59 protein-coding genes, 1 tRNA gene and 2 pseudogenes (1 of these 62 cut by a window edge) are annotated in these 55,543 nt (G+C 55.6%); 20 read left to right on the top strand and 42 right to left on the bottom strand.

All coding sequences use genetic code 11. From position 1 onward, the window contains the following. The 9 genes from A7P97_RS08085 to A7P97_RS10475 form a co-directional block, all read left to right on the top strand. A protein-coding gene (locus A7P97_RS08085; protein ID WP_067529404.1) for an IscS subfamily cysteine desulfurase crosses the window boundary here: on the top strand, positions 1-491 show its final stretch. The gene continues 724 nt to the left of window position 1, outside the view; 491 of the gene's 1,215 nt are visible here — the last part of the coding sequence; its start codon lies off the left edge, out of view; it ends in the stop codon at positions 489-491. A gap of 134 nt (positions 492-625) precedes the next feature. Continuing rightward, the gene (locus tag A7P97_RS10480; protein ID WP_185737558.1) at positions 626-769 is read left to right on the top strand and encodes a hypothetical protein; all 144 of its coding nucleotides are present in this window, start codon (positions 626-628) and stop codon (positions 767-769) included. A 129-nt stretch (positions 770-898) separates the two neighbouring features. Further along, positions 899-1,282: a Fe-S cluster assembly scaffold IscU gene (gene iscU, locus A7P97_RS08080; protein WP_067447952.1), complete on the top strand. Its 384-nt coding sequence runs from the start codon at positions 899-901 to the stop codon at positions 1,280-1,282. Positions 1,283-1,284: 2 nt separating this feature from the next. Beyond that, a complete protein-coding gene (locus A7P97_RS08075; protein WP_067529402.1) occupies positions 1,285-1,551 on the top strand; it encodes a DksA/TraR family C4-type zinc finger protein in 267 nt (88 codons plus the stop codon). A gap of 152 nt (positions 1,552-1,703) precedes the next feature. After that, entirely contained in the window at positions 1,704-1,955 is a 252-nt protein-coding gene (locus A7P97_RS08070; protein ID WP_067529401.1) for a recombinase RecA, read from the top strand. Positions 1,956-2,003: 48 nt separating this feature from the next. Continuing rightward, on the top strand, positions 2,004-2,324 hold the full coding sequence (iscA, locus tag A7P97_RS08065) for an iron-sulfur cluster assembly protein IscA (protein ID WP_049257904.1): 321 nt from the start codon (positions 2,004-2,006) through the stop codon (positions 2,322-2,324). Between the two features lie 60 nt (positions 2,325-2,384). Then, a complete protein-coding gene (locus A7P97_RS08060; protein ID WP_067529474.1) occupies positions 2,385-3,005 on the top strand; it encodes an RlmE family RNA methyltransferase in 621 nt (206 codons plus the stop codon). Positions 3,006-3,072: 67 nt separating this feature from the next. Continuing rightward, on the top strand, positions 3,073-5,109 hold the full coding sequence (gene ftsH / locus A7P97_RS08055; protein ID WP_067529399.1) for an ATP-dependent zinc metalloprotease FtsH: 2,037 nt from the start codon (positions 3,073-3,075) through the stop codon (positions 5,107-5,109). 50 nt (positions 5,110-5,159) lie between these two features. Beyond that, entirely contained in the window at positions 5,160-5,309 is a 150-nt protein-coding gene (locus tag A7P97_RS10475) for a hypothetical protein (RefSeq protein WP_167738608.1), read from the top strand. Positions 5,310-5,393: 84 nt separating this feature from the next. Here the strand turns inward: A7P97_RS10475 and A7P97_RS08050 are convergent. The 8 genes and pseudogenes from A7P97_RS08050 to A7P97_RS11080 all read right to left on the bottom strand — a co-directional run bounded on the left by A7P97_RS08050 (position 5,394) and on the right by A7P97_RS11080 (position 9,752). Beyond that, a pseudogene (locus A7P97_RS08050) lies at positions 5,394-5,895 on the bottom strand (hemerythrin domain-containing protein). A 101-nt stretch (positions 5,896-5,996) separates the two neighbouring features. Beyond that, positions 5,997-6,197, bottom strand: a complete 201-nt coding sequence (locus A7P97_RS08045; RefSeq protein ID WP_067441055.1) for a (2Fe-2S)-binding protein — start codon at positions 6,195-6,197, stop codon at positions 5,997-5,999. 533 nt (positions 6,198-6,730) lie between these two features. Further along, the gene (locus A7P97_RS10470) at positions 6,731-7,414 is read right to left on the bottom strand and encodes a hypothetical protein (protein ID WP_067529398.1); all 684 of its coding nucleotides are present in this window, start codon (positions 7,412-7,414) and stop codon (positions 6,731-6,733) included. Between the two features lie 22 nt (positions 7,415-7,436). After that, positions 7,437-8,003 (bottom strand): hypothetical protein, encoded by a 567-nt coding sequence (locus tag A7P97_RS08035; protein WP_067529396.1) that lies wholly within the window; start codon positions 8,001-8,003, stop codon positions 7,437-7,439. Between the two features lie 3 nt (positions 8,004-8,006). Then, positions 8,007-8,138, bottom strand: coding sequence for a hypothetical protein (locus A7P97_RS10905; RefSeq protein WP_255361636.1), 132 nt, complete (start codon positions 8,136-8,138; stop codon positions 8,007-8,009). Then, a complete protein-coding gene (locus tag A7P97_RS08030; RefSeq protein WP_125080054.1) occupies positions 8,122-8,382 on the bottom strand; it encodes a hypothetical protein in 261 nt (86 codons plus the stop codon). Before A7P97_RS08030 ends, A7P97_RS10905 begins: the two co-directional genes overlap by 17 nt. A 99-nt stretch (positions 8,383-8,481) precedes the next feature. Beyond that, a complete protein-coding gene (locus A7P97_RS08025; protein ID WP_067529389.1) occupies positions 8,482-8,763 on the bottom strand; it encodes a hypothetical protein in 282 nt (93 codons plus the stop codon). 96 nt (positions 8,764-8,859) lie between these two features. After that, positions 8,860-9,752, bottom strand: a pseudogene (locus A7P97_RS11080) (ABC transporter ATP-binding protein). A gap of 156 nt (positions 9,753-9,908) precedes the next feature. On the opposite strand from A7P97_RS11080, the gene A7P97_RS08015 reads away from it, so the two are divergent. After that, positions 9,909-10,955 carry a 2,3-butanediol dehydrogenase gene (locus tag A7P97_RS08015; protein WP_023887256.1) on the top strand — a complete coding sequence of 349 codons (1,047 nt, stop codon included), beginning with the start codon at positions 9,909-9,911 and terminating at the stop codon, positions 10,953-10,955. A 149-nt stretch (positions 10,956-11,104) separates the two neighbouring features. On the opposite strand, the gene aroA is transcribed toward A7P97_RS08015, so the two are convergent. From aroA to A7P97_RS07970, 9 genes are all read right to left on the bottom strand, one after another. Further along, positions 11,105-12,397 (bottom strand): 3-phosphoshikimate 1-carboxyvinyltransferase, encoded by a 1,293-nt coding sequence (gene aroA / locus A7P97_RS08010; protein ID WP_067529387.1) that lies wholly within the window; start codon positions 12,395-12,397, stop codon positions 11,105-11,107. Between the two features lie 179 nt (positions 12,398-12,576). Continuing rightward, positions 12,577-14,241 carry a DNA repair protein RecN gene (gene recN, locus A7P97_RS08005; RefSeq protein ID WP_067529385.1) on the bottom strand — a complete coding sequence of 555 codons (1,665 nt, stop codon included), beginning with the start codon at positions 14,239-14,241 and terminating at the stop codon, positions 12,577-12,579. Positions 14,242-14,350: 109 nt separating this feature from the next. Then, positions 14,351-15,706 (bottom strand): signal recognition particle-docking protein FtsY, encoded by a 1,356-nt coding sequence (ftsY, locus tag A7P97_RS08000; protein ID WP_082887646.1) that lies wholly within the window; start codon positions 15,704-15,706, stop codon positions 14,351-14,353. A gap of 127 nt (positions 15,707-15,833) precedes the next feature. Then, complete coding sequence (locus A7P97_RS07995; RefSeq protein ID WP_067529381.1) at positions 15,834-16,202, bottom strand: roadblock/LC7 domain-containing protein; 369 nt, start codon at positions 16,200-16,202, stop codon at positions 15,834-15,836. Positions 16,203-16,221: 19 nt separating this feature from the next. Then, the gene (locus tag A7P97_RS07990; RefSeq protein WP_067441086.1) at positions 16,222-16,881 is read right to left on the bottom strand and encodes a roadblock/LC7 domain-containing protein; all 660 of its coding nucleotides are present in this window, start codon (positions 16,879-16,881) and stop codon (positions 16,222-16,224) included. 2 nt (positions 16,882-16,883) lie between these two features. Then, positions 16,884-17,420: an ATP/GTP-binding protein gene (locus A7P97_RS07985; protein WP_064089950.1), complete on the bottom strand. Its 537-nt coding sequence runs from the start codon at positions 17,418-17,420 to the stop codon at positions 16,884-16,886. A gap of 11 nt (positions 17,421-17,431) precedes the next feature. After that, positions 17,432-18,559, bottom strand: a complete 1,128-nt coding sequence (locus A7P97_RS07980) for a hypothetical protein (RefSeq protein WP_067529379.1) — start codon at positions 18,557-18,559, stop codon at positions 17,432-17,434. Positions 18,560-18,562: 3 nt separating this feature from the next. Then, on the bottom strand, positions 18,563-20,050 hold the full coding sequence (locus A7P97_RS07975) for a hypothetical protein (protein WP_231865688.1): 1,488 nt from the start codon (positions 20,048-20,050) through the stop codon (positions 18,563-18,565). Positions 20,051-20,280: 230 nt separating this feature from the next. Beyond that, positions 20,281-21,588, bottom strand: coding sequence for a murein transglycosylase A (locus A7P97_RS07970; protein ID WP_067529470.1), 1,308 nt, complete (start codon positions 21,586-21,588; stop codon positions 20,281-20,283). 264 nt (positions 21,589-21,852) lie between these two features. Between A7P97_RS07970 and mutS the strand changes: the two genes are divergently transcribed. From mutS to pta, 5 genes are all read left to right on the top strand, one after another. Beyond that, a complete protein-coding gene (gene mutS / locus A7P97_RS07965; protein WP_067529376.1) occupies positions 21,853-24,447 on the top strand; it encodes a DNA mismatch repair protein MutS in 2,595 nt (864 codons plus the stop codon). A 152-nt stretch (positions 24,448-24,599) separates the two neighbouring features. After that, positions 24,600-25,079, top strand: coding sequence for a hypothetical protein (locus A7P97_RS07960; RefSeq protein WP_067524008.1), 480 nt, complete (start codon positions 24,600-24,602; stop codon positions 25,077-25,079). A 174-nt stretch (positions 25,080-25,253) separates the two neighbouring features. Continuing rightward, positions 25,254-25,460, top strand: a complete 207-nt coding sequence (locus tag A7P97_RS10220; RefSeq protein WP_125080052.1) for a hypothetical protein — start codon at positions 25,254-25,256, stop codon at positions 25,458-25,460. Positions 25,461-25,523: 63 nt separating this feature from the next. Then, positions 25,524-26,084 (top strand): hypoxanthine-guanine phosphoribosyltransferase, encoded by a 561-nt coding sequence (locus tag A7P97_RS07955; protein ID WP_067529373.1) that lies wholly within the window; start codon positions 25,524-25,526, stop codon positions 26,082-26,084. Positions 26,085-26,292: 208 nt separating this feature from the next. Beyond that, the gene (gene pta, locus A7P97_RS07950; RefSeq protein ID WP_067529370.1) at positions 26,293-28,371 is read left to right on the top strand and encodes a phosphate acetyltransferase; all 2,079 of its coding nucleotides are present in this window, start codon (positions 26,293-26,295) and stop codon (positions 28,369-28,371) included. Between the two features lie 117 nt (positions 28,372-28,488). Here the strand turns inward: pta and A7P97_RS07945 are convergent, their stop codons facing one another. From A7P97_RS07945 to pseG, 9 genes are all read right to left on the bottom strand, one after another. Further along, positions 28,489-29,292, bottom strand: a complete 804-nt coding sequence (locus A7P97_RS07945; protein ID WP_067529369.1) for an outer membrane beta-barrel protein — start codon at positions 29,290-29,292, stop codon at positions 28,489-28,491. A gap of 306 nt (positions 29,293-29,598) precedes the next feature. Continuing rightward, complete coding sequence (gene galE, locus A7P97_RS07940; RefSeq protein WP_067529368.1) at positions 29,599-30,618, bottom strand: UDP-glucose 4-epimerase GalE; 1,020 nt, start codon at positions 30,616-30,618, stop codon at positions 29,599-29,601. A 97-nt stretch (positions 30,619-30,715) separates the two neighbouring features. Beyond that, positions 30,716-31,951 (bottom strand): sugar transferase, encoded by a 1,236-nt coding sequence (locus A7P97_RS07935; RefSeq protein WP_082887645.1) that lies wholly within the window; start codon positions 31,949-31,951, stop codon positions 30,716-30,718. A 421-nt stretch (positions 31,952-32,372) separates the two neighbouring features. After that, a complete protein-coding gene (locus tag A7P97_RS07930; RefSeq protein WP_067529366.1) occupies positions 32,373-33,236 on the bottom strand; it encodes a glycosyltransferase in 864 nt (287 codons plus the stop codon). Further along, positions 33,233-34,057, bottom strand: coding sequence for a beta-1,6-N-acetylglucosaminyltransferase (locus tag A7P97_RS07925; protein ID WP_067529365.1), 825 nt, complete (start codon positions 34,055-34,057; stop codon positions 33,233-33,235). Before A7P97_RS07925 ends, A7P97_RS07930 begins: the two co-directional genes overlap by 4 nt. A 24-nt stretch (positions 34,058-34,081) precedes the next feature. Continuing rightward, complete coding sequence (locus tag A7P97_RS10465; RefSeq protein WP_067529361.1) at positions 34,082-35,167, bottom strand: glycosyltransferase family 52; 1,086 nt, start codon at positions 35,165-35,167, stop codon at positions 34,082-34,084. Further along, positions 35,160-36,359, bottom strand: a complete 1,200-nt coding sequence (locus A7P97_RS07915; protein WP_067529359.1) for an oligosaccharide flippase family protein — start codon at positions 36,357-36,359, stop codon at positions 35,160-35,162. The genes A7P97_RS10465 and A7P97_RS07915 overlap by 8 nt, the downstream gene beginning before the upstream one ends. Before the next feature lie 558 nt (positions 36,360-36,917). Further along, entirely contained in the window at positions 36,918-37,970 is a 1,053-nt protein-coding gene (gene pseI, locus A7P97_RS07905; RefSeq protein ID WP_067529355.1) for a pseudaminic acid synthase, read from the bottom strand. 51 nt (positions 37,971-38,021) lie between these two features. Then, a complete protein-coding gene (gene pseG / locus A7P97_RS07900) occupies positions 38,022-39,650 on the bottom strand; it encodes a UDP-2,4-diacetamido-2,4,6-trideoxy-beta-L-altropyranose hydrolase (RefSeq protein WP_067529353.1) in 1,629 nt (542 codons plus the stop codon). A gap of 90 nt (positions 39,651-39,740) precedes the next feature. Between pseG and A7P97_RS07895 the strand changes: the two genes are divergently transcribed. Then, the gene (locus A7P97_RS07895) at positions 39,741-40,013 is read left to right on the top strand and encodes a GNAT family N-acetyltransferase (RefSeq protein ID WP_067529351.1); all 273 of its coding nucleotides are present in this window, start codon (positions 39,741-39,743) and stop codon (positions 40,011-40,013) included. A gap of 98 nt (positions 40,014-40,111) precedes the next feature. Here the strand turns inward: A7P97_RS07895 and A7P97_RS07890 are convergent, their stop codons facing one another. From A7P97_RS07890 to pseB, 7 genes are all read right to left on the bottom strand, one after another. Continuing rightward, on the bottom strand, positions 40,112-40,879 hold the full coding sequence (locus A7P97_RS07890; RefSeq protein WP_067524341.1) for a pseudaminic acid cytidylyltransferase: 768 nt from the start codon (positions 40,877-40,879) through the stop codon (positions 40,112-40,114). Between the two features lie 230 nt (positions 40,880-41,109). After that, positions 41,110-41,835 carry a nitroreductase family protein gene (locus tag A7P97_RS07885; RefSeq protein WP_067529349.1) on the bottom strand — a complete coding sequence of 242 codons (726 nt, stop codon included), beginning with the start codon at positions 41,833-41,835 and terminating at the stop codon, positions 41,110-41,112. Positions 41,836-41,940: 105 nt separating this feature from the next. After that, positions 41,941-42,417: a histidine phosphatase family protein gene (locus A7P97_RS07880; protein ID WP_231865687.1), complete on the bottom strand. Its 477-nt coding sequence runs from the start codon at positions 42,415-42,417 to the stop codon at positions 41,941-41,943. 165 nt (positions 42,418-42,582) lie between these two features. Next, positions 42,583-42,882 (bottom strand): hypothetical protein, encoded by a 300-nt coding sequence (locus A7P97_RS07875; RefSeq protein WP_067529348.1) that lies wholly within the window; start codon positions 42,880-42,882, stop codon positions 42,583-42,585. A gap of 191 nt (positions 42,883-43,073) precedes the next feature. Continuing rightward, positions 43,074-44,231, bottom strand: coding sequence for a UDP-4-amino-4,6-dideoxy-N-acetyl-beta-L-altrosamine transaminase (gene pseC / locus A7P97_RS07870; RefSeq protein ID WP_067529346.1), 1,158 nt, complete (start codon positions 44,229-44,231; stop codon positions 43,074-43,076). A gap of 118 nt (positions 44,232-44,349) precedes the next feature. After that, on the bottom strand, positions 44,350-44,790 hold the full coding sequence (locus A7P97_RS10215; RefSeq protein ID WP_156497500.1) for an Sbal_3080 family lipoprotein: 441 nt from the start codon (positions 44,788-44,790) through the stop codon (positions 44,350-44,352). A gap of 220 nt (positions 44,791-45,010) precedes the next feature. After that, on the bottom strand, positions 45,011-46,009 hold the full coding sequence (gene pseB / locus A7P97_RS07865; RefSeq protein WP_067529343.1) for a UDP-N-acetylglucosamine 4,6-dehydratase (inverting): 999 nt from the start codon (positions 46,007-46,009) through the stop codon (positions 45,011-45,013). A gap of 275 nt (positions 46,010-46,284) precedes the next feature. On the opposite strand from pseB, the gene A7P97_RS11075 reads away from it, so the two are divergent. The 4 genes from A7P97_RS11075 (at position 46,285) to rpsI (ending at position 47,978) form a co-directional block, all read left to right on the top strand. Next, a complete protein-coding gene (locus A7P97_RS11075; RefSeq protein ID WP_369799499.1) occupies positions 46,285-46,470 on the top strand; it encodes a hypothetical protein in 186 nt (61 codons plus the stop codon). Beyond that, complete coding sequence (locus A7P97_RS07860; RefSeq protein ID WP_369799498.1) at positions 46,467-46,814, top strand: alpha/beta hydrolase; 348 nt, start codon at positions 46,467-46,469, stop codon at positions 46,812-46,814. The genes A7P97_RS11075 and A7P97_RS07860 overlap by 4 nt, the downstream gene beginning before the upstream one ends. Positions 46,815-47,144: 330 nt before the next feature. Beyond that, positions 47,145-47,573 carry a 50S ribosomal protein L13 gene (rplM, locus tag A7P97_RS07855; protein ID WP_067523970.1) on the top strand — a complete coding sequence of 143 codons (429 nt, stop codon included), beginning with the start codon at positions 47,145-47,147 and terminating at the stop codon, positions 47,571-47,573. A 12-nt stretch (positions 47,574-47,585) separates the two neighbouring features. Then, entirely contained in the window at positions 47,586-47,978 is a 393-nt protein-coding gene (gene rpsI, locus A7P97_RS07850) for a 30S ribosomal protein S9 (RefSeq protein ID WP_067529340.1), read from the top strand. A 703-nt stretch (positions 47,979-48,681) separates the two neighbouring features. Here the strand turns inward: rpsI and A7P97_RS10210 are convergent. The 9 genes from A7P97_RS10210 to A7P97_RS07815 form a co-directional block, all read right to left on the bottom strand. Next, positions 48,682-48,843 (bottom strand): hypothetical protein, encoded by a 162-nt coding sequence (locus A7P97_RS10210; RefSeq protein WP_156497499.1) that lies wholly within the window; start codon positions 48,841-48,843, stop codon positions 48,682-48,684. Between the two features lie 515 nt (positions 48,844-49,358). Then, positions 49,359-49,712 carry a hypothetical protein gene (locus A7P97_RS07845; protein ID WP_067529337.1) on the bottom strand — a complete coding sequence of 118 codons (354 nt, stop codon included), beginning with the start codon at positions 49,710-49,712 and terminating at the stop codon, positions 49,359-49,361. A gap of 420 nt (positions 49,713-50,132) precedes the next feature. Further along, on the bottom strand, positions 50,133-50,264 hold the full coding sequence (locus A7P97_RS10900; protein WP_255361632.1) for a hypothetical protein: 132 nt from the start codon (positions 50,262-50,264) through the stop codon (positions 50,133-50,135). After that, the gene (locus A7P97_RS07840) at positions 50,242-50,940 is read right to left on the bottom strand and encodes an integrase arm-type DNA-binding domain-containing protein (RefSeq protein WP_067529336.1); all 699 of its coding nucleotides are present in this window, start codon (positions 50,938-50,940) and stop codon (positions 50,242-50,244) included. Before A7P97_RS07840 ends, A7P97_RS10900 begins: the two co-directional genes overlap by 23 nt. 200 nt (positions 50,941-51,140) lie before the next feature. Further along, positions 51,141-51,216 (bottom strand) — tRNA-Phe (locus A7P97_RS07835). Between the two features lie 119 nt (positions 51,217-51,335). Beyond that, positions 51,336-51,524 (bottom strand): zf-HC2 domain-containing protein, encoded by a 189-nt coding sequence (locus A7P97_RS07830; RefSeq protein WP_067529466.1) that lies wholly within the window; start codon positions 51,522-51,524, stop codon positions 51,336-51,338. Between the two features lie 13 nt (positions 51,525-51,537). Then, the gene (locus A7P97_RS07825) at positions 51,538-52,143 is read right to left on the bottom strand and encodes a sigma-70 family RNA polymerase sigma factor (protein ID WP_067529334.1); all 606 of its coding nucleotides are present in this window, start codon (positions 52,141-52,143) and stop codon (positions 51,538-51,540) included. A gap of 410 nt (positions 52,144-52,553) precedes the next feature. Continuing rightward, on the bottom strand, positions 52,554-53,015 hold the full coding sequence (locus A7P97_RS07820; protein WP_125080036.1) for an HIT family protein: 462 nt from the start codon (positions 53,013-53,015) through the stop codon (positions 52,554-52,556). 106 nt (positions 53,016-53,121) lie between these two features. Then, positions 53,122-55,323 carry a UvrD-helicase domain-containing protein gene (locus A7P97_RS07815; protein ID WP_156497498.1) on the bottom strand — a complete coding sequence of 734 codons (2,202 nt, stop codon included), beginning with the start codon at positions 55,321-55,323 and terminating at the stop codon, positions 53,122-53,124. Positions 55,324-55,543 lie beyond the last annotated feature (220 nt).

Genomic DNA, 55,543 nt, shown 5'->3' with positions numbered 1-55,543 from the left:
GCACCCTGCCCACCCACCAAATCGTCGGCATGGGCGAAGCCTTCCGCATCGCCAAAGAAGAACTCGCGCAAGATATGGCGCACTACACCAAACTGCGCGACATTTTCCTCAAAGGCATCGAAGGCATCGAAGAAGTCTATATCAACGGCGACCTCGAACACCGCGCCCCGAACAACCTGAACGTCAGCTTCAACTTTGTCGAAGGCGAAAGCCTGATTATGGCGGTGAAAGAACTTGCTGTATCCAGCGGCTCCGCCTGTACCTCCGCCTCGCTCGAACCCAGCTACGTCCTGCGCGCGCTCGGCCGCAACGACGAACTGGCGCACTCATCTCTGCGCATCACCTTCGGCCGCATGACCACCGAAGAAGAAGTGCAGTTTGCAGCAGAACTGATTAAATCCAAAATCGGCAAACTGCGCGAGCTTTCTCCGCTGTGGGAGATGTTTAAGGAAGGAATTGATTTGAGTACGGTAGAGTGGGCAGAACATTGATTTGCTCTCAAAGAGAAGGCTGGCTGAGATTTATCTACCAATCCTAGCAAGTAGGTTGGGTTAAAAACCCAACAATAGCAAAATCCTTTTTTCAGGTAGCCTTAATTCCACATTAAACTTTGAAGAACACAACCATGAACGACCAAGAACTAGACCTTGATAATTTGGATGCCCACTCGAAGACTTCGATGGTATCACCGTGGAAGGCGGCACTGATCCTGAAAACAACGATGACGGCTGTGAAGGCGGTGCGTGCAAAATTTAGCCGCCCCATTTGAGCTTCGCAGGAATCTGTTTTGCCCGTTTTAATTTCGTTGAAACTAGAACTTTAGCTTCGCAGAAACTCCGTTTTCAGGTAGCCTTAATCCAATCACAAACCATCATAATTTTTAATAAGGAAACACATCATGGCATACAGCGATAAAGTTATTGACCACTACGAAAATCCGCGCAACGTCGGCACGCTTGATAAAGACGACAACAACGTTGGCACCGGCATGGTGGGTGCGCCCGCCTGCGGCGACGTGATGCGCCTGCAAATCAAAGTGAACGATCAAGGCATCATCGAAGATGCGAAATTCAAAACCTACGGTTGCGGCTCGGCCATTGCCTCGTCCAGCCTGATTACCGAATGGGTGAAAGGCAAAAGCCTGGACGACGCGCTGGCGATTAAAAACAGCGAAATTGCCGAAGAATTGGAATTGCCGCCCGTGAAAATCCACTGCTCGATTTTGGCGGAAGACGCAGTGAAAGCCGCCGTGGCCGATTATAAAAAGAAAAAAGGCGTATAACTATGGCCGGTGGCTGGGCGCCCGACGGCGCGGAACAGGCGCAAATTGATGCCAATTTAGACGATGCATTAGCCGCCGCCCGGCGACATTTGCCCTCCGGCGAAAGCGCCTGTGAATGCACCGAATGCGGCGAACCCATTCCCGAAGCCCGCCGCCGTGCCCTGCCCGGCGTGCAGTTGTGCATTACCTGCCAAGAAGAGGCCGACAAACAGCAGCAATTCCGCTCCGCCTACAATCGGCGCGACAGCAAGGACAGCCAGCTGAAATAGGCTACCTGAAACTGATGGTTTCATAGCAACCGAGTTTCCTGACAACGCGCCTGCTCGGGCATCGATGCCGTGTATGATCGTTTTACTGTCTGATGACGGTTTTCAGGTAGCCTGCCCCAAAAAACCTGCCGACACCAATACGGAACAAACCTATGTTTACCCTAGAAGAAACCCAATCCCTGCTCGCCGAAAAAGGCATTGGCAAAACCGTACTGCAACGCTTGCAGCAAATGAGTTTGGACGATGTGGCCAAACTGGCCGTCGCTGATGCTGCCGATATATTAGAGCAGAGCGCGGCGCTCACCGGCAGCACTTGCTGGAAAAATAGCCCACAGGCCAAAGCTGCTGTAGTCGCCGCCATTGCCTGGGCGGTAAACCGACAAAAAGGCTACCTGAAAACCTGATATTGTTTTTCAGGTAGCCTCTTAAGAACCTAAAACAAAGGAAACCCCATGATTACACTCACACCCAACGCTGCCGAACACATCCGCAGCTTCCTTACCAAGCGCGGCAAAGGCGAAGGCATCCGCATCGGCGTGAAAACCAGCGGCTGCTCCGGCATGGCCTACACGCTGGAATTTGCCGATGAAATCCTGCCCGATGATTTGGTGTTTGAAGGGCACGGCGTGAAAGTATTGGTTGATCCGAAAAGCCATATCTATCTCGACGGCACCGAGCTGGACTTCACCAAAGAAGGCTTGCAGGAAGGCTTCAAATTCGCCAACCCGAACGTGAAAAACGAATGCGGTTGCGGCGAAAGCTTTAATGTTTGAGCCCTTGGATTAGCGCATCAGAAGGCTACAATGCGGCCGTTTCTTTGATTGGGATTGATGATGGCAACCCGTTCCAAATCCTCCAAAAGCTGGCTGAACGAGCACGTGAACGACCCCTATGTGCATCAGGCGCAGAAAGACGGCTATCGTGCCCGGGCGGCATACAAATTACTGGAAATCAACGATAAAGACAAGTTGATTAAAAATGGCACTGTGTTGGCCGATTTGGGCAGCGCGCCGGGCAGCTGGTCGCAGGTGGCGGTTAAGCTGGCGGGGTCGCAGGGCAGGGTGTTTGCATTGGATATTTTGCCGATGGAGCCGATTGTGGGCGTATCGTTTATCCAAGGCGATTTCCGCGAAAACGAGGTGCTGGAGGAGTTGGAAAACTTGCTCGAAGGCCGCGCGCTAGACCTTGTAATTTGCGATATGGCACCCAATATGTCGGGCAATGCGGTAACCGACCAGGCGCGCAGCTATGTTTTGTGCGAGCTGGCGCTGGATTTTGCCGCCGAGCATCTGAAAACCGGCGGCAATATGCTGGTGAAAGTGTTCCAGGGCGCGGGATTTCAGGAATATATGCAGGCCATGCGCGGGGTGTTTGCCCAAGTGCAGGTGCGCAAGCCCAAGGCCTCGCGCAGCCGTTCCAGCGAAGTGTATCTGCTGGGCAGGAGTAATCGGTAAATCGGCAAGGTACTGGTTATCATCTGTTTTTTATTTGTGGCATTTATATAGTTAGGAGCTTGTTACCGTGCGTAACACCGTTAGGACGATTTTGGTTTGGCTGTTTCTAGCCGGGGTGCTGCTTGCCTCGGCCCAAACGTTGCTGGGCAAGAGGGAAGACAAACAGCTGATCAACTATTCGCAGTTTATCCAGCAGGTAAACAAAGGCGAAGTGGCCAAGGTGGATATTGAAGGCACGCTGCTGAGCGGTTATGTGATTAAAGGTGAGCGCACCGACAAATCCAAGTTCTATACCAATGCGCCGATGGACGACAAACTCCTGACGATGCTGCAGGACAAGAACGTTGATTTCCGATACATCCCCGAAGAAAAACCCGGCCTGTGGAGCAATATTTTCTTCACCAGCCTCTTGCCGGTGCTGTTGCTGATTGGCGCTTGGTTTTACTTTTTGCGCATGCAAAACGGCGGCGGGGGCAAAGGCGGGGCGTTTTCCTTCGGCAAAAGCCGTGCTCGGCTGCTGGATAAAGATGCCAACCGCGTAACCTTCGCCGATGTGGCCGGTTGCGACGAGGCGAAAGAAGAAGTGCAGGAAATCGTGGATTACCTCCAAGCGCCAAACCGCTATCAGAGCTTGGGTGGCCGTGTGCCGCGCGGAATTTTGCTGGCCGGCAGCCCGGGTACAGGTAAAACTTTGTTAGCCAAGGCGATTGCCGGCGAAGCAGGCGTGCCATTTTTCAGCATATCCGGCTCGGACTTTGTGGAAATGTTTGTGGGCGTGGGCGCTTCCCGCGTGCGCGATATGTTTGAGCAGGCTAAGAAAAATGCGCCCTGTATCATCTTTATCGATGAAATCGATGCCGTGGGCCGCCAGCGTGGTGCCGGTTTGGGTGGCGGCAACGATGAACGCGAACAGACTTTGAACCAGCTGCTGGTGGAGATGGATGGTTTTGAAAGCAATCAAACGGTTATCGTGATTGCTGCCACCAATCGCCCGGATGTACTCGACCCAGCCTTGCAGCGCCCCGGCCGTTTCGACCGCCAAGTGGTGGTGCCGTTGCCTGATATCCGCGGCCGCGAACAGATTTTGAAAGTGCACGCCAAGAGAGTGCCACTGGATGCTTCGGTGGATTTGGTGTCGCTGGCGCGCGGCACACCCGGTTTTTCCGGTGCGGATTTGGCTAACTTGGTGAATGAGGCTGCACTGTTTGCCGGCCGCCGCAATAAAATCAAGGTTGATCAGAGCGACTTTGAAGATGCCAAAGACAAAATCTATATGGGCCCCGAGCGGCGCAGCATGGTGATGCATGAGGACGAAAAACGTGCCACCGCTTATCACGAAGCCGGCCATGCCATCGTGGCCGAGAGCCTGCCGTTTACCGATCCGGTGCATAAAGTAACCATTATGCCGCGCGGCCGTGCGCTGGGCTTGACCTGGCAGCTGCCGGAGCGCGACCGCATTTCGATGTATAAAGACCAAATGCTCAGCCAGCTGGCTATCCTGTTTGGCGGGCGTATTGCCGAAGATATTTTTGTCGGCCGCATTTCCACCGGTGCGTCCAACGATTTCGAACGCGCCACGCAGATAGCGCGCGAAATGGTAACGCGTTATGGCATGAGCGAAAAAATGGGTGTGATGGTATATGCCGAAAACGAAGGCGAAGTGTTCCTTGGCCGCAGCATTACCCGCTCACAGCATATTTCCGAGAAAACTCAGCAGGACGTGGATGCTGAAATCCGCCGCATTCTGGACGAACAATATGCGGTGGCCTATAAAATTTTGGATGAAAATCGCGATAAAATGGAAACCATGTGTAAGGCATTGATAGAATGGGAAACCATCGATCGCGATCAAGTGCTGGAGATCATGGAAGGCAAGCAGCCCAGTCCGCCGAAAGACTACAGCCACAATGTGCGTGGCGGCAACGACGCCGATGCCGGCAGCGCTGAGGCAACAGATGCAGGCGAAACTGACCAGCCTCTTGCCGAACCCGCTCCGGCTTTGGCAGATGAGGCTGCCGAGCAAGACCAAGCTGCCGTTCCGCTGAACGCACAGGCTGCAGAAGAATCGGAGCAGCAAGAGGCCGCTGCCGACAAACAGCTTTAAAATCACGGTGTATTATTTTCCTGCCAACACATCCGATGAAAGGAAAAACAATGAGCCAAAACGAAAACCTCCAGCCCGAATCCGCCGATAACAATGCACCGCAAGTGCAGGATGATACCGAGCTGAAGGTGCTCAACAATGCCGACAACAACAACGGCGAAACCACCGAAAGCGGTTGCTGTGGCGTTTGTGGCAGCTAAGTTTGGTTGGTTCTTTTGATAAAGAAGGCTACCTGAAAGTTTCAGGTAGCCTTTTTAATCTTACTGCCGAACGGTACTCAGCCCTTACCCTTGCCGCCTGGCGGCCATGCGCTTGCCGATGATGTGCAGTTCGGCTTCAGGGATTTTTTGGTCGCCTAGGTCGAACAGCTGCTCTTCGCGCGGAATATGGAAGTCGTAGCCGGCAGTGAAGCGGGTGATGAGCTCGGGGTTGGGCGGCGTGCCGTCGGCGAGGGAGGCCAGGTGTTGGTTGAGCAAATCCCAGCTGCTGTGCAGGGATTGGTGTTCGCTTTCCAATTCTTGGATCAGCGCCTTGGCTTCAGGGGTGTATTGCAGCAGTAGGGGAAAGAAATCTTCTTCTTCGTCTTGGTGGTGTAGAAGAGCGGCTACGTTGGAATAGTGACAGATTTGGGTAACGGCTTGCTCAGCTACAGTTGTAGCCGTGCTGTTGCAGATAGTCGGGCAGGGCGTGCAGCTGGCTGCAGAAGCGTTTTACTTTGCCATGGCAGGCGCGCAGCATGGCGGTTGGCTGCTCGAAGGTAACGGAGTGGGTGTTGAATAAGTCCATGATGTGTATTGTTGAAGCTACCTGAAAAGCAAAATGCTGCCGTAATACGGCAGCAGTGTCAATGTGCGGGCAGGGTTGAGTGCGCGGTGGCAAAACTGCGGCTATTGCAGATTGTTTTTGCCAGCAGCAGCCTGATGGTTATCGCTGTGGTTGCCTAGGTAGGAAACGGCCAAATCGGCGCAGCAGCCGCAGCAGGTGGCCACGCCCAAGGCGTTTTGCAGGTCAGTAAGGCTGGTGGCTCCGGCGGCAACGGTTTCTTGAATCTGGCGGTCGGAAATGGCATTACAAACACAAACAAACATGAGTGTGCCCCTTAAAAATAGTTGTTCTATTGATAATCAGTATTATTGGTGTATAGTAATGGAAACTAATTTAGTATGGCAATAGGTTTTTACGTAAATGGGAGGGCAGGGAAAAGTTGCAGTTGTAGCCTTAGGTATATAGCTAAAGCACTTCTCTATCCTACTGCGTTGGCTCGCCTTGTATGAGTGCTTCAGCTATGGCCTTTCTGGCTGCTACAAACCTTCTCTGCTATTTGGCCAAACTAACATAAAAGGCTACCTGAAATTTAGCTTCGTAGAAGCTGGAGCTTTCAGGTAGCCTTATTATGTTGGCAGGATGAGCTTTACCCACTATTCTCTGTGTAATGATGGGCTATATATCCCCCCTACTCCGGCTCAGAATCTGCCTGCCCGTTTAAAACGGGCAAGGCCAAGATTTCGCCGTTTCCGCCCACGAATTCAATTTCACACCCATCTTTATCCGTATATATCCACAATCACGCTGTGTGTGCTGACAGACAGGCGGTGTTCGGGAATGTCTCTAATCAGTTCAACTACTCTATCTTGCTGGCAGAAAGTGTCCCTATTTGCAATGCTGGCCAGATGCCGTGTGGCGGCAGCAGAAGCCGGCCCCGGCCGTACAGCTGCTCTTCCAAGACCAATGCCGCAGGCAGAAAGGCAAATTGGTGCGGCATGGCGGTGATGGTGTGATTGATTGCAGCGGTACTTATCCGCCAGCCGTGCCACTGGGGTGGCAGGCTACCTGAAACTTGCCACCACACGCTGCCTTCCTGCTCCCCCTGCCCTGCCTGCTCGTAGATCCAGCCCAGCAGCACGGTTTGCTGCGGCATAGCAAGCATTTCATTCAGGGCGGCATACAGTGGGCTGAGGTAATCGTCGGCATAGGCGGCAAGAAACACGCTGTTTCCGCTGCTGCCGAGGATTTGCGCCAGCTGGAAAGTGGCGGCATTGTGGAGGTTGGCCATGAAGTCGAGCGGCGAGGGCTGGCAGGCGGCAAGTTTCTGCTGCATCGCGGCCATGCGGGAAGGAGAACTGAACGGCGAGGCGCCGAGCAGGGTAAGCAGGGTGAAACGGCTCAGACGGCGTGCATCGATGCCGTATTGCTCGCGCAAAAGGCGTCGCAGCTCGCCATCGGGCTGCTGCGGCTCGGCGATAAAGCGGGCGGTGGCTTGGAGATAGGCCAGTGTTTGGCTTGGGTGCAATGGATTCGACATCATCAAATATACTTTTCAGGTAGCCTTAACCCTGCCAATCCAACACCCAGGCGCAATGGCTGCCGCCGAAGCCGAGGAAATAGTTCAGATAGCTGCCGTTTGGTAGCAGCTGACCGTGCAGGGGGGCAGCGAGCAGGGCTTGGGCAGCGGCGGTGCAAGAGGTGGCGAAGCTGAATATGTTAGGGCTGTGCAAACAGTTTTTCAGGTAGCCTGCGATTTCACACAGAGTATAGCGTTCTTCTTCGGGGCTGGCAGCCGGCTCGGCTTCGCGGTCGGACATCACATAGGAGGTAGAACCGATGAACACGGGAATACCGGCCAGGTTGTCTGCATCCCAGCCAGCCTCAGCAGCGGCTTGGCGGATTTCGGCCTCAATCCAGCCGCACAACTGCGCCAGCGTGGCCGGAGCGGCGGGGAAGGCGGCGAAATACGGCAGCTCGCGCGGCTGCCCTAGGCCTTGGGCGGTGCGAAGGGTGGGCGGCAAGAATGAGGTTTCAGGTAGCCCGAACGGGCGGCTGCCCTGCCCTTGTGCGCACCAATAGCTGCTGCCGCACAAATAGGCGGCTCGGGATGGAGTGTTTGCGGTGTTCATTTTTCAGGTAGCCTCAAGCGGTCTGCCCGGCGTTTCCAGCAATTCCCATTCATACTCCGCCTCATGGATGGCCAACGCATAGCCGTTTTCAAGATACAGCGCGAAATCGTCGTGTTGTTCAAACCAATGATCCAAAGCGGCCTGCAAGGCGGGAAATGCGCGCCCAGAAGCCGAAGCCGTTTTCGCTTAAGCTTATCCACGCCGTATCGGCAAGCAAGGCGCGTACCCGGCACAGCATTTCGACGCGGGCGGCTTGGTGCTGGGCTTGGCGGAGCGGGCGGTCGATGATGCCGTTTTGATGGAACGGGAACGCAACGGCAGCCGGGTGGGCGGTGCGGTAGATACCGCTTGTCGACAAACTGGTGGGCAATGTCGCCATCTGTGGATTGGATATCGGCAATGTTTAAAAAGGAATAGCGCTGCCGCAAGCGAACTTGGGCGTTGCGTTGTTGGAGGTGGGCGATTTTAGGGTTCATGGTTACACCCTTAAGGCTACCTGAAAATCGGCCAGGCGGCTTTCATCGACCAGCTGCACTTTCAGCTTCTCGTTTTGCAGGGCTTGCAGAAACTGTTGGTTGAGCTGGCTGTCGGGTTTGCCGAGCAGCACGATTTGCGCGTCGGGATTGAGGTTTTCCCGGCTGCTGCTCAAAGCGGCCGACATAATCAGCATAAACAGAATCGGCATCACAAACAGCACGGCCACGCCGTGCAGGTCGTGGCTGAGCAGCTTGAGTTCTTTGGCAATGGCGGCGGCTAACATGAGGCCGGTCTCGCGGGGAAGGATGGTTGCATATGGTTAATTATATGATGTTTGTTGTTTTCAGGTAGCCCTTGCTTGCGGGCGGCCGCTTTCTTTTCAGGTAGCCTGTTTGGCCAAAAAGTCCAAATAAAAGCTTTCCAGCGAAGCAAAGCCGAAACGGCAGGCTTCGGCGGCGTAGCCTTTATCTTGCAGCGCGGCCAGCAATTCGGCGGGCGTATCGGTATCGAAATGCAGGGTACCGTCGGCGGCACGGCGGCCTTGCAACGCGGCCAGCTCGGCATCGGGCAGCGGCGGCACGGTGCGCAGGGCCAGACCAGATTGCCCGCCTTGGCGCAGCACCTCATGCAAGCCGCCGTGATACACCAGCCGCCCGCCTTGCAGCAGCGCAATATCGCGGCACAACAGCTCGATTTCCTGCAAATAATGCGAGGTGTACACCACCGTGATGCCCTGCTGCGTGAGCGCGGCCACGCTATCCAAAATAAAGCGGCGCGATTCGGGGTCGATGCCCACGGTGATTTCGTCTAAAAAATCAGCTTGGGGCGGTTGATGAGGCCTATGGCGAAGTTTAAGCGCCGCTTCAGGCCGCCGGAGAGGTGTTTGGCCAACTTGGCGCGGTGTGCAGCCAGGCCGGCCTGCTCCAGCAGGGTTTTCAGGTAGCCTTCGTCGCGCACTGCATACAGCGCGGCGAAAAAGCGCATATTGTCCCACACCGAGAGCAAGGGATAAAAAGCAAAATCCTGCGGCACCAGCGAAATACGCTGCCGCTCTTTAGCCGGCAGCCTGCCCAGCGGCACGCCGTCAAACAAAATCTGTCCGCCCTGCACCGGCAACAGCCCGGCCAAAAGCGACATCAGCGTGGTTTTGCCCGCGCCGTTGGGGCCGAGCAGGCCCAGCGCTGCCCCTTCGACTATCGGCAGGCTCACGCCGTTGAGCGCATTTTCCTGCGCCTGCGGGTAGCGATAGGTAATTTCCTGTATTTCAATCATAAATTTCTAACTTTTAAGCCAAAGCAACGACAACCGGCCGTTGTGTTCGGCTACCTGAAAAATAAATCAGAATAATAGCCCAAATTCGCTTGAAACTGCCTCCTAAAGTTTCTACAATCGGTTCTCCTTCTCAACTCGACCTCAAAGGATACTGATATGAGTACAATGAAAGCTGCAAGATGGTACGGCCGTCGCGACATCCGCGTGGAAGACGTAGCCGTTCCCGAAATCACACGCCCGTCACAAGTGAAAATCGCTGTGAAATACACCGGCATCTGCGGCAGCGACCTGCACGAATACCTCGGCGGCCCTATCTTTATCCCGGTAGAGAAAGAGCATCCCTATTCCGGCCGCAAAGCCCCGCTCACGCTCGGCCACGAATTTGCCGGTGAAATCGTGGAAGTGGGCGCTGGCGTAACCAACGTGAAAGTGGGCGACCGCGTAACCGTTGAGCCGATTTTGGCCAAAGACGGCCTCAAAGGCAAATACAACCTCGACAAAAATCTCGGCTTCGTCGGCCTGGCTGCCGACGGTGGCTTCACCAGCTACTGCGTGGTAGACGGCGAATTGTGCCACAAATTGCCCGACAGCATCGACTACGAACAAGGTGCGCTCACCGAGCCTGCCGCTGTGGCTCTGTATGCCGTGCGCCAGAGCAAACTCAAAGCCGGCGACACCGCTGCCGTATTCGGCTGCGGCCCCATCGGCCTGCTCACCATCGAAGCCCTGCGCGCTGCCGGCGCAACCACCATCTACGCCATCGAGCTTTCTCCTGAGCGTCAGGAAAAAGCCCGCGAACTGGGTGCCGTGGTCATCGATCCCTCCAAAGTAAACGTGGTGGAACACATCAAAGCCGAAACCGACGGCGGTGTGAACGTATCGTTTGAAGTAACCGGCGTCGCCCCCGTGCTGAAACAGGCCATCGAAGCCGTGGAAAACGACGGCGAATGCGTGATCGTAAGTATCTGGGAAAACGAAGCTTCCATCCACCCGAACGAAATCGTGATCAAGGAAAAAACCGTGAAAGGTATCATCGCCTACCGCGATATTTTCCCGGCCGTGCTGCAACTGATGGAACAAGGCTACTTCCCGAAAGACAAGCTGGTTACCAAACGCATCAAGCTGCAAGACATCGTGAGCGAAGGCTTTGAAGCCTTGGTGAAAGAGAAGAGCCAAGTGAAGATTTTGGTGTCTCCGAACTAAGCGCACAGTTGGCTTAAACCGAACAGCCGCCCGCAGGGAAACTTGCGGGCGGTTTTGTGTGAAAGGCTACCTGAAAAATGGATTTCAGGTAGCCTTCGGTGCGGTGGCGTGCAGGCATTAAATATACCCTGCGGAATCTCAAATAGCCCTTACGCCCACATGGATCCAAACAATTGGAAATAATCGGGAAAGGTTTTGTTCACGCATTGCGGGTCGTTGATATATACAGGCACGCCGAGCAGGGAAACCAGCGAGAAGCACATGGCCATGCGGTGGTCGTCGTAGGTGTCGATGCGGGCGTTGGCGGCCATGCGGGGCGGCGGGGTGATGTGGATGGCTTCGGCTTCCTCTTCCACCCGTGCGCCGAGTTTGCGCAGTTCGGCGGCCATAGCGGCGATGCGGTCGGTTTCTTTCACGCGCCACGAGCCGATGTTGCGCAGGCTGCAACGCGCGCCAGCCGCAAGAGCCACCACGGCCAGGGTCATTGCTGCGTCGGGAATATGGTTGGCATCCAAATCGAAGGAGCGGATGCACTGGTCGGGGCGGCGGGCTACCTGAATATAATTTTCGCCCCACTCCACGGCGGCGCCGATTTTTTCCAGCTCGGCGGCAAACGCGGTATCGCCCTGGATACTGTGCCGCCCGATGCCGTTCACGCGCACGGGGGCAGCGGCAAGCAGGCCGGCGGCGAGGAAATAAGATGCGCCGGAGGCATCGCCTTCCACATGGAGAGTGGCCGGAGCATGGTAGCGGGCGCTTTCAGGTAGCCTGAACAGGCGGTGGCTGTCGTGGGCTACCTGAACGCCGAATTGTGCCATCAGTTTGAGTGTAATGTCGATATAGGGTTTGGAAATCAGCTCGCCCTGCACTTCGATTTCGTGCGCCTGGCCGGTGAGCGGCAAAGCCATCAGGAGGGCGGTGAGGAATTGGCTGGACACGTTGCCGCGCACGGTAATGCGGCTCTGGCCGCCGGCCTGCCGCTTGTTGATGTGCAGCGGCGGATAGCCTTCCCAGCCTTCGTAGCGGATAGTTGCCCCGGCTTGGCGCAGGGAATCGACCAAATCGCCGATGGGGCGTTCGTGCATCCGCGCCACGCCGTGCAGGCGGTAATCGCCGCCAAGCAGAGCCAGGGCGGCGGTAAGCGGACGGAAGGCGGTGCCGGCGTTGCCGAGGAACAAATCGGCCTGCCGCTGCGGGAAACGGCCGCCGCAGCCGTGTACGTTGTAGCTGCTGCCGCCATGATGTTCGATGCGGACGCCAAGGCTTTGCAGCGCAACGAGCATATGGCGGGTGTCGTCGGCGTCGAGCAGGTTTTCAATGCGGCAGGCGTTGTCGGACAGGGCGGCCAACAGCAGGGTGCGGTTGCTGATGCTTTTAGAGCCGGGCAATGTGATGGCGGCAGGGCGCAGGCGGGCGGCGGGTAGATAGAGGGAATCGGTCATGATGGGATGAGCTTGGGATAGAGTGGGAAGCTGGCTGCCAACAGGCAGCTGGTTTTATAGTGGAATGGCTGCTTTCAGGTAGCCTTTTGTTTTTGTGTTTTCGGGCTACCTAAAATTTTGGCTGGTTGATTTTTCAGGTAGCCTCTTTCTTGGTCTAAAGGCTACCTGAAACAACCGCCCTACTCTGCCGCCGCCATTTCCAGCATTTCGGCGGCATGGCGGCGGGTGGTGTCGGTGAGGGTTTCGCCGCCGAGCATGCGGGCGATTTCTTCGACGCGCGCACTGCCTTCGAGCTCGCGGATGGTGCTCACGGTTTGCCCGCCGCCGCTGTGTTTGCTCACCTGCCAATGCTGCACGCCGCAGGCGGCCACTTGCGGCAGGTGGGTAACGGCGAGCACTTGGTGCTGCCGCCCCAACGTGCGCAGGGCACGGCCAACGGTTTCGGCCACGCCGCCGCCGATGCCACTATCCACTTCGTCGAAAATCAGGGTGGGAATCTGCGTGTATTGGCTGGCGGTTACCTGCAGGGCCAGGCTGATGCGGGCCAGTTCGCCGCCGGAAGCAACTTTGTTCAACGGCCGCAAGGGGCTGCCTTGGTTGGCGGCTACCTGAAACTGCACCTGCTCCAGCCCGTATGCCTGCGCTTCGCATGGAATGAGCTCGATGTGGAAACGTGCGCCGCGCATGGAAAGCTGCTGCATGTGTTCGGTGGTTTCTTCGGCCAGTTTGGCGGCGGCCTGCTGCCTTTGGGCGGACAGCTCGCGCGCGGGCTGCCGATAGGCGGCTTCGGCCAGGCGCACTTGTTCGCGCAGGGCTTCGATGTCGGCGGCGGCTTCGGAATCGGCCAAATCCTGCTGCAGCTGCGCCAGGCGGGCAGGCAGCTCTTCTGGCTCGATGCGGTGGCGGCGGGCGGCAGACATCAGTTCGGCCATACGCTCTTCCTGCGCGGCCAATTCGGCGGGGTTGATTTCGGCACGGGCGGCCACGCTGTGCATGTGGCTGCTGATTTCGCCCAGCTCGGCCTCGATGCTGTCGAGCATTTCTAGGCTTTCGGCAAAACGCGGCTCGATGCCGGAGAGGCTTTCCAGCTGGCGGCGGCAGCGCCCGGCCAGGCTGTGCAGGCCGCTGTCGCCGTCGATGTGGGTGGCCACTTCTTCGGCAGCCTGCAACAGCTCAGCAGCATGCGCCAGGCTGTCGTAGCTTTGCGAAAGCTGCGCCCATTCGCCTTCCACCGGGGCAAGTTTTTCCATTTCGCCCACCTGCCAGGCCAGCCGTTCGCGCTCTTCGGCCAAACGCTCGCCCTCGGCCTCGGCGGTGGCCAAATCCTCCTGCGCCTGCCGCCATTGCCGATAGGCGGCTTGCACTTGTTCGGCCAAGGGTTTGCTGTTGGCAAAAGCGTCCAGCAGATCGCGCTGCACGGCTTCGCTGTTGAGCGAGTGGTGCGCGCTTTGTCCGTGGATGTCCACCAGGCGGCTGCCGATTTGGCGCAGTTGGGCCAAGGTGGCGGCCTGATTGTTGATGAAGCTGCGGCTGCGGCCTTTGCTGTCGATGGTGCGGCGGATGGAAAGCTCGACCTCGTCTGCACCGAGCAGGCCTTGTTCGCAGAGTTCGGCGCGCAATTCGGGCAGGCCGCTCAAGTCGAACAGGGCGGAAAGCTGCGCTTCGGGGCAGCCGTGGCGGATTTGGCTGTAGTCGGCCTTATCGCCGAGCAGCAGGCTGAGTGCATCGAGCGTAATGGATTTGCCCGCGCCGGTTTCGCCAGTGAGCACGGTAAAGCCGGGCTGAAAATCCAAATGGAGTTGCTCAACAATCACAAAATCGCGCAAAGAGAGGGCAAGCAGCATGGTGTTCTCGAAAGAAAAAGGTGAGACGGATTATATAACAGGCTACCTGAAAACCGAGAGGCTACCTGAAAACGGTTTTTCAGGTAGCCTTTTGCTGTGTATCTTGGGATTACAGCAATGCGTCTACAAACTCGCGGGTGTTGAACGGGCGCAAGTCGTCGATACCTTCGCCCACGCCGATAAAGCGCACCGGTACGGGGCGGCGGCTGGCCAGCGCAGCCAGCACGCCGCCTTTGGCCGTGCCGTCGAGCTTGGTCACGATGAGGCCGGTGAGCCCCAATGCATCATCGAAAGCAATCACTTGGTTCACGGCGTTTTGGCCGATATTGGCATCCAGCACCACCACGATCTCATGCGGCGCGTCGGGCATGGATTTCTGCAACACGCGCTTCACTTTTTTGATTTCTTCCATCAAATGGGTTTGCGTGGGCAAGCGGCCGGCGGTGTCGGCCAGCACGATGTCGATACCGCGCGCCTTGGCGGCTTCCACGGCATCGAAGCAGACAGCAGCAGAATCGCCAGAAGCTTGGGAAATCACGGTAACGCCGTTGCGCTCGCCCCATTCGGCCAACTGCTCGCGGGCAGCAGCACGGAAAGTATCGCCGGCGGCCAATAGCACGCTTTTACCCTGGGCTTGGAAATATTTGGCCAGCTTGCCGATGGAAGTGGTTTTGCCCGCACCGTTGATGCCGGCGAGCATAATCACAAACGGCCGTTTGTCTGCCGGCAGAGCCAATGGCTGCTCCAACGGTTTAATCAGCTCGTAGATGGCATCTTTCAATGCACCGCGTAGTTCTTCACCGTCTTTCAGGCCGCGCAGGCTCACGCGCTGGCGTACTTCTTCCATCAAATGATCAGTGGCTTCAATGCCCATATCGCTGGTGAGCAACACAGTTTCCAACTCTTCATACAGGTCTTCGTCTATCTTGCCGCCGCCAAACACACCGGCCAGCGACTTGGCCATTTGCTGGCGCGATTTGCTCAAGCCTTGTCTGAGTCGGTCGGCCCAGCCGAGCGAGGCGGACTGTTCAGGCGAAGGTTCGGTAGTGATTGCTTCTGCAATTGATGAAGCAGCCAGTTCAGCGGCTTCCTGTTCACTGAATGCTAGTTCGTTGGTTGACTGCTCATCAGAGGCATATTCATCGATCGAAGCAACTTCTTCAGCCGTGGCAATGGATTGTTCAGCCAAGACTTCCGGTTGCACGAGCGGTGCTTCAGCATTCGCTACCTCTGTAGCTGCAGTTTTATGCACCAATGTTTTGTTGGGCAAGTCAGTCGATTTCGATTCGGCAACAGAAATTTCAGCAGCAAATGTTGGGGCAGCGGATTGCTCTGCTGTTTTTGGGGCAGATTGTGCCGCAACCTCATCTGGTCGAACTGCTTCTTCAACGGCCTGCACTAACTCAGCTTTCTGTTGCGGGGCAGTTGGTTGCGCTTTGCGTTTTTTAAAAAATCCAAATACCATCTGGTTGGTTATACTCCATAAACAAACCGGTTTACCAACCGGCAATGGAACAAAGGCTACCTGAAACAGATTGGCTGTATTTTCAGGTAGCCTGGCGTGCGGCACTCATTGCGTGTCGGATAGGCGTTTAGCTGCTTTCCAAATCTACAATGCTGCGTGCGGCACGGCGGGCGTCGAGCAAGATCAAGCCTAGTTTGGCACTTTCTCGGGCAGTTACTACCAATACAGTGTCTTCACCGGCTTGAATCAGCAGGATGTAGCCATCGGTGCCTTTCACAATCACCTGCTCCAATTCGCCACATAGTAGCTCTTTGGTGGTACGGTTGCCCAAGGCCAGCAACGCGGCAGACATAGCACCCACACGATCCGGGTCAATATTGGCCTGGAGTATAGAGGCAATCGGCAAGCCGTCACTGGAAATAACAGCGGAAGCGGTAATATCAACAGACGAGCTGTTCAAATCGCTCAATACGGAAGAAACTAATTGTTGTTGCATATCGTGTTTTCCCAATAATTTAGAGTGCTTCAATCTGGTTAGCAGAATCAACGATTTGATACAGCGCCCGCACTAAAGATACAAATTCATCTTTATGCAGCTGCGGTACGCCGCCAGTAACCAGGATAAATTTCAAATCACCGATATACAGCGGGAAGAAAGTCAGCTCGCTCTGGCCTGACGGATCACAAATGCCCACTGCATTGTGGTAGATATTCAGGTTGTTCTTAATCAAGAGGCTATGCTGTTCATACAAGCGCACGGCTTCACTGGCCAACACTGCGATTTCTTCAGCAGCTTCGTGGTTGAAACCGGAGCTGGAAAAATAGAAACCGTCTTGATCTACCAATAATGCCTTCTGCACATCAGAGAGGTGCGTCAGGATATTGGGCAGGCCGGTGCCGCTGAGCAAATCGGTTTTTTTGTCTGGCTCGTCTTCACCATACAAAAATTCCAAACGCTGCATACGGTACAACAAGTTAAGTGCGGCATCAATATCGTTGGTTTGCGCCCAACGCAATAAATTTTCCCGGCCGACAGTTTCCTGCTCGCCAGCCTGCAGAATACCGCCCAGCAGAGTACGGCTAGCGCTTTGGCCTTTATTGGAAACCGCATAGTATGCGCCAGCGGGAGTTACTCGTGGGTATAGATTAGGCTGCAAAAGTAGTGTCGAATCCATTTTTATACCTCTAAACCAGGATCAATTGAATACAGCATCGCAGTAACCAGCTGTTTCACATCGTTTTCATTCCGCGCATCAATTTCAAATACCGGCACGTTCATGCCGTATTGCAGCAGGTATTTCTGATACACCTCGATACCGGGCGTGGCTTTCAAATCCATCTTGGTTACACCCACAACCACAGGTGCGGTTTTGAGCAAATCACTAAACGAATCCAAGAAGAATTTCAGGTCTTTCAAAGGATTGGACCGGGTATTATCCAACAGCAACACCAAGCCCATACTGCCTTGGCTCAAAATGTCCCACATGAAATCAAAACGTTCCTGCCCAGGCGTGCCGTACAAATGCACCTTGGTATTCTCATCTAAGTGAATCACACCGTAGTCCATGGCCACGGTGGTGTGGCTTTTCATGGAGGTAGTCATATCAGATGCACGGGCATCGGTCTTAATCGGTGGGTCGTCTGACAGTGCAGCAATAGCGGTAGTTTTCCCCACGCCGACCGGGCCTGTAAAAATAATCTTATTCTCTGCCATGTTATATTCCTTTATCGGCCAATAATTTTATTCATCAAACGTTGCAGCAGTCCGCGCTGTTTCGGCACTTCTTCATCGCCACTATCTTCATGTGCTCCGGCATGAACTCTCTCCGGACGCTGTATAGTTTGCGTTTGGGCGGCAGCCCTAGCTTGCCCTGCTCCAGTAGTTTGAGGCTCAGTTTGTCCAGCTGATTCCACAATCAGATGGTCGGTAACATAGACTGCAGTAAGATAATCAGCCAAATCTTTGTTATCGATAAGCATCAGCTTGTGCAGGATAGTCAGGCTACCTGAAGCCTTGGTTAAGAAGGCAGATAGGCGCATTGATTCGGCAAGCGGTGCCAAACGAGTCAGGTTTGGCCAGTTGCGAACTTTGAATACTGTATTTTTGTTGATGACTTTGGGAAAACGGCCATTACCTGTCCAAATAGCCAGCTGCCACAAGCAAGCGCTGATGGAGAGTTTGGCCTTAGCCTTCAAATGTTCTTCTGTGATTACTCGTGTCTGCAAATCAACAAATTTTTGCTCACACAAAGATTGGAGTGTTTCAGAATCGGTTGCCAGCAACACTTTCTGAACAGAAGGGAACACCAACAGCACAGGCTTACCATTGTGCATCACTGCCACATCGTTATCCTGCTTGGCTGCTTTGCGCACTTCGCCCAACAAGCCGCTGTCTTCATCAAAATGTTCGATAGTAATGTTGGCTGAATGAGATTGTGTGGCTGCTGGTTCAGTCTCTTGTGTTGCCTGTCTAGAAACATGAGCAGCTGAGCTGCCACTACTACTAGCTACCCAAATACCATTACCCTGTTGCAAGTTCTTCAAGTTCAAAAACAGAGTATCGAACTTAATTGGTTTGGCCAAATAAGGAGCGGTTACCGGAGGCGGAGAACTGGAGAAATACACCACTTTCGCATCTGGAAACTGGTTTTTTGCATCTTTCCAAATCTCTACATCGGTATCGGCATCGGCCAATACCATATCCGGCTGAATACCCTGCTCCACCGTAACCAGTTCATAATTGGTGATGCCGTGCATTTTGAATGCCATGCGGAACATCGCATATTGGCGCTCATCCATGCCCAACAGCATAATGTGAACCGTCTTCACTTGGGGGATTGCGTTATTAGTCATTTATTATGTCCGAACAGAACCGTAGTTGATTTTTTGTAGCAACTGGCTCATTGCCAATACTACCTCCTCTGGCGGATGCTGGATATTGGCACGTATCTTATGCAATACCTGCTCCAAGCGCTCCCACTCTTCCGCACGTTCGCAAATATCGAACAGCGTGATATACAGCTGCGATTCGCTGGGGTATTCCAAAATCGACTCTTCCAGCAAATTCATTGCTTCATCCAGCTGACCGTACATCAATAACGATTCGACATCACGCAACACTTTCTCTGCCGGCGTGTGTTTTACGCTGACATCATCAGTACGTGTTCTAATAAGGGGTTTGCGGTGCGCTTTTTGGGTACTGGTGCCTCGATCCAAGAAACCGTTGGCAATCCCGATTTCGCGCAATTGAGCCTCATTCGGATTAGCTTCCAACTGAGTAAAGATAGGGTGTTCACCTAGGTTGAGACCCCAGCCCAGCATCCTTTCCTTCACTTGGCGGCCATATTGGCCTAATGTGTAGTAGAGCTGCCAAAGATGTTGGGCAAATCGGTCGATATTTTGATTTTTATAATCCAAACTCAGCGCATCAATAATCAATGCAGCCGGTTTGTTAGCTTGGCGGATAGCCTTATTGGCATAGCTGACTGCCGCATCATAGGCAAGCCTGTCCTTCATCAGGCGATAGCCAGATTCAGGCTCCATAAAGCCCATCAGAGCGGCTTTTTCTTCATCGTGCACAAGAATAGCACCAGCATATTTGGAATTGGTCACCAACTCTTTGCGGGATTGGGTGGGAGCTGAATCTGCCACTTTCTGCTCGTTCTCGACTTCTGCAACCGCACGACGGCTTTTCTGCTTGCTTTGCGCCGGAGCATCCAGCCCGCTGCGTTCGCCGATTTCGGCAGAGGTTTGCTGCACACCCCAGCCCAGTACTTCTTCAGCCAACACGCGTAGATTAAGGTTGTTTTTATCTACAGCCAAACCTTGTTTGATATAGTCCTCGGTTTGTGCTTTGGTGAGCAGGTTGCCGAACTGGCGCAAAGTTTCGGCCAATTCATCCGGCTTTTTAGCATCCAGCCACAGCTGCACCAGCTCATTAACTAAAGAGCTGCGCATACCGTCGCTCACGACTACCGAGCCAGAAGTTAGATATTGAGACAGCGATTCGGCAGCTTTTTCGTGGTAACCGAATTGCTTATAGACTTTATATTCCGTCAGTGCATCCACTTCCTGCGACACATTGGCAGCCTCTTCCACTTCCACATCAGGTACAGCTTCCCAACCCCAGTCTTCGCTCACTTCAACCTCTTCAGGCTCGGATAACGAAGCGGCTACAGACTGTCGATCTGCCGCTGGAGCCGATTTCTTGCTGGCCACCCTAGCGGCAGCACGCTTACTTCTGCCTTTTTTCTCTTCATCAACAGCGGCTTTTGCCTGCTGTTTCTGGCGGCGTTGAACAAAAATCAAGCCGGCTAAAACCACCAATAGCGGAATCAGAATCATCAGATCCATTTATCCCACCCTCCCTAAACATAATTGAATGAAAATATTCATCCTACTTCTCTTATTACGTCTTTCCAAATACAAATGTTGAAAATTCAGCCTAAAGTATATATTAATTTACACGTTCTATTCAAACGGATTCACGAAAACCGCCACCAAAAAGGAAGGGGTTGCACACCGACAGCGTATCTTTGTTCTCCTCCCAGCAGGCAATAACTGATAGGCAATTTTCACAGCAACACCCCGTTGGGCAACAACAACCAAACATAGCCTGTCTGCTTCATGCGGCCGGCCACCCTTCCTGCCTCATCGCCATACCCCCAAAAAAAGTCCACACGCACTGCGCCGTTGATAGCACTGCCGGTATCTTGCGCCATAATCAGGCGGTTGAGCGCATGGCCGGTTTCAGGATGCGCAGTGGCCAGAAACAGCGGTGCGCCCAAAGTGATGAAGCGTTTATCAACCGCGCCGGAATAACCGCCGCTCAATGGCACACCCAACGAACCAATCGGCCCGTCGTTGCCGTCCGGCAGTTGGCGGAAAAACACATAACTGGGATTTTTCCCCAACACTTCGGCCAATTTGTCCGGATGTGCACGCAGCCAATCGCGGATTTTCGGCATACTGGTTTGCGCCAGCGGCAGATAGCCTTTATCGGCCATATAACGCCCGATGGAGGCATAGGGATGGTCGTTTTTATCGGCAAACCCCAGGCGGATATAGCGGCCGTCCGGCGTACGGATTCGGCCGGAGCCTTGGATATGCAGGAAAAACAATTCAACCGGATCATCGGCATAAGCCAACACCGGCGCACTGCCGTTTACCGCGCCGGCATTGATTTGCGCACGGGTGTAATACGGCACGAAACGGCTACCTGAAACCCGTCCTTTCAAAGACCGGCTCTTCTCGCGCCCCGGGAAATCAGCCAGATTGGCCGTGTATTCGCCATTAGCGGCAATTTGGCCGCTGTTTCTGCCGGTGAGGCGGATACGCACCGTTCCCGATTGCGGCGCACCGGCCAGCGGCACAGTAACCAAATCGGCGGGCACGCCATAAATCGGGAATCGCGCCTGCGCCGTTTGCCGCGCACTACCGTGCAACACCGGCTCGTAGTAGCCGGTTATCATGCCGCCCAACTGCCCGTTGTGGCTCACTTCCCACGGCGTGAAATATTGCTCGAAAAACTGCTTAGCCGCTGCAGGCTGACTGCCCACCCTGTCGGCCTGGGCACACACATTCTGCCATTGCGGCTTGTTTTTCAAAGCAGTGCAGCTTTTGCGAAACGCATTCAAGCTGGCCGCAAAATCCTGCTGCGGCCACTGCGGCAACGCCGTAAACGACACCGCCTTATACCCCGCCGGGCTACCTGAAACCCGGTGCTGATAGCCTTCCGCATAACGCTGGCCGGGCGGCAAAGCCGGCATAGCGCCGACACCGCCGCCAGAAGGCTTAGGCCGGCTATGGAAAAAACAGCCGCCCAGCAGCAATGCCGACAGCAGCAGCCAGCCGTTACGAGAAGAAAGAAATTTTCCTGCCATTTCCGTTTTCATTCCATGAAGTTGAATTTATACCACTGAAAGAAATCGATAAATAATATATAAACATCGCTGCGCGCCCCGTGCCGCTTTAAGTGCATTCCAGCCAAATCCTGCCCGTTTACGGCGGCTGAAGGCGCAAACGGGCAGGATTTAACCACCCGCCCAAGCCGTCGGGCAAATCATTTTACAAGCACAAACATTTCGCCCGCCGCCGCATCGGCTACAATACCGCCTTTCGCTTTTCCATTTTTCAGGTAGCCTTTCATGAGCCGCAAAAGCGCCGTATCCCCCATGATGCAGCAGTATCTCGACATCAAAGCCCAACACGCCGACAAACTCTTGTTCTACCGCATGGGCGACTTCTACGAGCTCTTCTTCACCGACGCCGAAGAAGCCGCCCGCCTGCTCGACATCACCCTCACCACCCGCGGCCAAATCAACGGCGAACCCATCAAAATGGCCGGCGTGCCGCACCATGCGGCCGAACAATACTTGGCCAAACTGGTCAAACTCGGCCGCAGCGTGGCCATTTGCGAGCAAGTGGGCGAAGTGGGCGCCAATAAAGGCCCCGTAGCGCGCGAAGTGGTGCGCATCATTACCCCCGGCACGCTCACCGATGCCGCCCTGTTGGAAGACAAAGAAACCAACCGCATCGCCGCCGTGGCTTGGAACGGCAAGGCCAAGCAGCCGGTCGGCCTCGCCTGGGCCTCCCTGCAAAGCGGCGAATTCAAAGCTAAAATCATCACCCCGGCCCAGCTGCCCGACGAACTCGCCCGCTTGCAGGCTGCAGAAGTATTGCTGCCCGACCAAGCCGCCGCCAAATTAAGGCTACCTGAAAACTGCAACCCCACCCGCCTGCACGACTGGCAATTCGCCCCCGACAGCGCCCACACCCTGCTCACCGACTACTTCGGCTGCCAAGACCTGCTCGGCTTCGGCCTCCAAACCGGCGAACACGACCCCGCCATCGGTGCCGCCGGCGCCCTGCTCAACTACATCCGCCACACCCAATCCCGCCTGCCGCGCCACCTCGACAACCTCAGCCTCGAAACCGAACAGCAATACATCGGCATGGATGCCGCCACCCGCCGCAACCTCGAAATCACCGCCACCCTGTCCGGCAAAAAAGAGCCTACCCTCTTCTCCACCCTCGACCGCTGCGCCGGCAACATGGGCAGCCGCCTGCTCGCCCAATGGCTGCACAACCCCTTGCGCAACCGCGAACACATCCGCGCCCGCCAAGAAGCCGTATCCGCCCTGCAAAGCGATTATTCCGCCCTGCAAGGCTACCTGAAAACCATCGCCGACATCGAACGCATCGCCGCCCGCATCGCCGTAGGCTCCGCCCGCCCGCGTGACCTCTCCGGCCTGCGCGACAGCTTATTTACCCTCACCCGACTCAGGCTACCTGAAAGCAGCCTGCTCAACACCTTGGCTGACATCTTCCCGCAAGGCGCCGGTATTGCCGAGAAATTACAAGCCGCTATCCTGCCCGAGCCCGCCGTGTGGCTGCGCGACGGCGGCGTAATCAACCACGGCTTTTCCGCCGAGCTCGACGAGTTGCGCCGCATCCAAAACCACGGCAGCGACTTCCTGCTCGAACTCGAAGCCCGCGAACGCGAGCGCACCGGCCTCTCCACCCTCAAAGTCGAATACAACCGCGTGCACGGCTTCTACATCGAGCTTTCCAAAATCCAAGCCGCCGAAGCCCCCGCCGACTACCAGCGCCGCCAAACCCTGAAAAACGCCGAACGCTTCATCACCCCCGAGCTCAAAACCTTCGAAGACAAAGTGCTCAACGCCCAAGAGCGCGCCCTCTCCCTCGAAAAACGCCTCTACGACAGCCTGTTGCAAGAGCTCCAGCAGCAACTGCCCCTGCTGCAGCGTACCGCCAAAGCCGCCGCCGCGCTGGACGTCCTCTGCTGCTTTGCCCACTTTGCCGCCGAACACGATTACCACGCCCCCCGGTTCACCGACTACCCCGGCATCGAAATCGACAACGGCCGCCACCCCGTGGTTGAAGGCCAAGTGCCGCACTTCACCCCCAACCACACCCGCCTCGACCACAAACACCGCCTCATGCTGCTCACCGGCCCCAATATGGGCGGCAAATCCACCTATATGCGCCAAGTCGCCCACATCGTTTTGCTCGCCCACACCGGCAGCTTCGTGCCCGCCGAAGCCGCCCGCATCGGCCAAATCGACCAAATCTTCACCCGCATCGGCGCCTCCGACGACCTCGCCGCCAACCGCTCCACCTTCATGGTGGAAATGAGCGAAACCGCCTACATCCTGCGCCATGCCACCGAGCAATCCCTAGTGCTCATGGACGAAGTCGGCCGCGGCACCTCCACCTTCGACGGCCTCGCCCTCGCCCAAGCCGTGGCCGAACATTTAATCCAAAAAAACCAATCCTTCAGCCTGTTTGCCACCCACTATTTCGAGCTCACCCGCCTGCCCGAGCAGCACAGCGCCGCCGTCAATATGCACCTCTCCGCCCTGGAAGAAGGGCAAGACATCGTCTTCCTGCACCACATCGAGCCCGGCCCGGCCGAAAAAAGCTACGGCATCGCCGTGGCCAAACTCGCCGGCCTGCCCGCCCCCGCCCTCAAAGCCGCGCAGAAACACCTCGAACAACTCGAAGCCCAAGCCGCCGCCCACCGCCCGCAGATGGACATGTTCAACCTGCCCGAAGAAGCCGTGCCCGAACACAGCCCCGCCGAGCCCGCCCCGCCTGCCGCCCACCCCCTACTGCAAGAAATCGCTGCGCTGCATCCCGACGAACTCACCCCACGCCAAGCCCTCGACCTGCTGTATCAACTGCAAAAACAGGCTGTTGCCGCGCAGGAAGCTACCTGAAAATGCATGTATCAATTTCAGGTGACCTTGCCACAAAGTGCTGCCTAAAAGCGTAATAATTTGTCTATTTTCTGTAAAACAGCGATAATACACCTGCTTTCGGACACGAAAGCCATAAATAAATTCAATTATCCATAAGGACCCTCCCAATCATGAAACAACGCTTACTTGCCTTAGCCCTCATTTCCGTATTGGCAGCCTGCGGCGGGCAAACCAACAGCTCTGCCCCGGCTCAATCAACCGACACCAGCAGCACACAGCCCGTTGCTGCCAGCGTCGCACAACCCGCTGCTACCGCCCCTGCTCTCGATTCCGTACTAGCCGACCCCAAAGTGGGCGACCTCTACGCCGCTAAAATCAGCGCATTTTCCGACCAAGGCTTTGGCCGAAACGGCAAAGAGCAGTCCGTAGCCTACGGCCTGATGAAAGTGGTGGAAGTGCAGTCCAACCACATCATCGTTATCACCGAAGATGCTGCTTGGGAAGTGCCAGAAGGCGCCAAACAAGACCTGAACGGCAACCTCTCCAACATCACTTGGGACGAATCCGAGCGTATCCAAATCAAACGCGACGAACTACCCCGGATGGTGGCCGACGGTCGCATCGTGGAAACCCGCCGTCTCGACAAATAATCCGCGCCATACATCATCAAAGGCTACCTGAACCCCTTACGCGGTTTTCAGGTAGCCTTTTCATTAACACTACCACACACTAACCTCAGCACCCATTAGCGTTATAATCCCACTACCTCCCTGCCACACATAAGCAGCGGCCACCATACCAACAACCCCAAAGACATCCCCCCCATGACAGCCAAGACCTCTTTGACTACAACGGCCACGGCCAAAACGAAGCCTACCCGATCAAACTCATCATCAACCAACCGCCCCGAACCGAACCGTGTACTGGTCAGATTCTTCTACAACGACCCCGCCACCCCCTACACCCGTGCCACCCTTTTTGAGCGCAAAGGCCGCAACATAGAAATCACCATTTCCAAATTCGCCTCTTAAGGCGTGTTCGCAACGCATTTTTCAGATAGCCCCAATCCAAACCCCAGCGCAAGGACATCCCACATGACCATCAAACAACGTTTCTGGCAAGCCAGCACCATACTGGAAGAAGCCGACCTCCTGTTCGACGAAGCCGCCTGCCGAGCTGCCCTGGAGCGCATGGCCGAAGAAATTACCGCCGACTTGGCCGAACAATACCCTCTGCTCCTGCCCGTGATGGGCGGTGCCGTCGTTTTCACCGGCCAGCTCCTGCCCCTCTTGCGCTTCCCGCTCGATTTCGACTACGTACACGTTTCCCGTTACGGCAGCGAACTGAGCGGCAGCGTGCAGCTCAACTGGCTGCGCGCCCCGCAAAACAGCGTGGAAGGCCGCCACGTTTTGGTACTCGACGACATCCTAGACGAAGGCCACACCATGGCCGCCATCCACAAACAAGTGATGGAAATGGGCGCCGCCTCCTGCTACACCGCCGTATTCGCCAATAAAAACATCAACCGCCCTAAACCCATCACTGCCGATTATGTAGGTATCCACGTGCCCGACCGCTATGTGTTCGGCTACGGCATGGATGCCGGTGGCATGTGGCGCAACCTCGGCGCCATCTACGCCCTGGCCAATAAATAGCCAAACCCAAACTTAAGGCTACCTGCGGCACCGAATCACTTTCAGGTAGCCTTACCCAAATAAACCCAATCCCATCGCTTGCCGCCCCTAGTTAATAGTGCAACAATGCGGCCTGCGAAAAACCAGCACAGGCAAACGTCTGCCGGCCGCCTTATTGATTCGGCTGCTTTATGCTGATTGATTAACCCTTTACCAAGAAAGAAGCCCTATGCCAAACTTCCTCCTCGTGCCTATCGGCACCAAAACCGGCATCACCAGCATCTCGCTCGGCCTGCTGCGCGCCCTGCAGCACAGCGGCCGCCGTCCGGTGTACTACAAACCGGTATCGCACAAACCCACCCCCGCCGGCGACACCGAAGCCGCCATCGTATTTGCCAACAAACTGTTCCACCTCAATCCGCCGCGCCCGCAGCCGCTCTCCAAAGTAGAAGAGCTGGTGGGCGCTGGTCGTGATGACGATTTGATCGAGCTGATGGTATCTGACTTCGACCAAGTTACCGCTGCCGAACACGACGTAGCCATTATTGAAGGTGTGGTACCCGACAGCGAACGCGGTTTCCTCTCCAACAAAAACGCGCAAATCGCCGCCGCGCTCAACGCCAACGTGATCCTGGTAGTTACTGCCGGCAACCACAGTGCCGAACAGGTGGCCGACCAAATCAACCTGGCCGCACAAGAATACGCCAACAGCCATACCGACGTGGCCGGCTTCATCATCAACCGCTACCATGGCAACGACAGCAAAGCCTTCGCCCAAACCGTGGCCGCCAAAGTGCGCGGCGGTATCCCCTGCATGGGTGTGCTGCCTTTCGCACCCGAGCAGTCGCTGCGCCGCGTGGCTGACATTGCAGGCTACCTGAACGCCCAAGTGATTGCCGGCCAAGAGCATTTGGGCAACCGCACCAAAGAAATCGTGGTGGCCGCGCAAAACGCCGCCCACATGCACCACCGCATCACTTCCAGCGCACTGGTCATCACCCCCGGCGACCGTGAAGACATCCTAATGGCTGCCTCACTGAAAATCCTCAGCGGCGTGCCGGTGGCCGGCCTGCTGCTCACCTGCGGCACCGCGCCTTCGCCCGCCGTGCAAGGCATCATCAGCCCTGCGCTGAGCCAAAACGTGCCGGTGCTACTCACCGAACACGACACCTTCGCCACCGCCTACGCGCTGGCCCATCAAGACCAAACCATTCCCGCCGACGACACCGAGCGCATGGAAACCATGGTGGAATTCGTGGCCAAACACGTTGATGTGGAAGAACTCTGCCGCCACATCGGCCAGCCGCGCCAACTACTGATGTCACCACCCACCTTCCGCTTCCGCATGATGGAGCAAGCGCGCGCCGCCAACCGCCGCATCGTCCTGCCGGAAGGCGACGAGCCGCGCACCGTGGAAGCTGCCGCCATCTGCCAAAGCAAAGGTATCGCCCGCTGTGTGCTACTGGCCAAACCGGAAGCCGTGCGCGAAGTGGCCGCCAACCGCGGCATCACCCTGCCCGAAGGCTTGGAAATCATCGACCCCGACACCATCCGCGAGCAATACGTCGCCCCGATGGTAGAGCTGCGCAAAAACAAAGGCCTCACCCCCGGCTTAGCGAGCCAGGCGCTGGAAGACAGCGTAGTGCTCGGCACCATGATGCTGCAGCAAGACGACGTGGACGGCTTGGTGTCCGGCGCGGTACACACCACCGCCAACACCATCCGCCCCGCCCTGCAGCTGATTAAAACCGCCCCCGGCGCCAGCCTGGTGTCCAGCGTGTTTTTCATGCTGATGCCCGAGCAGGTGTTCGTGTATGGCGACTGCGCCGTGAACCCCGAGCCCACCGCCGAAGAGCTGGCCGACATCGCCATCCAATCGGCCGAATCCGCCAAAGCCTTCGGCATCGACCCCAAAGTGGCCATGATTTCTTACTCCACCGGCACCTCTGGCAGCGGCGCCGATGTGGAAAAAGTGAAGGAAGCCACACGCCTGGCGCAGGAAAAACGCCCCGACCTGCTTATCGACGGCCCGCTGCAATACGACGCCGCCAGCGTGCCCAGCGTAGGCCGCCAAAAAGCGCCCGACAGCAAAGTGGCCGGCCAAGCCAACGTGTTCGTCTTCCCCGACCTGAACACCGGCAACACCACCTACAAAGCCGTACAGCGCAGCGCCAACGTATTGAGCATCGGCCCCATGCTGCAAGGCCTGCGCAAACCGGTAAACGACCTCTCGCGCGGCGCATTGGTGGACGATATCGTCTACACCATCGCCCTCACTGCCATCCAGGCCGTGCAGATGGGTAAATAAACCGCCCGCCCTGTTGGGATTTAGACATCAGGCAAAAGGCTACCTGAAAACTTTAGCCTCGCAGAAACTCGCGAGCTCGTTTTCAGGTAGCCTTTGCATTGCAGACAAATACAACTATTAGAAACGCACACCGCCCCAGATGCCGAAGCTGTGGCGGTTGGTTTTCTGCACCTCGATATTTTCACCTTCGTGGGTAAAGTTGGTGGCTTTATCCCGCGTGTAACGGTAATAGGGACCGAAGGTGAGGCTAGTGCTTTCGCCCAGCTGTTTGTTCACATCTACACCCAATCCGAGGCTGTAGTTGTTTTGTTTGTATTTACCGTCACTGGCATACTCAATCTGTGTATATTGTTCTTCCACACGGCGGTGTAGGCTGACTTGGGCTTCGGTCCACGGGGTAATACTCCAGCCGCTGCCCAGTTGCTGCTCGTATTCCACCTGGGCTTTCAGATACAGGTTGTTGGCACTGATATCGACAGCATCGTCGTCGGGATCGATTCGGTGGCTGTGCACATCTATTTTGCCGTGGCTATAGCCCAAACCACCCCCCACGCGCAGACCGCCGTTTTTGAAGCCGGAGGGAGAGAACAAATAACCGGCATACACATCTACGTTATTAGTTTTGGCACCGTTGATGATTTTTTCGCCATTGGCTTTCGCATCGGAATCGAGGTATTGGTAGCCCAATTCGGCACGGATGGCGTGTTGCTGAGCTAGCGGAATATCGGCGCGGCCTTGCAGGGTAACGCCGTCGCCGGAATATTTAAGTTGATCGATTTTGGCATTTTCGTGTGCGTAACCGGTGGTTACGGTGTAGCGGCCGTCTTTGATGGGGTGCAGCGGCACACCCTCATCTGCGGGGGCGGCCTGAACAGCGGCAGACAAGGCCAACACGGCCAAGGCAATTAGGGTTTTCTGCATAATTTTCTCCGGTGTGGATGGAAAGAATGCCGTGGAGGCTTTGCCGTATTCAACGGTGAGATATTACTGACAAAATCGGTTTAATGCTTTGAGAAAGCAATATTTTCGAGTGCATGATAAATCTTGGTCGAATTGAGTTTCAACTCTGAATGGACAAACCGTCCTATTTTTGCCGTTCATTGGGTTTATTGCTACTCAGTATGGCAAGTTAGAGCATTGAAATTTAGAAAAATTAGCACATTATTCTTTTAAGGCTGTCTGTGTTGGATAAAGGCTACCTGAAAGTTTCAGGTAGCCTTTATCCCATCAATCTCCATACCCATTCGGATTGCTGCTTTGCCAGTGCCAAGAGTCGCGCATCATATCGGCTAGGCTGCGCTCGGCATGCCAGCCCAGCTCGGCGGCGGCGCGGGCGGGGTCGGCATAGCATTCGGCGATGTCGCCGGCGCGGCGGGGCTTGACGGCATAGGGGATTTCTTTGCCCGAGGCGGCTTCAAAGGCGCGGACGATTTCCAGCACGGACGAGCCTTTTCCGGTGCCGAGGTTGTAGATGTGCACGCCCGCTTCGCGGTTTTTTTTATCGAGGGCGGCCACGTGGCCGAGTGCCAGATCGACAACGTGGATGTAGTCGCGCACGCCGGTGCCGTCGGGTGTGGGGTAGTCGTCGCCGAACACGGAAAGCTCGGCCAATTTGCCTGCGGCCACTTGGCAAACGTAGGGCAACAGGTTGTTTGGAATGCCGTTGGGCTGCTCGCCGATGCGGCCGCTGGGGTGCGCGCCGATGGGGTTGAAATAGCGCAGCAGAATCACGCTCCATTCGGGGTCGGCGGTGTGGAGGTCGGCCATCATGCGTTCCATCATCTGCTTGGATGCGCCATAGGGATTGGTGGCTTGGCCGAGGGGGGCGGTTTCGGTAATCGGCACGGTGTCCGGGTCGCCATATACAGTGGCGGAGGAGCTGAACACAATGCTTTTCACGCCAGCGCGCTGCATTTCTTCCAGCAGGATGAGGCTACCTGAAACGTTGTTGCTGTAATACTCAAGCGGTTTGTTCACGCTCTCGCCCACGGCTTTGAGGGCGGCGAAGTGGATCACGGATTGGATGGGGTGTTCGGCAAAAATGCGGCGCAATAATTCGCGGTCGCGGATATCACCCTGATAAAAGGCGGGGGTGTAGCCGGTGATTTCGGCGATGCGGCCGATAACTTGGGGCGAGGCATTGCAGAGGTTATCGATAATCACGGGGAGATGGCCAGCTTGGATGAGCTCGACCACGGTGTGCGAGCCGATGAAACCGGCGCCGCCGGTAACGAGGATGGTGGACATGGGTTTCCTTTTTGTTTTGGATGATATTTTAGCTTCACAAAAGCCCGCCGCATTGGTTTTCAGGTAGCCTTTGACCTAGCAAAAGGCTACCTGAAAATTATCTTGCGCCGAAGCCGGTGATGATTGTTTTCAGGGTTTTAAACAGAATCAGCACGTCCAGCGCAAAGGAGAAGTGCTTGATGTAGTAGAAATCGTGCTCGATTTTCACTTGGGTTTCGTCTGTATTGCCCGCGTAGCCCTGCATCACCTGCGCCCAGCCGGAAAGGCCTGGACGCACGATGTGGCGGTAGCCGTAGAACGGGATGCTTTGTTCAAACTGCTGCACAAAGGCTTTTTGTTCGGGGCGCGGGCCGATGAGCGCCATGTCGCCTTTGATGATGTTCCAAAACTGCGGCAGCTCATCCAGCCTAGTTTTGCGGATGAAGCGGCCGGTGCGGGTAACGCGTGCGTCGCCTTCCTGCGCCAGTTGCGCGCCGTGTTTTTCCGAATCGCACACCATGCTGCGGAATTTATAAATTTTAAACTCGCGCCCGCCGCGGCCCACGCGGTTTTGCACAAACAGCACCGGCCCCGGGCTTTCCAGCCGGATGGCCAGCGCAGTGGCCAGCATCAGCGGCAGAGTGAGCGGCAGGCTGGCCATCACCATCAAGGCTTCCAGCGCCTGCTTAATCGCCATATAGGCCAGGCTGGGTAGCAGCGAGCCCAAATCGTTTTCATACATATGCCGGATTTTCACACGGCCGGTGAGCGACTCTTCCACCTGGCGGATGTTGTAAACCGCAATGCCACGCAAGGTGCAATCGGCCAGGAAACGCTGCCAATCCGCCCCCAAATCAGGCGCGTGCAGATTGGTCACTACTGTATTCACGCGGCCGGTTTCAGGTAGCCTCGGCTCGGCGAGCTCGTGCCAGCGGATGTTGGATAGCTGCGGCAAATCGCGCATGCCTTCCACATCAATATAGTACAGATGGCGGATGTGCCGCTTTTCCAGCCAGGTTTCGGCAAACAGATACAACACCGTGAGCGCAAACCCGGCGGCCAGGTAATACACCGAATACGGCAGGCGCAACATGGCGGCAAACACCAGCGGCAGCCCCAGCCCGATGGCCGACACCGGAATCACCGACAGCTTAGAACGCTCGCCGGGAAAACGTGTCAGGTTGCGGCTCAAAGCGTAGGAGAGCAGCAGGCCGGCCAAGAGCAGGCTGTAGCTGGAAAGATTGGTGGCCGTGGGATGAGTCCACTCGCGCGGCGGCCAAAACCACCACGCCGGCGCAATCAGAATCACCAAGGCCGCGGCGACAAAGCGCAGAATCATTTTTATCGTTTTCATTATTTCCGTTATTTCTCGTTTGGCAGTTGGGTCGATACAGGCTACCTGAAATTTTAAACACCCTATAAAACCAAGCACAGGCCATTATGAACATATGGTTCGGGCTATGTATCTCTGCTGGCACAGCCGAACGGAGCGTGATTTTTCGGGAAACAAGGGCTTGCATGCTCGAAGCGGCGCAGCCGCAAGTTGCGGGCCCGCCCGAAAAACCGTGTGTAGTGAGGGAAGCTGGGCGAAGCCAACCCTGTGTCCGCAGTCGCATTTCTTTGCTTCCTTTCTTTGGCGAGGCAAAGAAAAGGAAGTGCCCACGCCGGCACGAGGCGCAAGGGCGAATGGAGTAAAAATGGTAGAGGCTACCTGAAATTCAGCAAGCTGCCCAAGCTCAAATTATGCTTAATAAAAGCCCGGCTTCACAATGAATCTACTTCCGCAACAACACCCAATACACCCACTGCCGCGCCCCGTTCGGCAGCAGCCGCACCGGCAATCGCAGCAACACGTTTTTTGCCCACTGCGCCGTGCTCAAAAAGCCCGCGCGGTAAAACCTCTGTTGCATGGCCAGCTCGTTTTTCGCATACGCCCAGCCACCGCGCCGCCGATACATTTCGTCGCCCGCGCGCGCATACACCAGCACTTCGGGCAGGTTGGCGAAACGGCAGCCATTCAGCAGCATGCGCACCCACAAATCGTAATCCTCATACAACGGCGCATGCTGATAATTGCCCGCCGCGAGCACTGCCGATTTTCGGTAGCACACCGTCATGTGGTTGATGGGATTGCGGCTTTTGGCAAAGCGTGCAATTTCCTCGTGTTCGCAGGGCACGCGGCGGCTGTGCGCGGCATCGGCCGGTGTGTGCTCAAACTCGTCAATCTGGCTGCCGCACACGTCAAGCTCTGAGTGCGCCGCCACAAAAGCCAGCTGCCGCGCGAAACGCTCGGGGTGGCAGATATCATCTGTATCCATGCGGCACACCCATTCGTGTGTGCAGGCCTGCAGGCCTGCATTCAGCGCCCGCCCCAGCCCCACGTTTTGCGGCAGCCGCACAATCTTCAGCGGCAGGCTAGCTGAAAAGCTTGCTACAACGGCTTCCAGGCTTCCAGGTAGCCCGCCGTCATACACCAGCACGATTTCGTTTGGCGGCAGGGTTTGTGCGGCCAAACTGGCCAAACATTGGCGCAGATATTCCGGCTGCTCGCGCGCATACAGCGACATCAACACGGAAAACGGAGGCGTGCTTTCCACCAAAAGGCTACCTGAAAACCGGTTTTGCGCTGGCGCCGTCATGCTGCTGCTCCCTCTATCTCGTCTAAAAAGCGCAGCGCGGTATCGTCATCCACCTTGCGTGCCAGCCAATTCGGGCTGGGGCGCAAGGCTTGCAGTTCGGCCAAAGCCAGCGTATCGGGGTGGTTGCTGCCTAGGGCGAAACGGATGTGGCGGCGGTTGCTTGGGTACAACGTGATACCTGCCGTTTCAGGTAGCCTTTTCGCCAGATATTGGAAGAAATGTTCGTCCGGGCAAAGCTTCTTGCGGAAAAAGGCGCAAGCCTGTTCATCTGCCGCGTTCAGCAGGGCTGCCAAGGCCGTACGGTCGGCAGAAAACCATTGGCTGCCGGCATAGGCCGTTTGCGCGGCGGGCAGGATTTTATCGGCCGCCTGAAATGCTTTGGTGAGCAGTTTGCCGGGCAGGCGGCGCTGCCAGGCGGTGTCGGCGTGCGGCGTGTTGAAACGCACGCGGTAGCGCAGGCGCGGCTCGGCTCGGCATTCCAGCAGCAGGCTGCCGCGCGGCAATTCAGCAAATTCGCGCTCGATTTGCGCGGGAGCGTGCAGCAACACGCAGTTGCCGCTCACGAGGTGCACAAAGCGGATGCCTGCATCGGCCAGCGCGGCACGCATCAGGTGCAGCGTGGCTTCCACCATGCTGAAGCCCGCCCAGCGGATGTTGACGTGCTGCGGAATCAGGCGCGCGTTCGGCGGCAGGGGCGGCAACGTGCCGATATCCGCCTTGGCATCGTAGTGCAGCAGCAGTCGGATTTCAGGGTGGCGCTCAGCCAGCCGCAGCCAATACAGCGGCGGGCGGTGGCACAAAATTAAAAAGGCGCTGCTCATAACGCTAAACAGTTATCGTGAAACTCACTCAATATCGATAATCGGAATGCCCAACTGCGCCATCACTTCATAAATCCGCGCCGTGCCGGGTGTGTGAAAGGCGGCTTCTGCGGGGCGCACGGCATACACGGCGGTGCGCGGGAAGGCATGCACATTCAACGCGGCGGTGCTGACGAGGTGGTACACCTCGAAGCGGGTATCCGGCTCGCGGCGCAGGCTTTCCAATAGGTAGTCTTCAAAAATCAGCGGGCTGGCAATATATTCGGCGCCCGATATGCGGTAGGTTTCGCGCGGGTGCGGGAAATATTCGCCAATCTCAAAACGGCGCAGCAGGCTTTCGGCCAGCGCGGCGTTAGCTGCCGCGTTGGGCAGCAGCGGCTGGCCGAGCAGGATGCGGCGGATGCGGACGGGCGTAGGGTTTGCGGCAGCCGCGCCGGCCGTATTTTTTTCAGGTAGCCTTTCGTTTATGCCACACTCATCCACTGCCCCATTTTTGCTTCTCAGCACCTCTCTGCCTTCGCTTTGGCGAAGCCCTCCCTGCCCGCTTTCAGGTAGCCCTTGTTCGGCTGCTGCCCACAAATCCAGCGGCACGGTGGGCGCGGCAATATTGGGCTGGCCGGGATAGAGCGTGTGGTGCCGCCGCGAGAGGCGGCGCAGGTCTTCGGTTTGCAGGCGGATGCCGCGCAGGCGGTTCATCAGCTGCCGCTGGCAGTTGCTGCTGTTGCGGTAAAGCACGCTGCCGGGAATCAGGTTGCCCGTACCGTCGTCGAAGGTTTCCAACGCGGCAAAGCGGATGCGGTTCAGCACATATTGCACGTTTGGATTATCGATGCTGGCGGCAAAGGCGGTGGCGTATTCTTTATCCAGCCCGCACAGCAGGCGGGGCAAGCCCAGCTCGCGCCGCCATTTGCTTTGCGGAATCAGGGCATATTCGGCATGGCGGCTGCCCGCAGAGGCTACCTGAAAATAATGCCGAAACTTGGCATTATCCACATCTTCGTAGCACAGCATCAGCAAATCGAACGGCTCTGCACGCTGCGCCATCAGCCGCTGCGCCATCAAGGCCTGCAGGGGCGTGAGGCAGATGATTAAATTCGCCAAATCAGCCATACGGTTTCACCTGCCGGAACAATATCGGGAAAATCAGCGCGTTGCCCACAATCATCGCCAGCGGCACCCATTGGATGCCCACCCGCGCGGTGAGCAGCAACACCAGCAGATAGCCGCCCGCCGAGAGCAGCGAAGTGAGCGCGATGCGCTGGTTTTGCGCGTGGTAAAACAAATAATTCACCTGCAAATAATAGGGCACGGTCAAACCGAAACCAAGCAAAAACAGGCAAATATAGTAATGCACCCCTGCATACTGCGCCCCGAGCAGCCACAAAAACAGCCGCTCCGGCATCAGCCAGGCCACTACTGCCAGCAGCGGCGCGGCCAAGAGCGAGAGCAGCGCCCAGCGGCGCACCGTGGCCGCCGTGATTTTGCCGCTGCGCAAGGCTTGGTAGTAATACGGCACGGTGGCTTTGTTCAACGCCATCAGCAACACGCCCAGCACGCTGGCGGTTTGATAACCCGCCGAATACACGCCCAGCGTGGCGGCGGAATAGCCCTGATAAATCACCACGCGGTCGAACTGCCCTTTCACATAATTGCCCGCATGGTGAATCACTAAAGGCAGGCCGAGCGCGAAAATATAGCGCAAAGCCTGCCGCACCCGCCGCCGATTGAATCCCAGCTGCTGCCCGGCACTGCGCCGATAAAGCAGATAGGCCGCCAGCGACACCAGCGCATTGCCGGCAAACAGCGCCAAAAAGCGCCGCTCCACCGGATAATCCGCGCTCATTTCCAGCAGCCACACCGTGAGCACAGTGGTGAACAGGCTGCTACCAAACTGAATGGCCGTATAGGCCAAGGCCTGTTTGCGGCATTGGCGCAGGCTCAGTTGTGTGGCCAACACCGTTTGCGCCGCCGCCGCACACACCACCGAGGCCAACGCCAGCGAATGCAGCTGCCACGCCGCCAACAGGCCGATAAGCGCGGCAAAAACAGTATACAGCGCACCGGCATACACCACACTGTGCAGATTGCGCTGGCCATACACATAGTAATACCGCGTAACCGCGCCATCCTGGCTCATGCCAAAGCCGATAAGCAGCAGCGAAAATGCCGCCTGATAATACGACAGCTCGCCAAACCCCGCCGTCCCCAGCTTGCGCGTGAGATAGGGCAGCAGCAGGAAAGGCATGGCCTTGGCCAGCATTTCGCCGACGAGGTAGATGAGGCTGTCTTTTAGAATCTTCATGTTTCACTACGAAGCCGATATTAAACTTCCTACATATCCAAACATAGAATATTTGGCACAAACGGTGGAGTTGTCCCCTGTTCTGCTGGCACAGCCGAACGGAGCGCGGTTTTTCGGGGGACAAGGGCTTGCATGCCCGAAGCGGCGTAGCCGTAAGTTGCGAGCCCGCCCGAAAACCGCGCGGAGTGAGGGAAGTTTGGCGAAGCCAAACCTGTGCCCGCAGTCGCTTTTATTTTGCTTCCTTTTCTTTGGCGAGGCAAAGAAAACGAGGTCTCCGGAGGAGGACGAGTTTCTGCGAAGTAAAAACGGAACCTTCGTTAGAAGGGGTCGTTTTAACGAAGTTAAAACAAGACCTCTGCAAGAGGGCTTGTTTTTACGCAGCTAAACGGGTGCACCGCGCCGGCATGAGGCGCAAAGGTGAACAAGGCATAAATGAAGGAAGGCTACCTGAAATTTGGCAAACTGCTTCAAACACAACAAAAAGCGAATTCCCAGCTTCGTTGGTACTCATGTTTCAAGTAGCCCCAAACACCGCCAGAAGGCTACCTGAAACTTTTTCTACTCTTCCACGCAATCCCAATCGGTGGCCGTATTGGCCGCCACATCGCGGCGCAGGCGTTTACCGATGAGCGCATCGTAATGCTTGGGCGCCAGCCCGTAGCCGGGGCGCACGCTGCGGATGCAGTCGGCGCCGATGGTGTCGCCCGCTTTCATATCCTTCACAAAATACAGCGAACGGCGGAACTGGATATTGCCCTGCTCGCTCGATTTCAAGCCGTAATCGGCCTGCCCCAGCGCCTGCCAGGCGGTATGGCTGCTGCGGCACAGTTCGGCCAAATCCTGCGGCTCTAAAGAAAAACTGTCGTCCGGGCCGCCGCCGTTTCTGTCTAGCGTGAAATGCTTTTCGATCACGCACGCACCGAGTGCCACGGCGGCGATGGCGGTGGTGTTGTCCAGCGTGTGGTCGGACAAACCCACCGGCACGCCGAAGCGCTGCGCCATATCGGGCAGCGTGCGCAGGTTGTAATCCGCTGCCGGTGCGGGGTAGCCGCTCACGCAGTGCAGCAGCACCAATTCCTTGCAGCCGCCTTCGCGCGCGGCAGCCACGGCTTCGGCGATCTCTTCGGCATCGGCCATGCCGGTGGACACAATCATCGGCTTGCCGGTTTGCGCCACATAGCGGATCAGCGGCAAATCCACCGCTTCAAACGAGGCGATTTTGTAAGCCGGGGCATCGAGGCTTTCCAGCAAATCCACCGCCGTAAAGTCAAACGGCGAGCTGAAAATGATGATGCCCTGCTCCCGGGCAAAATCAAACAGCGGCTTGTGCCATTCCCAAGGCAGATGCGCTTTTTGATACAGCTCGTGCAGCGTTTGCCCGTCCCACAGCCCGCCTTTGATTTGAAACTCGGGCGCGTTGCTGCGCAGCGTGATGGTGTCGGCGGTGTAGGTTTGGATTTTGACGGCATCGGCACCGGCGGCCTTGGCCTGTTCTATGATGTTAAAGGCGGTTTGCAGGCTGCCGTTATGATTGGCCGACATCTCGGCAATGATATAGGGCGGGTGGGCAGCGCCGATGGGGCGGCAGTTGATTTGGAATGCGGGTTTCATGGGCGGTTTCGGTTTCAGGTAGCCTTCATGGGGAGGCTGCCGTTTTAGCGTTTAATACAAAAAATCTTCGGCACGAAGCACAAATGATAAGGCCTGCTGCGCATTCTGCCCGGCTGCCTTATCCGCCGGGCGGAAACCAAGCCGGCGGTGCAGAGCCAGGCTGGCGGTATTGTGCGGCAACACTTGGCCGTGCACTTCGCGCATATTCAGGCGGCAGAAAGCGTATTGTAACGCCAGCTGCCCCAATGTGCCGCCGTGGCCTTGGCCGCGCGGGCAATCGGGCGCAAGGTAGAAGCCCCATTCGCAGCGGCCACTGCCCAGGTGTTTGAAGCTGGCATAGCCCTGCGCCGTGCCGCCGGTTTCATACAACAGCATGGTGAACTCGGGATTGGCCAGCTGGCGGGCAAACCATGCCTGATGCCCATCCCAAGCGATTTCCCCGCTATCGAACATAAAGCGGCGAATCTCAAGATGATTGCGCCACTCAAACAGGCGGCGGCAGTCGGCGGGCGTGGCAGGGCGCAGCACGGCAGGCGCGAAATCGGCCAAATTATTGGCTGCCCGCAGCACGCCGCGCCCATCACACAGCGCGGCGGCACGGCGACTTTGTTCTGCCCGCAGGGCAGGCGTTTCGGCCAACAGACTGGCCAAACTGGCAGGCAAATCCGCCATATCAGCCACGCTCGCCACGCCGGCCTGCTGCAAGGTTTCAGCTATGCCTCGTTGGTTTTCCGCCAACACCAGCATCATGGTGGGCAATCCCAGGCAGCAGCGTTCCCACGAAGTGCTGCCCGCCGCGCCGATGGCCAAATCGGCTTCGGCCATCAGCTCGGCCATATTGTTGGCGCCCACCAGCACGCAGCAAGGATACGGCGCGCTATCGGCAAAAGCCTGCACGGCAGCGGTGTGCGGCGCGGTTTTGCCCATCACTACGGTGACGCGGCAGGCGGCAGGCAGGCTACCTGAAAGCGCCTGCAGCACCGCCAAAGTATGGTTGTCCTTATCCACACCGCCCAAGTTCACCAAAATATGTTTCAGGTAGCCTTTGTCGGCTTGGGCAGCGCGGCGTTGCAGGCTTACCTCGCGCCAGGCTGCAAATTCTTCGCGCAGCAGGGCGTAGCGCGTGCCGATGAGCAGACGGCAGGCGGGCGGCACCAGGCCGGCGTAATCGGCAGGGGTGTGGCCGAGGTTTTGATCCAGCAGCAAATCGGCGGCGTGGGGGCGGTCGGCCAAATCGTCGATCGCCATCAGGCGGCTGCCCGCAGCGGCTTTGGCGGTCAACTCCCACTCGGCGGATAAGGCGTAGTGGTCGCAGATGATCCAATCCGGCGCAAAAGCGCGGATAGGCGGCACGCAGTCGGCAGCATCCTGCGCCTGCGATACCGGCAGCCAATAGGCATGAGCCAGCTGAACACATGTTGCGGCCTTTGCTTCGTTTTTGCTGCGCAGAAGTTCACCGCACTCGCTTTCAGGTAGCCTTCCGGCCTGCGGCGGCACGGGCAGCAACACCAAGCCGAAACCGGCGCGCTCGATGGTTTCGCCCAAATGGCCGGGCAGCGCACGACAGATAAAACGCACCTCGTGGCCGCGCCGCGCAAGCTCGTGCGCCAGCGTGAGGCAGCGCATGATGTGGCCGCTGCCGATTTGGAGGGACGCGTCTGCACGGATTAAAATCTTCATCGTTTGTTCTTTAATCAAAGGCTACCTGAAAGCGAACGCAGCTTTCTGCGTAGCAAAAACACAGGCTACCTGAAAACAGGAAAACCATATATGCGCACCATCACCCACAACCCAGCCGCGCAACGCTTCGAATACACCGAACACGGCGCAACCTATTATGTGTCCTACCGAGTCGAAGGCGGCATCTGGCAGCTGTTGCACACCGAAGCACCGGCCAGCCCTTACGGGTGCGGCATCGCTGCCGACATCGTCCGCACCGCGCTGGAAGAAGCGCGGCGGCAGGGCGTGAAAATCCGCAGCGACTGCCCGTTCGTAATCGGCTATCTCGCCTTTCATCCGGAATTTGCCGATTTGGAAGCCTAAAGGCTACCTGAAAACGGACGCAGCGGGCTTCTGCGTAGCCAAAGCGATTGTCGCGAGCTTCTACCCGGCAAAAGGCGCAGCGGGATTTGCTAATCCGGCTAACCGCCCATCTCCTGCAACACCCGCCACATCATTTCCGCCCGCGCCCAATCTTCCGGCGTATCAATATCCTGCACACGATAGCGCGGCAGTTTCACGGCAGCGGCACGGCTGTTGAAAATCGGTTTTTCCGCCAGCCAAGCCTCGGCATTGCCCCAATAAAACTGCCCCGCATCGTGCCAAGCATGCTCCAAATCTTGCGAGCGCACGGCAAAATTTTCCGGCTGAAACATCGACACGCCGCCCTGCCCGTCCAGCCGCAGGGCACGCTGGATAGGAAAGGGGAAATCGGTTACCGAAAAAGCATAATCGCCGCCGCTTCGGCGCAGCGTATCCAGCCCGCGTTGTAGGTCGGCAGGGCGCACGAATGGGGCGGTGGCATACAGGCAGCAGACTTCGGGCAAGGTTGGTTTGAGGCTAGCTGAACAATCCGGCTGCCCGCTTTTGCCGTGCAACAACCCGCCGCGCTCACTTTCAGGTAGCCTCTCCGCCAGCAGCGTGGCAACGGCATGACGCATCACGGCGCCGGTGGTGGCGAAATCATCCGCCAGCTCGGGCGGGCGCACAAACGGGGTTTCCGCGCCGTATTGCCGCGCCACGGCGGCGATTTCTTCATCATCGGTCGACACCGCCACACGCGCAAAGCAGCCGCTCTCCAGCGCCGCTTCGACGGAATAGACAAGCATCGGCTTGCCGTTGAATGGCTTGATGTTTTTGCGCGGAATGCGTTTGCTGCCGCCGCGGGCGGGAATGATGCATAGGGTCATGGAATCGCGGTTTCTGCCGGCCTTTGGGAAGGCGTGGCGCATACGGTTTATTAAGGCGGGGATTATAGCTGATTTGGGCAGCCCGCCGCAGCGGTTTGCGATGTGCGTAGGCAGGGATTGCGGTGGCTGCAACAGGGGTTTCGGCGGGGCTTGGCAAATATAAAATCCGCCCGTCTATCAAAAAGGCTACCTGAAACTTTTCAGGTAGCCTCAAATTTGTGGGCGGCGCTTCAAATATGCCGATACACCTCGTCAAACGGCAGGCGGTAGCGTTCGCCCCAAATGCCGTGGCCTTCTTTACGGATGCCGCAGGAAACAACCATATTGATTCCTGCGCCGCGCGGCAGGTTCAGGATGCGTTTCACGCGGTGGCTGTCCAGCCCTTCCATCGGGCAGGTGTCGTAGCCCGCTTCGGCCATGGCGAGCATAAAGGTTTGCGCCGCCAAGCCGCAGCTTTTGTGTACGACGATACGCATATCGGCTTCAGACACGTCACGCATCATCGGGCGGAACAGGCCGATGCTCCATGCCAACATTTTGCGGAACGCGCCGAGCAGGCCGAAGCAGCGGGCGTAAACAAAGGGCATGAGCTTATTGCGGTAGCCTTCTTCCGCCTGAATGCGTTTGGCCTGTTTTTCCGGCGGGCTGTTGCGTTGGATGTTGCCGCGCTCAAAATCGAGCACGGTTTGGGCGCGGCTGCGGTGCAGGTCTTGGCGGGTAACGAACACTACCATCTGCGGCGCGGTAGTGGCCGCTTTTTGGCCGAGGCAGGCAGCAGCAAGCTGCTTTAACACGGCGGCATCGGTGATGTGGTAGAACTCGTAAAGCTGCATATTGGAGCTGCTGGGGGCCAGCTGGGCGAGGCGCAGGCATTGGCGCACGGTGTCGGCATCAATGGGCGCATCGCCGTAGTGGCGCACGGAGCGGCGGCGTTCAAGGGCTTGTTGCATGGTCATGATTACTCCTTCAGGTAGCCTGAAAACATTATTTTAAACAATGCCTAAAATGATTGCATTAATCCTTGGCAAGCGCAAGGCGGTAACCTTGCACCATTCGGCGCCTTACTCTGCCACCAGGCCGCTTTGAAACACCAGCCGCAAATCTTCTCGGCAGCTGCCGGAGAGCGTCCACACGGCGGTATTCGGCATAGGCAGGGCGGTTTGAAAGGCACGGAAGGCAGCCATATCAGCAGGAGAGGCTACCTGAAAGCCTAAAAGTTTCCAGGCCAATAAGGCAATCCAAATGCCGTGGCCGAACAATAAGCTGCCATCTGGCAACTGATGCCATTGCTGTAAAAACGCTTCCAGCCGTGTATCGAAATCGGCAAAGCTGTCTGCGCCCTGCCCCACTCGCTCGTCCACATCGCCGCGCTGCCAATAAGCTTGGGCAATAGGCTTGCACTCGCTAGGGCTGAGCTTGGCGATCAAATCGAATGGCAGATAGGAAAATTCGTTTAAACAGGGCAACTCAGCGGGCTCGATGCCGTAGTGCCGGCAATAGGGGGTTTCGCGGGTGCGGCACATTTGGGATACGAACACCGGGCGGCTTGAAGTTATGCTGTGTAGAAGTGCACTACGTTCGTTTTCAGGTAGCCTTTATACTTTAATAAAGGCTACCTGAACATGAACAGTCTTGTCTGCGTCAAGACCTCTTCATCAGCAAGCAGGGGGAAGCTTGCTCACACACATATCTTACGGCTGTTGCTATCTGCCAAACGGTGCAGCAAACCGATCCAGCAAACGCTGCTTTTCCCGATTCACGGCTTCCTCATCCAAATGACCACATTTTTCAGGCGAAAAATCGGGATTGGACCGGCGGAATGCATCTTGATACGTCTGGTAAAACATTTGTAGAAAAGCTTTGTCGTCAGGCGCTACGCGATTCATATGAATCACCATGTTTTGCTGAATGGGGTTGCCCTCGGCAAAAAATGGGTCGTTTCCCTGCGACAGGCCGCACAGCACCAATGCCTGATGTGCCTGCCCGAGCATGGCTGCAACCATAAGCGCATAACCACGTTCTTACTCAGGCGACAGAGGCTCGGCCCGGGCAGCAAATACCGTGCAGGCCAGTAATATCCATAATGCTTTATTTGTCATGATTGTTCTCTCAGGCAGCAGAAATTTTAGCTTTGCAGAAACTCATCTTCCTGCGGAAACCTCGTTTTCAGGCTGCCTCCCCTCGCTGCCAAAGGCTACCTGAAAGCCCGTTCCAACACTTCTGCCACTTTATCCTGTTCGGCTTCAGTCAGATCAAAATACAGCGGAATACTGATTGTGCCGGCGTAGTAGGCTTCGGCAGCAGGGAAGTCGCCCGGTTTGAAGCCGAAGTATTGGCGGTAGTAGGGCTGGGTGTGGACGGGAATATAGTGCACGTTGGCGCCGATGCCATTTTGCCGCAGAAAGTCGAACACTTGGCGGCGGGTTTTGCCGCTGTCGGCGCGGACTTGTACGGGGTAGAGATGCAAGGCGGAGCGGCTTTCTGGATGTCGGTACGGCAAGACGAGCGGCAGGTGGGCAAGCAGGCGGTCGTATCGCACGGCAAGCTCGTGGCGGCGGGCGACGAATTCGTCGATGCGGGTCATCTGGCTCACGCCGAGGGCAGCTTGCAGTTCGGTCATACGGTAGTTGTAGCCGAGGTCGATTTGCTGGTAATACCAAGCCCCATCCGGATCTTGGGTCATTTCTTCGGGATTGCGGGTAATGCCGTGGCTGCGCAGCAGGGCGAGTTTAGCGGCAAGCTCTGGGCTGTTGGTGAGGGCTGCGCCGCCTTCGGCGGTGGTGATGATTTTGACGGGGTGAAAACTGAATACGGTGATGTCGCTATATTGGCAGTTGCCAACTTTGCCGCCCTGATAACTGCCGCCAACGGCATGGGAGGCATCTTCGATGATTTTGAAGCCGTATTCTTTGGATAATGCGTGGATTTTCCGCATATCACAGGGTTCACCCGAAAAGTGAACCGGCACAACGATTTTGGGCAGGCTACCTGAAACTTTGGCCGCTTTCAGCTTGGCTTCCAGCGCAGTGGGGGACATATTCAGCGTGTGCGGATCAATGTCTACAAAATCCACATCAGCACCGCAATAGCGGGCACAGTTGGCGGAGGCGGTGAAGGTGATGGGAGATGTCCACAGGCTGTCGCCTTTGCCTAAGCCGAGGGCAAGGCAGGCGAGATGCAGGGCAGAAGTGGCGCTGTTTACGGCCACGGCATGCTGCGCTCCGCAGTAGTTTTTCAGGCTGTCTTCAAAGGCAGGCACTTGCGGGCCTTGGGTGAGGAAGTCGGATTGGAGCACGCGCACAACGGCGGCTATGTCGGCTTCAGAAATAGTTTGGCGGCCATAGGGGATCATGGGGGAGTCCTTTAGTTGGATAGATGGGTTTATTGTGGAAATGGCTTTTCTGATGCGTAGCTGCTGGGATTTTATTTTCAGGCAGCCTTTACGGATGCAGGCTACCTGAAATTAGGTTTTAATTACTGCCCATATTCTCGTTTATCATCGGCTGCTCCTGCTCTATTTGCTGAGGTTGCTGCTGCATAGGAACGGAAACTCGTGGCTGAGTAACTGTTGTAGGAGCACCTTGTTTTACACCACTTCGTCCTAACAATTGATCAATGACAGGTTCCATTTTGGTTTGTGTGGAAGCAAATTTTGTCAATGCAAGACCACCGCCTCCACGCAAATGATATTCTGCTTGCGCAATTTGTCTTCCTTCTTTCCAAAGATATAATTCGGCATGAGATAGGTAAGTAGTTACGTCCCAAGAACGTAAAGCAGTATAAGTCATAGAATAAACACAACCTTGTGCTGATTTATTTTCTACAACTTGCGACTGAATATTTATGATATGCCAACCGATTTTGCAGTACGCTAACAAAATCTCTAACCTGCACACGCGGGTTATTCTCAATACAGATTTCCCTGATACCCTCAGCCGCACTAACAGGTTGAACCGTAATCGATGTACATGCAGAAAGGATGGTTGCTCCTAGCAATGCTGCCAAAATTCTCTTTTGATTTGAATACATAATTTTCTCCTTTAAATGTCTCCATCATAAAATCAGGCTACCTGAAAATTGTTCAACTAGTTTTAACTTCATTGAAGCTTCTCTTTCAGGTAGCCTTCTCTATCAAATCGCGCCGATTTTCTCTTTGTTCGCCTCAATCCACGCCTGCAATTCCTCGCGCGTCATCCATTCCGTGTTGTTGTCGCTGGCATACACGAAGCCTTCGGGCACTTTCACGCCGTTTTTGATGCGCTCGGGCGTTTCGTCCCAGCCGTTGATGGCGGGCAGGATTTTGAAGTGTTCGGGGTATTCGTAGGTGTGGAACGAGTCTTCCGCGCCAATCATCTGCTCGTGCAGTTTTTCGCCGGGGCGGATGCCGACGGTTTCCTGCGCGCATTCGGGGGCAACGGCGGCGGCCAAATCGCAAATGTTCATGGACGGGATTTTTTTCACATAAATTTCGCCGCCCACCATGTCGTCAAACGCGTGCCACACCAGCTCCACGCCCTGTTCAAGCGAAATCATGAAGCGGGTCATGCGCGGGTCGGTAATCGGCAGTGTGCCGCGTGCGCGCTGGGTGAGGAAAAACGGTATCACCGAGCCGCGCGAGCCCATCACGTTGCCGTAGCGCACCACGGCGAAGCGGCAGCCGTGTTCGCCGGAATAGGCGTTGCCGGCCACGAAGAGTTTGTCGCTGGCGAGCTTGGTGGCGCCGTATAAATTGACGGGGCTGCTGGCTTTGTCGGTGGACAGGGCGACGACGCGCTTCACACCTTTGTCGATGCAGGCGTCAATCAGGTTCATTGCGCCGTTGATGTTGGTTTTCACGCATTCGAACGGGTTATATTCGGCGGTGGGGACGATTTTGGTGGCGGCGGCATGGACGACGTAATCCACGCCGTCAAGCGCGCGGTACAGGCGGTCTTTGTCGCGCACGTCGCCGATGAAGAAGCGCACGCATTTGTCGCCCTGAAATTTTTTCGCCATTTCCCACTGCTTCATTTCGTCGCGGGAGAAGATGATGATTTTTTTGGGATTGTATTTGGCCAGGGTCATGGGCACGAAGGTGTTGCCGAACGAGCCGGTGCCGCCGGTTACGAGGATGGTGGAGTTAGAAAGCATGGATAACCTGTTGTTTTGGCTTAATAGGATAGCTGGTTCCACCGCAAAATCATCTTAATGGAAACAGCATAATATGAAGTGGCGGATTATAGCACCGGCATTCGGCGGCTTCTATCGTGCCATAGGCTACCTGAAAAGCAACAGCACAGCCTCGCCAAGCTCAACTTACATCTGTGCCAAAGGGAAATAACAGCATAGATTCACCCCGCCTCACTCCTCTTTGGAATGGCCATACATTACAATGATGCTTTTCCCCCTACTCCATCCTACCGCCTATGTCTGCCGCTCAAGACCTTACCCTGCTCCTCGTGCGTGACGCTGCCGAGCCGGAAATGTGGATAGATATTTGGGCACGCAGCTATCCGCTGGTGCAACAGGTATCCTGCGCTGCCGATGAGGGTATTGCCCAATGGCAAGTAAAATCAACACAGCGTGGCAGCTTATCCCTGGCCAGGCCATGATTGTGGCACACGGTGCAGGCGTACCTGCCGTGATGGCCTGGCAGTTCCAAAACAGTATGCGCGGCCAGCAACGCATCCGTGGCATGATCTTGGCCTCCCCCCTGCAATCTGCCTGTATAGATGATGAATGGCATACCCTGCAACGCGCCCGCACCAACTGCAAAGCAGCTTTAATAATCGGGCAAGATGAAAATCCGCTGTGTCCAACCGACTGGGTAAACGATACCGCCATCATGTGGCAAGCCAGGCTGTTTCGCGCACCGCAGTCCGGCCACCTCAACCACCGCTTGGGCGGCTGGCAATGGGGCATGTGGCTGATGCAGGAAATGTTGTGGGATGACTAATATTCCTTGGTGCTACGGGCAATACGGTTTTCAGGTAGCCTCTACACTCCTTGTCACGTTTTCCATGCACCAAATCAGATCAACACAGGATAAATCTAATCTATTGAAATAAATTGACTTTACCCGCACCCACACCTAGCCAAACAATGTCAAACCGCGGTCAAAATTGAAAGCCTATCCATATATACAGCCTTCCTCCCTAACCCGCCTTACTGCAACAATGTATAGAGATTACGCCATAAATTCCGTTTCCACCTGGATAAACATTGACAGTAAACTGCTTAATCTTTAGAATTGAAATTTTCTTATATTAATTTGGATTTTCCTGCTATGAAAACCTTCTCAGCCAAACCGCACGAGGTGAAGCGCGAATGGTATGTCATTGATGCCCAAGATAAAGTTCTGGGTCGCGTGGCTACCGAAGTCGCCCGTCGCTTGCGTGGCAAACACAAGCCCGAATACACCCCGCACGTAGATACTGGCGACTACATCATTGTAGTTAATGCCGACAAACTGCGTGTTACCGGTGATAAAAACGAAGGCAAAATTTACTACCGTCACTCTGGTTTCCCCGGTGGTATCTACCAGCGCACTTTCCGGGAAATGCAAGACAAATTCCCCGGCCGTGCTCTGGAGCAAGCCGTTAAAGGCATGTTGCCCAAAGGCCCCTTGGGCTACGCCATGATCCGCAAACTGAAAGTGTACGCTGGCAGCGAACACCGGCATGCCTCCCAACAACCCAAAGTATTGGAAATTTAAGGACACCATTTTATGAACGGTAAATACTACTACGGCACTGGCCGTCGCAAGAGTTCTGTAGCCCGTGTGTTCCTGCAAAAAGGTTCCGGTCAGATTGTGGTAAATGGTCGCCCCGTTGACGAATTTTTCGCCCGTGAAACCAGCCGCATGGTGGTTCGCCAGCCTTTGGTTCTGACCGAAAATACTGAAGCATTCGATATTATGGTAAACGTGTGCGGCGGCGGTGAAACCGGCCAATCCGGCGCCATCCGTCACGGCATCACCCGCGCCCTGATCGACTACGATGCAGGCTTGAAATCTGCCCTCTCCCAAGCCGGCTTCGTTACCCGTGATGCCCGCGAAGTGGAGCGTAAGAAATTCGGTCTGCGCAAAGCACGGCGCGCCAAACAGTTCTCCAAACGTTAATTCGTTTTATATTGCAGAAGAGCCGGTTTCCCCGGCTCTTTATTTATATGCAAGTATCTAATGCTACCTGAAAATTCTCGGTAGCCTTAGATACTTGAAAAACGTTGTTTGTGACACATGCCTACTTTCTTTGTTTGCTGCCGGCTCACTTATCGCTTACCTATTTGTATGCCTATACTCACCACCGTGTTATAACTAAACTTGGTACGATCAACTTAGTTGTCGGTTCATTATAAGGGGCATTTTTCGAAAGTATTTCTAGAATATCCCAAATATACCCCCAAAAATTCTGTCGTTTCAATGACACCCGGATAATCCGCGATAGATACTGAACAAACTCCAAACATGACTGAAAGCCTTGCTGGTCTTGGATTTGGGAGATTGCCGTAGAGGCGTTAGACAAAAAAATAACCGCAGAGGCTCTATCGAAATGGGTAGATAACTTATTGAAATATAAAAGGGCGAAATCTCAAAAAACCGAAAATACCCCCAAAAATACCCCCAATTTGCAATGTCTAAGCTTTTTTTGGACTTTTAGACATTTTTAGACACAGTTTTCAGGCAGCCCAATTTTCAGCAGCTATCCCGTCCATTCTACCAAATACGCTGCCTAAGCAATAGCACGGCACAACACAACCGCCTACATTAAGGCTATCAGCCAACGCCCATTCTAGCCAAACCGCTGCACAGCGCCGCATAGCGGCTATTCCTGCCAATCGGCGAATACATCGCGCCCTTGGCTGTCTTGGGCGCGCTCTATGCTCTCATCTACCAATTCGCAGGCAGCAGCATTGAAACCCTGCCAATCTGCCGGCAGGCGCATGGCTTGGCCGCATTCGCTGGTATCGGGCTGGGCGGTCTGCATGGCTACGGCTATCCTTTATCGGCTTTGATGGTTATCTAGCGCAGGGGATATGGCAGGGTGTAGTAAGGGGTAGCCAATAAGCCCTGCCGCCGTTCGCCTCGGGTGCATCGGCTGCTTCCGGGTAAGGGTCGCATTTTTTTCAGGTAGCCTGCTTTGTTGGTTCGGTAGCCGGCAGGAATGGGCAGCAGGGGTTAATCCCTTTCCCGCAATGTTCACGCTGATTTTCCAATCGGCGATTATGCAGAATAAACCCCTTTTAAAACAATAAACAATGATTTATCCCCGTATTTTAACGGAAAACCTTTAACAAACCAGCCTGAAAACAGGATAAAAAATATGAATGAGAGTGCGGGCGGTCTAGGAAGTGCATCGCTCCAAACTTTTCATGCCCCCCTGCCTATCCGCAGGCCAAAACCAAGGAAGGAAGTCATAGCACCGCCCCGCTTGTCAAAAATTGCCGTCAGAACTACCCGCGTTTTGGGCAGGCGGCGGAGTACCTTTTTCCGCTTGCTGCTTCAGCCAATCAAATCAAACAGCCTTCCCTTGCCCCGGCTCTGCCGATACAAATAACCGTCCACCATTGCCTTAGCCGTAATCTTCAGCACGATTTCCCGCCCGCCCATTTCTACCTGCTCCGCCGGCCGGATAATGCCGGCTATGCTCACTATCTGCCCGGCTTCACATTCCATCAGCCTGCCACACAGCCGCTTATCGAAGGCGATTAAGTCGGCGTTCAGCTCGATAGCCGGCAGGTTGCCGCTGCGGTAGCCGTACACCGTCAGCTTCGCAATTAGGTAGTCTGTTCCCCGTTTGGTTTTCAGCATTTTCGGCTTTAATTGCAGCCTACCGCTAACGATACCGTCTATCATATTGTTTTTCCTGAATTTATAAAATACACCCTGATTTTATTTTTTCTATATATACAAAACATGGTGGGGAAAGTGGGGAAACCAAACATAATCAATAGATTACAAAGGTACTTAGGTGGGGAAGGGGTGGGGAAGGGGTGGGGACAGGCGTGGGGAAGGGGCTGGGGACACCAGCCGGCAGGAAGGGCAGGCTACCTGAAACGCTTCCCCACCTTCCCCACCGCGTCCCCACCCCTTCCCCACTTTTCAATAAGCGGCACACTTCAACATATCCTATTGATTTATATGTTGATTAACTGCTATATATTAAATCTGTCCCCACCTTCCCCACTTATTCTTCTCGCGCGTGTGATAGCTGGTGTTAAAAATGCACACACCCCACGCTTGCCTTGCCGGCTCATATCCGCCCGACGCGCACCGTCAAATTTGCTCTGCCGCCTCATCCGGCGGCACGTCCCCGACAAAGCAATACATCCGCTTCACACAAAACAGGTTCAGCTCCACCGCCTTACGCGGCAGCTTGATACGGTTATGCTTGCCGTCTTTGCGCATCCAGCCATCCGCCGTTAAAACTTGGCATACCTTGCGCGGGTCGCCGCAATACGCTTATCCAGCCACGCTTGCAGTCGGTCGGAAGTTTGATTGTGCCGGTTAGCGCGGCGGCGGGGTTATTTTCGGCTCGCTCCGTGCGTATGGCGTGATTGAATACGGCTTTGATGCGCTGCAATACGCTGGCCGCCGTATCCAATGCACCGCGTGCGGCCACCGCATCAACGGTTGCTTTCACGTCTTTAATGCGGATTTCCGCTATCGGTAGGCTGCCAAGCGCGGGCAAAATATCTACCTCGAAGCTGCGCCACACTTTAGCGGCATGGCCTGCCGTCCAGCCGGCGCGCTGGTGTTCGTACCATTCGGCGGCCAAATTGCGGAAGGTGTTTTGCAGGGCGGCAATGCGCTCTTGTTTGGCCTGCTTCTTGGCTTCGCCCGGGTCTTGCCCGGCAGCCAGCAGGCGGCGTGCGCTTTCGGCGGCTTCCCGCGCTTCAAGCAGGGAGATAAGGGGATATTTCCCGATTGATAGCGTTTTTCGCTTATTGGCTATCGCGTAATCAAACCGCCATAATTTTCCGCCCGCAGGGGTAACTTGCAGATACAGCCCGCTACCGTCGGTCAGCTTGTAAGCTTTGTCGGCAGGCTTGGTATTCTTGATTTGGCGGTCGGTTAGCGGCATTTTTACGGTATTTTTTCGGCGGTATTTTCAAAATACCGTAAAAGATACCGTAAAAATTCTGTTGCTTCAATGCAATTCGGATAGACGGCGGTAGATACCAAAACAAGCCCTAAACATAGCTAGAAGCCTTGCTGGGCTTGGGTCTTGTAGATTTGGATAGACGGCGTTAGACAAAAAAATAACCGCTAAAAAGCGGTTAGTGGTGGCCAGAGGCAGGATCGAACTGCCGACACACGGATTTTCAATCCGTTGCTCTACCAACTGAGCTATCTGGCCACTTTTGAAGTTCGCTATTACACCAGTTATCCACATTTGAGTCAAGCTTTTTCGGCAAAATATTATTGCCAATTAGCAAACATATTATTTTATCAAATATTTTTTCAAGCAGCTTTTCACTATTTATCTTCAGCCTGTTTCTGCCGCACATGGTGCATTGCCAAACTGATGGTGTCCAGTTGTTTCTGATAGCGTTGGCAGGGTGAGCAAACTAGGAGATGCAGTCGCAGCTGCCAACGTTCCCAAAGGCTCAAGGGGCGGTCATGTTGCAGCGAAATCAGTTCTGCGGCTTGTTGGCATTTCAGCATAATCGTTCCCTCGTTATCCATTTAACCAGTTGCTTTGCAAGCAGCGGCGCAGGCCGTTGCGGGCGCGGTAAAGAATGGTGTAGCAATTATCAGCGCTAATACCGGTTTGCTGACAAATTTCAGCCACTTCCAACCCCATCAACTCCCGTAGCATAAATACTCGCGCGGTATTGTCCGGTAATTGTTCGAGGCAGTATTCCATAGTATGCATAAATTCCTGCTGCCGGATGATGTCTTCCGGAGAAGCCCATGCTTGTGGGTTGGCGCTGTCCATCCAATGGCCGCTCTCGTCAAACTGCTGCCGGCGGACGGCATCGAGAAACTGCTCGTCTTCGCTGCTCACTTGCCATTGCAGTCGGTTTTGTCGGCTGCGCAGGCTGTCTAATAAGGTGTTACGCAAAATAGCAAACACCCACGTTTGCCATTGTGCGGCAGCTTGAAACTGCTGCCGGCGGGCAAAAGCTTTCAGCAGGGTGTCTTGCACCACGTCTTCCGCCCATTGGGCATCGTGTAGTTGCAAGGTGGCAAAACGTAGAAGTTTGCGCCGCAGTTCGGCAACATCGGCCTGCTGCCAAACCTGTTCCAGGTGATGATTGGGGTCTGCTTGGTTAGGTTTCATTTTGCTTTGGAAGGCTACCTGAAACTTTCAAGTAGCCCATACTTTGTGATTAGACGATTTAGCTACTGCCATTCTGACATGCTAAGACCTTTGAAAAACTACCTCCCACGGGCACTTAGGGCATTATGCGCTACTCAATCGCTTACCTACCTAATGATATGCCTGTGCTGCGACAGCCAAACAAATTCTTTCTCCCCGCAAAGCAACGAGCTGCAGAAAGCACAGTAGTACAGCTAACGCCGTAAGGGGAGGAGAAGAAGGTGTTTGGTGAAATGCCTTGAACTGCGCTCATATTCGGCAACTCTTAAGAGGTCTTATGCCACTAACTTCAGCAACTCAATTGGATTCTTCCAAAAGGTTACCTGAAACTTTTCAGGTTTGCCGTGAATGCTGCTGTGCATGTAGTCGATTTAATTGCCGCCGCTTCGATATGCTGCCGAATAGGAGCACGACTTTGCCACGGCCTCACGCAGTTGGGCGGCCAGCACGGCCAGTTCTGCATGATCGGCCATTTTATCTTCGTGTTGCGCCAGCTCGTACAAATGCCCGGGAATCAGGTGCATATGGTAGTGGAACACGCTCTGGCCGGCTTCTTGGCCGTTAAGCTGCATTTGCACGATGCCATGCCGCTGCAGAACTTTGCGCTGGGCGGCAGTGATTTTTTGGGCAGCAGCAAACACGGCTTGGGCGTATTCCGGCGGCAGGTCGGTCAGCTCCACAGCCTGTGTTTTCGGCACAATCAACACATGGCCACGCGCCTGCGGCATCACGTCGAGGAAGGCGAGGACTTTTTCGTCTTCGTACACGGTATGGTTGGGGATTTCGCCACGCAGGATTTTGGCAAAAATGTTGTTGCTGTCGTATGCGGACATGGTGTTCTCCTTGATAATCAATGGATTTTTTTGGCTGCATTGAAGCTAATGTTTTTCAGGTAGCCTTTAAAGCAATTTGCTTCAAGCCTTAAGGCTACCTGAAAACTCATACCGCTTCCAGTTTGGCAAACTTGGTGTCCAGCACTTTGATGCCCTGCTTGCCAAAGTTTACGGTGAGGCGGGCGCTGCCGGCTTTGTGTTCGCCTTCGATGATCACACCAGTGCCGAATTTGGCGTGCCGCACATTTTGACCGATGTTGAAGCCGTCGTAATCCTGCTTCGCCACCGGCGCAACCCACTCTGCCCTACTCTGTTGGGGCCGGCCTTCGGGCACGGGGAAGCGTGGTTTGAGCACGGGAGTGAGCAAATGCAGTAAATCGGGCGGAATTTCTTCCACAAAGCGCGATACGGTGCCGAAATGAGTTTGGCCGTGCAACATCCGCTGTTGCGCCATGCTGATGTAGAGCCGCTGCCGCGCGCGCGTAATGGCCACATACATCAGCCGCCGCTCTTCTTCCAGCCCGCCGTGTTCGGCCAGACTCAATTCGCTGGGGAAACGGCCTTCTTCCATGCCGGTGAGGAATACGGCGTCGAATTCCAGCCCTTTAGCAGCGTGTACGGTCATCAGCTGCACGGCAGATTCATCGGCGGCAGCCTGGTTTTCGCCGGACTCAAGCGCGGCATTGCTCAAAAAGGCGAGCACGGAGAATGCCGGGCTCTCTGCGGCATCGGCGGGCAGGATTTCAAACGTGCTGTCTTCAGGGCGGAATTCTTCGGCCGCACGAATGAGTTCGTCCAAGTTGTTTAAGCGGTCTCGATAGTCGGCTTTTTGGTTTTGGTAATACTCATACAGACCGCTGCTGCGCACGGCCTCGGCCACAATTTCAGGTAGCCCCACTTGGCCGATGCAGCCACGCAGGCTTTCAATCAGGCGAACGAAGGCAGCCACTTTGCCGTTTTTCACGGCCACTCGGCAGGCTGCCTGCCACAGCGGTATGCCCTCCTGCGCAGCAGCGGCTTGAATGTTTTCCACCGTACGACTGCCGATGCCGCGTGCGGGTACGTTGATGACGCGCAATAGAGCGTTATCGTCGTCAGGGTTGACCGCCAGCCGCAAATAAGCAAGTGCGTGTTTGATCTCCTGCCGCTCATAAAAGCGCAGGCCGCCGTAGATTTTATAGGGCAGGCCGGCACGGAACAGAGTCTGCTCAAGAATGCGCGACTGGGCGTTGCTGCGGTAGAGCACGGCGGTTTGTGCCAAATCCATGCTGTCGCGGTACAGGGCTTTGATTTCTTCCACCACGAATTCTGCTTCTTCCCCATCGGTAAAGGCGGAAAGGAAGCGGATTTTTTCGCCATGTTCGGCTTCAGTGCGCAGGTCTTTACCCAAGCGGCCGTCGTTATGGGCAATCACGGCATTGGCAGCAGCAAGGATGTTGCCCACCGAACGGTAGTTCTGCTCCAGCTTGATGGGAGAGGCTACCTGAAATTCGCGCATGAAGTCGGCCATATTGCCCACGCGCGCGCCACGGAAACGGTAGATACTTTGGTCGTCGTCGCCCACAGCAAACACGGCAGCGCGCTGACCAGCCAAGAGTTTGAGCCAATCGTATTGCAGTTTGTTGGTGTCTTGAAATTCGTCCACCAAAATGTGGTTGAAGCGATTTTGGTAGTGGGTGCGCAGAATCTCGTTGCTTTGCAGCACTTCGTAGCTGCGCAACATGAGTTCGGCAAAATCTAGCACTCCTTCCTGCCGGCACAGGCGGTCGTATTCGGCATAGCATTCGGTCAAGCGCCGCTCGAACGGATTGCTAGCATGCAGTGCGGCAGCGCGCAGGCCAGCTTCTTTTTGTGCGTTGATAAAGCCTTGCAAAACACGTGGGGCAATGATTTCTTCGGAAATGTTAAGGGCTTTGAGCAGGCGTTTAACCAGGGCGAGCTGATCACTGCTGTCTAAAATCTGGAAGGCAGCTGGCAGACCAGCTTCTTTGTGATGCAAACGCAGAAATCGGTAGCACAGGCCATGGAACGTACCCAGCCACATAGCGCGAATATTAAGCGGCAACATGGCTTCGAGCCGGGCACACATTTCTTTCGCAGCCTTATTAGTGAAAGTAACCGCCATCACCGAATGTAGGCTAGCTTGGGCGCTATGCAATAGCCAGGCGATGCGGGTAGTAAGCACTTTCGTTTTACCACTGCCGGCACCAGCCAGCACCAAAGCAGATTGCGCCGGCCAAGTTACCGCGGAAAGTTGCTCATTGTTTAAGCCGGAAAGTAGGGAGTTTTGTGGAGCTGATGCAAGCACGATCTGAAGTGTTGGAATACCTAGAAGAAGCGTGGATTATATAACCAAAACTCTTGTTTCCTCCTGCAAGGTTGGTTCAACTTAAATAATTTTCCAAAGCAAGAGAGACTAGTCGAACATTCAGGCAGCCTCTCTCCTTTCCTCGTTCCATTCCTCACCCATTTCTTCGTCTCCTCTTCTCTCTCGTTTCTTTATCCCCACTTCCTTTTCCAACTCACAC

This window comes from Eikenella sp. NML070372, assembly GCF_001648415.1.
Lineage (GTDB): Bacteria > Pseudomonadota > Gammaproteobacteria > Burkholderiales > Neisseriaceae > Eikenella > Eikenella exigua.
The sequence above is the reverse complement of the archived record's forward strand: the minus strand, read 5'-3'. Positions and strand labels throughout refer to the sequence as shown.

Bases quoted from the DNA above. Each gene is read 5' to 3' on its own strand.
- A7P97_RS10480 (WP_185737558.1), top strand. From the start codon at position 626: ATGAACGACCAAGAACTAGACCTTGATAATTTGGATGCCCACTCGAAG.
- iscU (WP_067447952.1), top strand. From the start codon at position 899: ATGGCATACAGCGATAAAGTTATTGACCACTACGAAAATCCGCGCAAC.
- A7P97_RS08075 (WP_067529402.1), top strand. From the start codon at position 1,285: ATGGCCGGTGGCTGGGCGCCCGACGGCGCGGAACAGGCGCAAATTGAT.
- A7P97_RS08070 (WP_067529401.1), top strand. From the start codon at position 1,704: ATGTTTACCCTAGAAGAAACCCAATCCCTGCTCGCCGAAAAAGGCATT.
- iscA (WP_049257904.1), top strand. From the start codon at position 2,004: ATGATTACACTCACACCCAACGCTGCCGAACACATCCGCAGCTTCCTT.
- A7P97_RS08060 (WP_067529474.1), top strand. From the start codon at position 2,385: ATGGCAACCCGTTCCAAATCCTCCAAAAGCTGGCTGAACGAGCACGTG.
- A7P97_RS10475 (WP_167738608.1), top strand. From the start codon at position 5,160: ATGAGCCAAAACGAAAACCTCCAGCCCGAATCCGCCGATAACAATGCA.
- A7P97_RS08045 (WP_067441055.1), bottom strand. From the start codon at position 6,197: ATGTTTGTTTGTGTTTGTAATGCCATTTCCGACCGCCAGATTCAAGAA.
- A7P97_RS10470 (WP_067529398.1), bottom strand. From the start codon at position 7,414: ATGATGTCGAATCCATTGCACCCAAGCCAAACACTGGCCTATCTCCAA.
- A7P97_RS08035 (WP_067529396.1), bottom strand. From the start codon at position 8,003: ATGAACACCGCAAACACTCCATCCCGAGCCGCCTATTTGTGCGGCAGC.
- A7P97_RS08030 (WP_125080054.1), bottom strand. From the start codon at position 8,382: ATGGCGACATTGCCCACCAGTTTGTCGACAAGCGGTATCTACCGCACC.
- A7P97_RS08025 (WP_067529389.1), bottom strand. From the start codon at position 8,763: ATGTTAGCCGCCGCCATTGCCAAAGAACTCAAGCTGCTCAGCCACGAC.
- A7P97_RS08015 (WP_023887256.1), top strand. From the start codon at position 9,909: ATGAGTACAATGAAAGCTGCAAGATGGTACGGCCGTCGCGACATCCGC.
- aroA (WP_067529387.1), bottom strand. From the start codon at position 12,397: ATGACCGATTCCCTCTATCTACCCGCCGCCCGCCTGCGCCCTGCCGCC.
- recN (WP_067529385.1), bottom strand. From the start codon at position 14,241: ATGCTGCTTGCCCTCTCTTTGCGCGATTTTGTGATTGTTGAGCAACTC.
- ftsY (WP_082887646.1), bottom strand. From the start codon at position 15,706: ATGGTATTTGGATTTTTTAAAAAACGCAAAGCGCAACCAACTGCCCCG.
- A7P97_RS07995 (WP_067529381.1), bottom strand. From the start codon at position 16,202: ATGCAACAACAATTAGTTTCTTCCGTATTGAGCGATTTGAACAGCTCG.
- A7P97_RS07990 (WP_067441086.1), bottom strand. From the start codon at position 16,881: ATGGATTCGACACTACTTTTGCAGCCTAATCTATACCCACGAGTAACT.
- A7P97_RS07985 (WP_064089950.1), bottom strand. From the start codon at position 17,420: ATGGCAGAGAATAAGATTATTTTTACAGGCCCGGTCGGCGTGGGGAAA.
- A7P97_RS07980 (WP_067529379.1), bottom strand. From the start codon at position 18,559: ATGACTAATAACGCAATCCCCCAAGTGAAGACGGTTCACATTATGCTG.
- A7P97_RS07975 (WP_231865688.1), bottom strand. From the start codon at position 20,050: ATGATTCTGATTCCGCTATTGGTGGTTTTAGCCGGCTTGATTTTTGTT.
- A7P97_RS07970 (WP_067529470.1), bottom strand. From the start codon at position 21,588: ATGGCAGGAAAATTTCTTTCTTCTCGTAACGGCTGGCTGCTGCTGTCG.
- mutS (WP_067529376.1), top strand. From the start codon at position 21,853: ATGAGCCGCAAAAGCGCCGTATCCCCCATGATGCAGCAGTATCTCGAC.
- A7P97_RS07960 (WP_067524008.1), top strand. From the start codon at position 24,600: ATGAAACAACGCTTACTTGCCTTAGCCCTCATTTCCGTATTGGCAGCC.
- A7P97_RS10220 (WP_125080052.1), top strand. From the start codon at position 25,254: ATGACAGCCAAGACCTCTTTGACTACAACGGCCACGGCCAAAACGAAG.
- A7P97_RS07955 (WP_067529373.1), top strand. From the start codon at position 25,524: ATGACCATCAAACAACGTTTCTGGCAAGCCAGCACCATACTGGAAGAA.
- pta (WP_067529370.1), top strand. From the start codon at position 26,293: ATGCCAAACTTCCTCCTCGTGCCTATCGGCACCAAAACCGGCATCACC.
- A7P97_RS07945 (WP_067529369.1), bottom strand. From the start codon at position 29,292: ATGCAGAAAACCCTAATTGCCTTGGCCGTGTTGGCCTTGTCTGCCGCT.
- galE (WP_067529368.1), bottom strand. From the start codon at position 30,618: ATGTCCACCATCCTCGTTACCGGCGGCGCCGGTTTCATCGGCTCGCAC.
- A7P97_RS07935 (WP_082887645.1), bottom strand. From the start codon at position 31,951: ATGAAAACGATAAAAATGATTCTGCGCTTTGTCGCCGCGGCCTTGGTG.
- A7P97_RS07930 (WP_067529366.1), bottom strand. From the start codon at position 33,236: ATGACGGCGCCAGCGCAAAACCGGTTTTCAGGTAGCCTTTTGGTGGAA.
- A7P97_RS07925 (WP_067529365.1), bottom strand. From the start codon at position 34,057: ATGAGCAGCGCCTTTTTAATTTTGTGCCACCGCCCGCCGCTGTATTGG.
- A7P97_RS10465 (WP_067529361.1), bottom strand. From the start codon at position 35,167: ATGGCTGATTTGGCGAATTTAATCATCTGCCTCACGCCCCTGCAGGCC.
- A7P97_RS07915 (WP_067529359.1), bottom strand. From the start codon at position 36,359: ATGAAGATTCTAAAAGACAGCCTCATCTACCTCGTCGGCGAAATGCTG.
- pseI (WP_067529355.1), bottom strand. From the start codon at position 37,970: ATGAAACCCGCATTCCAAATCAACTGCCGCCCCATCGGCGCTGCCCAC.
- pseG (WP_067529353.1), bottom strand. From the start codon at position 39,650: ATGAAGATTTTAATCCGTGCAGACGCGTCCCTCCAAATCGGCAGCGGC.
- A7P97_RS07895 (WP_067529351.1), top strand. From the start codon at position 39,741: ATGCGCACCATCACCCACAACCCAGCCGCGCAACGCTTCGAATACACC.
- A7P97_RS07890 (WP_067524341.1), bottom strand. From the start codon at position 40,879: ATGACCCTATGCATCATTCCCGCCCGCGGCGGCAGCAAACGCATTCCG.
- A7P97_RS07885 (WP_067529349.1), bottom strand. From the start codon at position 41,835: ATGACCATGCAACAAGCCCTTGAACGCCGCCGCTCCGTGCGCCACTAC.
- A7P97_RS07875 (WP_067529348.1), bottom strand. From the start codon at position 42,882: ATGGTTGCAGCCATGCTCGGGCAGGCACATCAGGCATTGGTGCTGTGC.
- pseC (WP_067529346.1), bottom strand. From the start codon at position 44,231: ATGATCCCCTATGGCCGCCAAACTATTTCTGAAGCCGACATAGCCGCC.
- pseB (WP_067529343.1), bottom strand. From the start codon at position 46,009: ATGCTTTCTAACTCCACCATCCTCGTAACCGGCGGCACCGGCTCGTTC.
- A7P97_RS11075 (WP_369799499.1), top strand. From the start codon at position 46,285: ATGTCTGCCGCTCAAGACCTTACCCTGCTCCTCGTGCGTGACGCTGCC.
- A7P97_RS07860 (WP_369799498.1), top strand. From the start codon at position 46,467: ATGATTGTGGCACACGGTGCAGGCGTACCTGCCGTGATGGCCTGGCAG.
- rplM (WP_067523970.1), top strand. From the start codon at position 47,145: ATGAAAACCTTCTCAGCCAAACCGCACGAGGTGAAGCGCGAATGGTAT.
- rpsI (WP_067529340.1), top strand. From the start codon at position 47,586: ATGAACGGTAAATACTACTACGGCACTGGCCGTCGCAAGAGTTCTGTA.
- A7P97_RS10210 (WP_156497499.1), bottom strand. From the start codon at position 48,843: ATGCAGACCGCCCAGCCCGATACCAGCGAATGCGGCCAAGCCATGCGC.
- A7P97_RS07845 (WP_067529337.1), bottom strand. From the start codon at position 49,712: ATGATAGACGGTATCGTTAGCGGTAGGCTGCAATTAAAGCCGAAAATG.
- A7P97_RS10900 (WP_255361632.1), bottom strand. From the start codon at position 50,264: ATGCGCAAAGACGGCAAGCATAACCGTATCAAGCTGCCGCGTAAGGCG.
- A7P97_RS07840 (WP_067529336.1), bottom strand. From the start codon at position 50,940: ATGCCGCTAACCGACCGCCAAATCAAGAATACCAAGCCTGCCGACAAA.
- A7P97_RS07830 (WP_067529466.1), bottom strand. From the start codon at position 51,524: ATGCTGAAATGCCAACAAGCCGCAGAACTGATTTCGCTGCAACATGAC.
- A7P97_RS07825 (WP_067529334.1), bottom strand. From the start codon at position 52,143: ATGAAACCTAACCAAGCAGACCCCAATCATCACCTGGAACAGGTTTGG.
- A7P97_RS07820 (WP_125080036.1), bottom strand. From the start codon at position 53,015: ATGTCCGCATACGACAGCAACAACATTTTTGCCAAAATCCTGCGTGGC.